The sequence below is a fragment of the Mesorhizobium sp. M0174 genome, assembly GCF_040322275.1.
Taxonomy (GTDB): domain Bacteria; phylum Pseudomonadota; class Alphaproteobacteria; order Rhizobiales; family Rhizobiaceae; genus Mesorhizobium.
Genome location: NZ_JAMYTB010000001.1, coordinates 1 through 55,245 on the forward strand (window position 1 = coordinate 1; position 55,245 = coordinate 55,245).

Annotated in this window: 57 protein-coding genes and 1 pseudogene (1 of these 58 only partly in view); 26 read left to right on the forward strand and 32 right to left on the reverse strand. The window is 62.7% G+C overall.

The window, feature by feature from the left end; genetic code table 11:
- On the forward strand, positions 1-390 hold a 390-nt coding region (locus tag NKJ13_RS00005), incomplete at its 5' end, for a TOBE domain-containing protein (RefSeq protein WP_352776964.1).
- 246 nt (positions 391-636) lie between these two features.
- Positions 637-918: a hypothetical protein gene (locus tag NKJ13_RS00010; RefSeq protein ID WP_352448400.1), complete on the forward strand. Its 282-nt coding sequence runs from the start codon at positions 637-639 to the stop codon at positions 916-918.
- A 12-nt stretch (positions 919-930) separates the two neighbouring features.
- On the opposite strand, the gene NKJ13_RS00015 is transcribed toward NKJ13_RS00010, so the two are convergent.
- The gene (locus NKJ13_RS00015; RefSeq protein ID WP_352737550.1) at positions 931-1,911 is read right to left on the reverse strand and encodes an AraC family transcriptional regulator; all 981 of its coding nucleotides are present in this window, start codon (positions 1,909-1,911) and stop codon (positions 931-933) included.
- 91 nt (positions 1,912-2,002) lie between these two features.
- On the opposite strand from NKJ13_RS00015, the gene NKJ13_RS00020 reads away from it, so the two are divergent.
- On the forward strand, positions 2,003-3,226 hold the full coding sequence (locus tag NKJ13_RS00020) for an MFS transporter (protein ID WP_352737549.1): 1,224 nt from the start codon (positions 2,003-2,005) through the stop codon (positions 3,224-3,226).
- Here NKJ13_RS00020 and NKJ13_RS00025 read toward each other — a convergent pair.
- Positions 3,223-3,570: a GFA family protein gene (locus NKJ13_RS00025; RefSeq protein ID WP_023675184.1), complete on the reverse strand. Its 348-nt coding sequence runs from the start codon at positions 3,568-3,570 to the stop codon at positions 3,223-3,225. The two genes, NKJ13_RS00020 and NKJ13_RS00025, sit on opposite strands and share 4 nt — an antisense overlap.
- Before the next feature lie 120 nt (positions 3,571-3,690).
- Between NKJ13_RS00025 and NKJ13_RS00030 the strand changes: the two genes are divergently transcribed.
- The gene (locus NKJ13_RS00030; protein WP_352448397.1) at positions 3,691-4,986 is read left to right on the forward strand and encodes an amidase; all 1,296 of its coding nucleotides are present in this window, start codon (positions 3,691-3,693) and stop codon (positions 4,984-4,986) included.
- Positions 4,987-5,000: 14 nt separating this feature from the next.
- On the opposite strand, the gene NKJ13_RS00035 is transcribed toward NKJ13_RS00030, so the two are convergent.
- From NKJ13_RS00035 to NKJ13_RS00055, 5 genes are read right to left on the reverse strand one after another with little or no spacing between them, the layout of a single operon-like run.
- Positions 5,001-5,384, reverse strand: coding sequence for a DUF6748 domain-containing protein (locus tag NKJ13_RS00035; protein ID WP_023675186.1), 384 nt, complete (start codon positions 5,382-5,384; stop codon positions 5,001-5,003).
- A 42-nt stretch (positions 5,385-5,426) separates the two neighbouring features.
- Positions 5,427-6,407 carry a hydroxyacid dehydrogenase gene (locus NKJ13_RS00040; RefSeq protein WP_352677652.1) on the reverse strand — a complete coding sequence of 327 codons (981 nt, stop codon included), beginning with the start codon at positions 6,405-6,407 and terminating at the stop codon, positions 5,427-5,429.
- Between the two features lies 1 nt (position 6,408).
- Positions 6,409-7,125: a FadR/GntR family transcriptional regulator gene (locus NKJ13_RS00045; protein WP_292661187.1), complete on the reverse strand. Its 717-nt coding sequence runs from the start codon at positions 7,123-7,125 to the stop codon at positions 6,409-6,411.
- Position 7,126: 1 nt separating this feature from the next.
- Positions 7,127-8,296: a mandelate racemase/muconate lactonizing enzyme family protein gene (locus NKJ13_RS00050; RefSeq protein WP_352737548.1), complete on the reverse strand. Its 1,170-nt coding sequence runs from the start codon at positions 8,294-8,296 to the stop codon at positions 7,127-7,129.
- 55 nt (positions 8,297-8,351) lie between these two features.
- Positions 8,352-9,239 (reverse strand): sugar phosphate isomerase/epimerase family protein, encoded by an 888-nt coding sequence (locus NKJ13_RS00055; RefSeq protein ID WP_023675190.1) that lies wholly within the window; start codon positions 9,237-9,239, stop codon positions 8,352-8,354.
- Between the two features lie 392 nt (positions 9,240-9,631).
- On the opposite strand from NKJ13_RS00055, the gene NKJ13_RS00060 reads away from it, so the two are divergent.
- From NKJ13_RS00060 to NKJ13_RS00070, 3 genes are all read left to right on the forward strand, one after another.
- Positions 9,632-10,687 carry a sugar phosphate isomerase/epimerase family protein gene (locus NKJ13_RS00060; protein ID WP_254816745.1) on the forward strand — a complete coding sequence of 352 codons (1,056 nt, stop codon included), beginning with the start codon at positions 9,632-9,634 and terminating at the stop codon, positions 10,685-10,687.
- 139 nt (positions 10,688-10,826) lie between these two features.
- The gene (locus NKJ13_RS00065; protein ID WP_352737547.1) at positions 10,827-12,032 is read left to right on the forward strand and encodes a Gfo/Idh/MocA family protein; all 1,206 of its coding nucleotides are present in this window, start codon (positions 10,827-10,829) and stop codon (positions 12,030-12,032) included.
- A 178-nt stretch (positions 12,033-12,210) separates the two neighbouring features.
- Positions 12,211-13,062: a sugar phosphate isomerase/epimerase family protein gene (locus tag NKJ13_RS00070; protein ID WP_352776965.1), complete on the forward strand. Its 852-nt coding sequence runs from the start codon at positions 12,211-12,213 to the stop codon at positions 13,060-13,062.
- A 24-nt stretch (positions 13,063-13,086) separates the two neighbouring features.
- Here the strand turns inward: NKJ13_RS00070 and phnE (NKJ13_RS00075) are convergent, their stop codons facing one another.
- The 11 genes from phnE (NKJ13_RS00075) to phnG all read right to left on the reverse strand — a co-directional run bounded on the left by phnE (NKJ13_RS00075) (position 13,087) and on the right by phnG (position 22,788).
- Positions 13,087-14,454: a phosphonate ABC transporter, permease protein PhnE gene (gene phnE, locus NKJ13_RS00075; protein WP_352737545.1), complete on the reverse strand. Its 1,368-nt coding sequence runs from the start codon at positions 14,452-14,454 to the stop codon at positions 13,087-13,089.
- A gap of 67 nt (positions 14,455-14,521) precedes the next feature.
- Complete coding sequence (gene phnE, locus NKJ13_RS00080) at positions 14,522-15,478, reverse strand: phosphonate ABC transporter, permease protein PhnE (RefSeq protein WP_254816749.1); 957 nt, start codon at positions 15,476-15,478, stop codon at positions 14,522-14,524.
- Between the two features lie 53 nt (positions 15,479-15,531).
- Positions 15,532-16,440 (reverse strand): phosphonate ABC transporter substrate-binding protein, encoded by a 909-nt coding sequence (phnD, locus tag NKJ13_RS00085; protein ID WP_352737544.1) that lies wholly within the window; start codon positions 16,438-16,440, stop codon positions 15,532-15,534.
- Between the two features lie 88 nt (positions 16,441-16,528).
- Positions 16,529-17,377, reverse strand: coding sequence for a phosphonate ABC transporter ATP-binding protein (gene phnC, locus NKJ13_RS00090; protein WP_352737543.1), 849 nt, complete (start codon positions 17,375-17,377; stop codon positions 16,529-16,531).
- Between the two features lie 219 nt (positions 17,378-17,596).
- The gene (locus tag NKJ13_RS00095) at positions 17,597-18,214 is read right to left on the reverse strand and encodes a DapH/DapD/GlmU-related protein (protein ID WP_352737542.1); all 618 of its coding nucleotides are present in this window, start codon (positions 18,212-18,214) and stop codon (positions 17,597-17,599) included.
- Complete coding sequence (gene phnL, locus NKJ13_RS00100) at positions 18,211-18,918, reverse strand: phosphonate C-P lyase system protein PhnL (protein ID WP_352737541.1); 708 nt, start codon at positions 18,916-18,918, stop codon at positions 18,211-18,213. The genes NKJ13_RS00095 and phnL overlap by 4 nt, the downstream gene beginning before the upstream one ends.
- A 2-nt stretch (positions 18,919-18,920) precedes the next feature.
- Positions 18,921-19,697 carry a phosphonate C-P lyase system protein PhnK gene (gene phnK, locus NKJ13_RS00105; protein WP_352737540.1) on the reverse strand — a complete coding sequence of 259 codons (777 nt, stop codon included), beginning with the start codon at positions 19,695-19,697 and terminating at the stop codon, positions 18,921-18,923.
- Positions 19,694-20,605 (reverse strand): alpha-D-ribose 1-methylphosphonate 5-phosphate C-P-lyase PhnJ, encoded by a 912-nt coding sequence (locus NKJ13_RS00110; RefSeq protein ID WP_352737539.1) that lies wholly within the window; start codon positions 20,603-20,605, stop codon positions 19,694-19,696. Before NKJ13_RS00110 ends, phnK begins: the two co-directional genes overlap by 4 nt.
- Entirely contained in the window at positions 20,602-21,714 is a 1,113-nt protein-coding gene (locus NKJ13_RS00115) for a carbon-phosphorus lyase complex subunit (RefSeq protein ID WP_352737538.1), read from the reverse strand. Before NKJ13_RS00115 ends, NKJ13_RS00110 begins: the two co-directional genes overlap by 4 nt.
- Position 21,715: 1 nt before the next feature.
- Positions 21,716-22,327, reverse strand: coding sequence for a phosphonate C-P lyase system protein PhnH (gene phnH, locus NKJ13_RS00120; RefSeq protein ID WP_352737537.1), 612 nt, complete (start codon positions 22,325-22,327; stop codon positions 21,716-21,718).
- The gene (gene phnG, locus NKJ13_RS00125) at positions 22,327-22,788 is read right to left on the reverse strand and encodes a phosphonate C-P lyase system protein PhnG (RefSeq protein WP_352737536.1); all 462 of its coding nucleotides are present in this window, start codon (positions 22,786-22,788) and stop codon (positions 22,327-22,329) included. Before phnG ends, phnH begins: the two co-directional genes overlap by 1 nt.
- 134 nt (positions 22,789-22,922) lie before the next feature.
- Here phnG and phnF point away from each other — a divergent pair, with 134 nt between their 5' ends.
- Entirely contained in the window at positions 22,923-23,666 is a 744-nt protein-coding gene (phnF, locus tag NKJ13_RS00130) for a phosphonate metabolism transcriptional regulator PhnF (protein WP_352737535.1), read from the forward strand.
- 18 nt (positions 23,667-23,684) lie between these two features.
- Here phnF and NKJ13_RS00135 read toward each other — a convergent pair whose 3' ends face one another.
- The 5 genes from NKJ13_RS00135 to NKJ13_RS00155 all read right to left on the reverse strand — a co-directional run bounded on the left by NKJ13_RS00135 (position 23,685) and on the right by NKJ13_RS00155 (position 30,222).
- Positions 23,685-24,701 carry a zinc-binding alcohol dehydrogenase family protein gene (locus tag NKJ13_RS00135; protein WP_352737534.1) on the reverse strand — a complete coding sequence of 339 codons (1,017 nt, stop codon included), beginning with the start codon at positions 24,699-24,701 and terminating at the stop codon, positions 23,685-23,687.
- Between the two features lie 70 nt (positions 24,702-24,771).
- On the reverse strand, positions 24,772-25,737 hold the full coding sequence (locus NKJ13_RS00140; RefSeq protein WP_352649512.1) for an ABC transporter permease: 966 nt from the start codon (positions 25,735-25,737) through the stop codon (positions 24,772-24,774).
- On the reverse strand, positions 25,734-27,287 hold the full coding sequence (locus NKJ13_RS00145; protein WP_352737533.1) for a sugar ABC transporter ATP-binding protein: 1,554 nt from the start codon (positions 27,285-27,287) through the stop codon (positions 25,734-25,736). The genes NKJ13_RS00140 and NKJ13_RS00145 overlap by 4 nt, the downstream gene beginning before the upstream one ends.
- 104 nt (positions 27,288-27,391) lie before the next feature.
- A complete protein-coding gene (locus NKJ13_RS00150) occupies positions 27,392-28,387 on the reverse strand; it encodes an ABC transporter substrate-binding protein (protein WP_352737532.1) in 996 nt (331 codons plus the stop codon).
- Between the two features lie 329 nt (positions 28,388-28,716).
- Positions 28,717-30,222 (reverse strand): UxaA family hydrolase, encoded by a 1,506-nt coding sequence (locus NKJ13_RS00155; protein WP_352737531.1) that lies wholly within the window; start codon positions 30,220-30,222, stop codon positions 28,717-28,719.
- A 256-nt stretch (positions 30,223-30,478) separates the two neighbouring features.
- On the opposite strand from NKJ13_RS00155, the gene NKJ13_RS00160 reads away from it, so the two are divergent.
- From NKJ13_RS00160 to gnd, 6 genes are all read left to right on the forward strand, one after another.
- Complete coding sequence (locus NKJ13_RS00160; protein WP_352476364.1) at positions 30,479-31,381, forward strand: GntR family transcriptional regulator; 903 nt, start codon at positions 30,479-30,481, stop codon at positions 31,379-31,381.
- A 119-nt stretch (positions 31,382-31,500) separates the two neighbouring features.
- Positions 31,501-31,857 carry a DUF2946 family protein gene (locus NKJ13_RS00165; RefSeq protein WP_352691120.1) on the forward strand — a complete coding sequence of 119 codons (357 nt, stop codon included), beginning with the start codon at positions 31,501-31,503 and terminating at the stop codon, positions 31,855-31,857.
- Positions 31,858-31,956: 99 nt separating this feature from the next.
- Positions 31,957-32,493, forward strand: a complete 537-nt coding sequence (locus tag NKJ13_RS00170) for a copper chaperone PCu(A)C (protein WP_352691119.1) — start codon at positions 31,957-31,959, stop codon at positions 32,491-32,493.
- Between the two features lie 25 nt (positions 32,494-32,518).
- Positions 32,519-33,037 carry a YcnI family copper-binding membrane protein gene (locus NKJ13_RS00175; RefSeq protein ID WP_352691117.1) on the forward strand — a complete coding sequence of 173 codons (519 nt, stop codon included), beginning with the start codon at positions 32,519-32,521 and terminating at the stop codon, positions 33,035-33,037.
- A gap of 52 nt (positions 33,038-33,089) precedes the next feature.
- A complete protein-coding gene (locus tag NKJ13_RS00180; protein WP_352691115.1) occupies positions 33,090-34,727 on the forward strand; it encodes a copper resistance CopC/CopD family protein in 1,638 nt (545 codons plus the stop codon).
- Between the two features lie 140 nt (positions 34,728-34,867).
- Positions 34,868-36,292, forward strand: a complete 1,425-nt coding sequence (gene gnd / locus NKJ13_RS00185) for an NADP-dependent phosphogluconate dehydrogenase (RefSeq protein ID WP_352691114.1) — start codon at positions 34,868-34,870, stop codon at positions 36,290-36,292.
- Between the two features lie 114 nt (positions 36,293-36,406).
- Here the strand turns inward: gnd and NKJ13_RS00190 are convergent, their stop codons facing one another.
- The 3 genes from NKJ13_RS00190 to NKJ13_RS00200 are packed head-to-tail and all read right to left on the reverse strand — an operon-like array spanning position 36,407 to position 38,340.
- Positions 36,407-36,895, reverse strand: coding sequence for a hypothetical protein (locus NKJ13_RS00190; protein WP_352737529.1), 489 nt, complete (start codon positions 36,893-36,895; stop codon positions 36,407-36,409).
- A gap of 15 nt (positions 36,896-36,910) precedes the next feature.
- Positions 36,911-38,041, reverse strand: a complete 1,131-nt coding sequence (locus tag NKJ13_RS00195) for a HigA family addiction module antitoxin (RefSeq protein WP_352737528.1) — start codon at positions 38,039-38,041, stop codon at positions 36,911-36,913.
- Positions 38,038-38,340 carry a hypothetical protein gene (locus tag NKJ13_RS00200; RefSeq protein WP_352737527.1) on the reverse strand — a complete coding sequence of 101 codons (303 nt, stop codon included), beginning with the start codon at positions 38,338-38,340 and terminating at the stop codon, positions 38,038-38,040. The genes NKJ13_RS00195 and NKJ13_RS00200 overlap by 4 nt, the downstream gene beginning before the upstream one ends.
- A gap of 167 nt (positions 38,341-38,507) precedes the next feature.
- Between NKJ13_RS00200 and NKJ13_RS00205 the strand changes: the two genes are divergently transcribed.
- The 3 genes from NKJ13_RS00205 (at position 38,508) to NKJ13_RS00215 (ending at position 40,770) form a co-directional block, all read left to right on the forward strand.
- Positions 38,508-39,566, forward strand: coding sequence for a DUF4917 family protein (locus NKJ13_RS00205; RefSeq protein WP_352737526.1), 1,059 nt, complete (start codon positions 38,508-38,510; stop codon positions 39,564-39,566).
- Between the two features lie 284 nt (positions 39,567-39,850).
- Entirely contained in the window at positions 39,851-40,072 is a 222-nt protein-coding gene (locus tag NKJ13_RS00210) for a hypothetical protein (protein WP_352737525.1), read from the forward strand.
- Positions 40,072-40,770, forward strand: a complete 699-nt coding sequence (locus NKJ13_RS00215) for a hypothetical protein (protein WP_352737524.1) — start codon at positions 40,072-40,074, stop codon at positions 40,768-40,770. The genes NKJ13_RS00210 and NKJ13_RS00215 overlap by 1 nt, the downstream gene beginning before the upstream one ends.
- Positions 40,771-40,974: 204 nt before the next feature.
- Here the strand turns inward: NKJ13_RS00215 and NKJ13_RS00220 are convergent, their stop codons facing one another.
- The gene (locus tag NKJ13_RS00220) at positions 40,975-42,024 is read right to left on the reverse strand and encodes a LacI family transcriptional regulator (RefSeq protein ID WP_352737523.1); all 1,050 of its coding nucleotides are present in this window, start codon (positions 42,022-42,024) and stop codon (positions 40,975-40,977) included.
- Positions 42,025-42,418: 394 nt separating this feature from the next.
- On the opposite strand from NKJ13_RS00220, the gene NKJ13_RS00225 reads away from it, so the two are divergent.
- The 8 genes and pseudogenes from NKJ13_RS00225 to NKJ13_RS00260 all read left to right on the forward strand — a co-directional run bounded on the left by NKJ13_RS00225 (position 42,419) and on the right by NKJ13_RS00260 (position 50,707).
- Positions 42,419-43,657, forward strand: a complete 1,239-nt coding sequence (locus tag NKJ13_RS00225; protein ID WP_352737522.1) for an ABC transporter substrate-binding protein — start codon at positions 42,419-42,421, stop codon at positions 43,655-43,657.
- A gap of 107 nt (positions 43,658-43,764) precedes the next feature.
- Complete coding sequence (locus NKJ13_RS00230) at positions 43,765-44,658, forward strand: carbohydrate ABC transporter permease (protein ID WP_352737521.1); 894 nt, start codon at positions 43,765-43,767, stop codon at positions 44,656-44,658.
- The gene (locus NKJ13_RS00235) at positions 44,651-45,586 is read left to right on the forward strand and encodes a carbohydrate ABC transporter permease (RefSeq protein ID WP_352476375.1); all 936 of its coding nucleotides are present in this window, start codon (positions 44,651-44,653) and stop codon (positions 45,584-45,586) included. The genes NKJ13_RS00230 and NKJ13_RS00235 overlap by 8 nt, the downstream gene beginning before the upstream one ends.
- A 5-nt stretch (positions 45,587-45,591) precedes the next feature.
- Positions 45,592-46,722, forward strand: coding sequence for an ABC transporter ATP-binding protein (locus NKJ13_RS00240; protein ID WP_352737520.1), 1,131 nt, complete (start codon positions 45,592-45,594; stop codon positions 46,720-46,722).
- Positions 46,723-46,796: 74 nt separating this feature from the next.
- Complete coding sequence (locus NKJ13_RS00245; protein ID WP_352506633.1) at positions 46,797-47,543, forward strand: sugar phosphate isomerase/epimerase family protein; 747 nt, start codon at positions 46,797-46,799, stop codon at positions 47,541-47,543.
- A 12-nt stretch (positions 47,544-47,555) separates the two neighbouring features.
- Positions 47,556-48,704 (forward strand): Gfo/Idh/MocA family protein, encoded by a 1,149-nt coding sequence (locus NKJ13_RS00250; protein ID WP_352737519.1) that lies wholly within the window; start codon positions 47,556-47,558, stop codon positions 48,702-48,704.
- A gap of 131 nt (positions 48,705-48,835) precedes the next feature.
- Positions 48,836-49,882 carry an L-glyceraldehyde 3-phosphate reductase gene (gene mgrA, locus NKJ13_RS00255; RefSeq protein ID WP_352737518.1) on the forward strand — a complete coding sequence of 349 codons (1,047 nt, stop codon included), beginning with the start codon at positions 48,836-48,838 and terminating at the stop codon, positions 49,880-49,882.
- A 131-nt stretch (positions 49,883-50,013) separates the two neighbouring features.
- Positions 50,014-50,707 (forward strand): annotated as a pseudogene (locus NKJ13_RS00260) (molybdate ABC transporter substrate-binding protein).
- A gap of 47 nt (positions 50,708-50,754) precedes the next feature.
- Here NKJ13_RS00260 and NKJ13_RS00265 read toward each other — a convergent pair.
- On the reverse strand, positions 50,755-51,051 hold the full coding sequence (locus NKJ13_RS00265) for a DUF2934 domain-containing protein (RefSeq protein WP_352448358.1): 297 nt from the start codon (positions 51,049-51,051) through the stop codon (positions 50,755-50,757).
- 190 nt (positions 51,052-51,241) lie between these two features.
- Between NKJ13_RS00265 and NKJ13_RS00270 the strand changes: the two genes are divergently transcribed.
- Positions 51,242-51,592 carry a hypothetical protein gene (locus NKJ13_RS00270; RefSeq protein ID WP_352737517.1) on the forward strand — a complete coding sequence of 117 codons (351 nt, stop codon included), beginning with the start codon at positions 51,242-51,244 and terminating at the stop codon, positions 51,590-51,592.
- A gap of 309 nt (positions 51,593-51,901) precedes the next feature.
- Here the strand turns inward: NKJ13_RS00270 and NKJ13_RS00275 are convergent, their stop codons facing one another.
- The 4 genes from NKJ13_RS00275 to NKJ13_RS00290 form a co-directional block, all read right to left on the reverse strand.
- Complete coding sequence (locus NKJ13_RS00275; protein ID WP_352737516.1) at positions 51,902-53,269, reverse strand: S1C family serine protease; 1,368 nt, start codon at positions 53,267-53,269, stop codon at positions 51,902-51,904.
- A 236-nt stretch (positions 53,270-53,505) separates the two neighbouring features.
- Complete coding sequence (locus NKJ13_RS00280) at positions 53,506-54,015, reverse strand: hypothetical protein (RefSeq protein ID WP_352776967.1); 510 nt, start codon at positions 54,013-54,015, stop codon at positions 53,506-53,508.
- Between the two features lie 205 nt (positions 54,016-54,220).
- Complete coding sequence (locus tag NKJ13_RS00285) at positions 54,221-54,721, reverse strand: trypsin-like serine protease (RefSeq protein ID WP_352737514.1); 501 nt, start codon at positions 54,719-54,721, stop codon at positions 54,221-54,223.
- Positions 54,691-55,245 carry the 3' portion of a S1 family peptidase gene (locus NKJ13_RS00290; protein ID WP_352506626.1) on the reverse strand. The gene runs 72 nt beyond the window's last position, so the window shows 555 of its 627 coding nt (coding positions 73-627); its start codon lies beyond the right edge, outside the window; the stop codon is at positions 54,691-54,693. Before NKJ13_RS00290 ends, NKJ13_RS00285 begins: the two co-directional genes overlap by 31 nt.

A 55,245-nucleotide genomic window follows, 5' to 3' on the forward strand; every position in this document is an offset into this window, starting at 1 on the left:
CCGCCGCTTAACCTCAGCGCCGGCAACCCCGGCACCCGCCGGGCGGGGCTGCCGCCGCTCCCTTGCGCATTGCCGTCTGCCGGGGGCGCCCCGCCCCCGGGGGGCGCCAAGACGGGCGCGGCGACCGACGGTCGCCCGCTCGTCTTCGGTATTCGTCCCGAGGACGTCTATCTCGAGACCGGCGCGCCGGTCGAGGCGCGGGTCCATGACGTCGAGAACCATGGCGTCGAGAAGATCCTGACGCTGCGGGTCGGCGACGCCATGCTGCGCGCCACCGTGCCTGCGAGGACCGACGTCCAGATAGAGCAGCCGGTGCGCTTTGCCTGGAACCCGGACAAGGTGGTGCTGTTCGACAAGGGCAGCGGAATAAGCCTGCGTCACGCCGGCTAAGTACAACCGTCTTTACTGCCCTAGAGCGGGATACGTTCAAAGTGAACCGTGCATGCCGCTCTATCCATGTGTTTTAGCCGCATTTGTGCGACGCCACGTGATTCCGCTTGGCTGCGAAATGCTCGAGTCTTCTCGTCATCCCCCGTACGGGGGATGCGGATGCTCCGATTTGTCGAATAGGCTGATCCTCTGGTCCCAAACGGGCTTTGCAAGCCCAATTTGGAGGCCCAAAACGGAGGGTTGGCTATGGGAAATCTGTTCCGCAGTTTTGCGACGATCCTGCTCGTCGCCGGTATGGGATTGTCGGCGGCGCATCTGGGCGAGGCGCAGGCAGCCAAGAAAGTTGTCGCCGGCGCGAAGGTCGACGCCAAGAAGATCAAGGACCTCAACGGCACGGTCAATCTGTCCACCAGCGACTGCAAACTGTTGTTGAGCGGCACCGTCGTGGAAGTCTCGGATGGCAGGTGCGGGGCCTCCGGCAAATATTGCAAGAGCAGCGCCGGCTCGGCCTGCATCACCGAGCAATAACCCGGCCAACGTTTAGCCGGCCTGGCGGATATCAGCCTGTTCCTCGGCCCGGAAATGGCTGGGCGGCGATCCGATGACCCGTTTGAAGGCGCGGCTGAAGGAGGCGTCGGATTCGTAGCCGAGACGAGCCGCGACGACGGAAATCTTGAGCCGGTCGCGGACCAGCCATTGCCTCGCCTGGTGCATCCGCACCTGCGTGACGTACTTTGCCGGTGTTTCGCCGACAATGGTTGCGAAGCGCTCGGCGAAACCTGATCGTGAGGAGCCCATCATCTTTGCCAGAGCGTCTACCGTCCAGTCGCGGCTCGGTTCCAGATGGATCGCGGCCAGCACTCGGCCGATCTCGCGGTCCCTCACCGCCGCGATCCATCCGGAAGAGTCGCCGCAGCCGCGCTCGACCCATGAGCGGATGACGGTCGCGGCGAGCACATCGGCCAGCCGCGCCAGGATGCCGCCGGAGCCGACGCGCTCCATCGTCACCTCGCGAGCCATCGCCTCCAGCAAATGCGGGATGCCTGGCTCATAGGCTTCCAACTCATGCGCGCGCATCACGTCCGGCATCATGCCGAGCAAGGGGTGCAAGCCATCGAGATTGAAATACATGCTGCCGAAAAACAGCAAGGTCCCCGGACGGCAGCCGGGCACGCCGTCATTCGACATGCAATAGACATTCTTGCAGATTTCCTCGACCTCATAGCCGTGGATCGGCGCCGCCTCGGTGCCCGGCTCACTTGCCAGCGTGTGGGCTGAGCCGCGCGGCAACAATACCGCGTCGCCCGCCTTCAGTTCCACCCATTCGCCGGACGGCTGCAGCAACCAGCAGCCTTTGCGGCCGATGAAATGAAACCGTGCCGCCGCCTGAGCCGGAAAATGGATGCCCCAGGGTTCCTTCATCTCGCAACGGCCGTAATCGACGCCTTCGAGGCGCAATCCGCGCAATATGTCTGTCAGCGGATCACCGGTGACGGGGATTTTGGACGAACGGTCAAGCATAATGGTGTTTCTAGCATGGAAACTCCAGACAGTCACTCCCTATGTTGCACTGCAGCCAGATGCTGCGCTGCAACCAGATCGGAGATCCCTCATGACCGAACCCGCGACAGGCGTCATGGACGCCGTTCTCGACCCATCGGAAACCGGCGAACGATCCGAGCCCGCATGGGGGGCGGTGGTCTCCCTGGCGCTCGGAGTCTTTGGCCTGGTGACCGCGGAATTTCTGCCTGCCAGCCTGCTGACGCCGCTTGCGCAGGATCTCGGCATCACCGAAGGCGCCGCCGGGCAGGCGGTAACGGCCACCGCCGTCATTGGTGCGATTGCGGCGCCGACCATGGCTATTGTCACCAAGCGGCTGGACCGCAGGCTGGTCATGTGGGCGCTGACGGTGCTGCTTGTGCTGTCAAACCTGGTGGCCGCGTTTGCGTCCTCGCTTCCCGTTCTTCTGATTGCCCGCATCATGCTCGGGATCAGTCTTGGCGGCTTCTGGTCGATGTCGGCAGCCATGGCGATGCGGCTCGTTCCGATGCGGCTGATGCCGCGCGCCATGTCGATCATTCTCACCGGCGTTTCGGTGGCGACGGTCTGCGCGGCTCCGGTCGGCGCCTATGTCGGCGACATCTGGGGCTGGCGGACGGCGTTCATGATCGCCGCCGTGGTCGGTGCGCTGGCGCTGCTGGTGCAGGTGGCTACCATTCCGAAGCTGCCGCCTGCAGGTACGGCAGGTTTTCGCACGCTGCTGGAGGTGATGAAGCGGCCGATGATCAGGGTGGCACTGCTGGTGGTGCTGCTGGTCGCCTCGGGACATTTTGCCGGCTTCACCTATGTCCGCCCGTTTCTCGAGAAGGTGCCCGCGCTGGACATCGAGACGATCTCGCTTGTGCTGCTCGCCTACGGCATTGGTGGCTTCTTCGGCAATTTTGCCGGCGGCTTCATTGCCGAACGCAGCCTCAAGGCAGCCGTCAGCCTGGCGCCCCTGCTGATCGCGTTTTCGGCGCTCCTGCTGCTGGTGGTCGGAGTTTCACCCGTCGTGGCTGCAATAGCAGTGGCCAGCTGGGGCTTTGCCTTCGGCGCCGTCCCAGTCGGGCTGCAGACCTGGCTGGTGCGGGCCGCCCCCGATCAGGCGGAAAGCGCCGGTGGGCTCATGGTTATGACGTTCCAGGTCGCGATCGCGTTGGGCGCCGTCTTCGGCGGCCTGCTGGTCGACAATACCGGCGTTGCCACCGCCTTCGCCTATTGCGCGGCGGCGACGTTGCTTGCGGCACTGGCGGCGTTCTTCCTTGGCCCCAAGCCGATCGACGACCCCAAGGCCTAAACGGAACGGCCGTCGAAGTCGAAGACCGGCACGGCGGCGACGTCCAACGCCTCGATGCAATTGATATTGATATAGGCACTTCGCCCGCTCCCTTCGCCGACATCCTCGGCGAAGGGGTGAATGCCGCAGCTGCGGCAGAAGCGGTGGGCGATGACATGGTTGCCGAAGCTGTAGCGACCGAGATCATCGCCCCAGGCAAGCACCCGCATGCTCTCATGCGGAACTGCCCATAGCAGTGCACCCTTGCGCGAGCAGATCGAGCAATTGCACCGAACGGCTCCGGTCAGCTCGCCTTCGACCTCGAACGCGACCTTGCCGCAGTGGCAGCTGCCTTGGTAGAGCATCGGGCCTTCCTCCTTCGGTTCGACAGGTGCAAATCCGACCGTGCCGGGTTATGTCTCCTGCGGCCAGTTTCTGGCTGCTACCTTAAGACGTTGCAAACGCGCGGAGTCCGACACCGAAAAATGCAATCAGCCCGCGATCACCTCGAAGCAATTCTTTCGCCTCTTGCCGCTCGCGTCGACGATGAGAGGGTTTTCGTAAAGCTCTACCCGGAAGCCGCACGGGCGGCAGCGGACGCTACCGATGCGCGGCGAAAAGCCGGCGTCACGCTCGGGCCGCTCGATGGGGCGATCGTCTCGATCAAGGATCTGTTCGATGTCGCCGGCGAGCCGACCACGGCCGGCTCTCTGCTGCTCGCCAACGCAGCGCCGGCGCTGCGGGATGCCATTGTCGTGCAACAGTTGCGCCAGGCCGGTGCAATCATCCTCGGCAAGACCAACATGACCGAGTTCGCCTTTACTGCAATCGGCGTCAATCCACATTATGGCACGCCCGGCAATGCTAGCGATGCCAGCCGTATTCCGGGCGGCTCCTCCTCAGGCGCCGGCGTTTCGGTGGGCGAAGGCACCAGCGAAATCTCCATCGGTTCCGATACCGGTGGTTCGGTGCGCATTCCGGCATCGCTGAATGGCGTCGTCGGTTTCAAGCCGACTGCGCGGCGCGTGCCGCTTGCGGGTGCGTTTCCGCTGTCAGCCACGCTGGACTCGATCGGTCCGCTGGCCCGCACCGTCGCCGAATGTGCGGCGGCCGATGCAGTGATGTCGGGCGAAAACCTGGCGGCACTGTTGCCGCTGCCGCTGGACGGCCTGCGCATCGGTATTGCGCGCGGCGTGCTGTTCGATGATACGCAGGAAGAGGTCGCGACGACGTTCGACCGGTGTCTGCGCAAGATAGAGCTTAGCGGCGCACGGCTTGTGGAGCTGTCGATCGACGACCTGCTTGCCGATCTGCGCGTGGCAACCCAACGCGCGTCGATCGCGGCGATGGAAGGGGCGGAGATCCATGCCGACTGGCTGGCGACGGGAGCGACGAGGCCGGTCGACCCGCGGGTAAGCGGGCCATTGTCGCGCGCCGCCGCCATTCCGGCCACGGTCTATATCAGGGCAATGCGCCGCCGCACGGCGCTGGCCGCCGCGATGGATGACCGGCTGGCGTCGGTCGACGTGCTGGCCCTGCCGACCACACCGGTGACGGCGCCGACGATCGTGTCGATGACCAGCGACGAGGCTCTGTGCAACAGGACGGAAGGCCTTCTGCTGCGCAACACGCAGGTCGCCAACCAGTTCGATCTATCAGCCATCTCGCTGCCGATGCCGGGAATGACGCGTCCGGCCGGGCTGATGCTGGTGGCGCGCAATGGCCATGACCACCACCTGCTGCGCATCGCAGCGGGCGTGGAGGGGCTGCTTGCAAATTGATCGGATAGCGCGTGTCAGCGCGACGAGCAGTGGCCGCGTTCGCTGTCCTTGGCGGCGCGTTCGATGCTGGTGGCTACCAGCCAAGGCAGGGTGTACCGCTTGCCGTTGAAGGTCCGGGTGCGGTTCTCGATCGAGCCGACAACAACGACCTTGCCGGCATAGAGCTTGTCTGAAAGATCGAGCGCCTTGTCTTGCTGCGGCAGGCGATCGATGTCGATTGAAACGCCTTTGATGAGCTTCCCAGCTGCGAGGTCGAGTGCGCTGTTCGATGGACAGGGTGCCGCCACGCAGCGTATGCCGTTGTCGCAGAACACGTAGCTACCCTGTCCGTTGGCGAAGGCTTGCGCCGTCGCCACGCAGAAGCCGGCGGTCAGCAGGAATTTTGTGACGCTTGCCATGCCGGCACCATCGCCGGCGAATTCGGGAAAATTGGGGCGCTTTCAGAAATCGGCAGGGAACCGCCGCCGGTAGTGCTCGACCACTTCGGCGTTGCGCAGATTGACCGGCAATCTGTTGGCCAGCACCAGCAAGGCTTCGCCAGCCGCGCCGACGCCCATGCGCATCATCGACTGCTCGGTAATCCCAGCCATGTGCGGGGTGACGATGACGTTGTCGAAGCCGAAATAAGGATGGTTGGGCGGTAGCGGTTGTGTAGCAAAAACATCGAGCGCAGCGCCGCCGATGCGGCCCTTCTGCAAGGCCTCGATCAGCGCGTTGTCATCGATCACCGGCCCGCGCGAAACATTGATCAGCAGCGCATCCGGCTTCATCCGCTCAATGCGCTCGCGGCTGATCAGCCCCCGTGTTTCGGGCGTCAGCGGGCAGCACAGAACGATGATGTCGCTCTGCTCGATGAGTGCATCGATCGACAGGAAGCCGACCCTGTCCGGCGCCGGCCGCATGCTGCGCGTCGTCGCCACCACATTCAGATCGAACCCATGGGCGGCGATGTGGCCAACCGCCTGACCGATCGCGCCGAGGCCGACAATGCCGATCGTCTTGCCCGCTAGCTCGCTGGCCACCACCGTGTGTTCGCGGCCCGCCAGCCAGCCCTTCGCACGCAAGTCGCGGTCCAACACACGGAAGCGCCTAAGTAGCGCCAGCGCCGCGAACATCACATATTCGGCGACAGATCGCGCGTTCACCCCCGGCACGTTCGCCACCAGCACGCCGGCCGCATTGGCCGCTTCCATCGGTACCATGTCCAGCCCGGCGCCGTGGCGGATCGCGGCCCTGAGCTTCTTCGCGCCTTCGAAAAGCGCCGCAGGCAAGGGAGCGCGAACGATGATGACATCGGCGTTCCTCGCCTCGGCGGCCAGCGTGGCCGCATCGAGGGCGGAAGCAACGACGAGTTCGCCGGCCCCGGTCAGCATGGAAGCGGCACGAGGGTGCAGTCTGTGTGTTGACAGGATCTTGGGCATTTCAGGCCTTTTCGAGCGCAGGGCTTTCCGGTTCCGCCCCACGCCCCTCGATCAGCCCCTTCCAGTAGCTTTCCGCGCCTTGCAGGTGGGCGCTCATCAGCGCCTGGGCGAGATTGCCGTCGCGGCGCAGCAGCGCCTCGTAGATCTGGATATGCTCGGCATGGGAGCGCACGCTGCGTTCGGGATCGTTGAAATAGATCGGCAGGCGCAGCTCACCCATCATGTAGTAGACGCTGCAGATATTGTGGAAGACGCTGTTCTTGGTCGCCCGCACGATCTCGAGGTGGAACTCGCGGTCTTCCCGGGCAAGCCCTTCACCGGCGGCGATGCGATCCTCGGAGGCCTTCAGGATCTCGCGCAGCCGCTCGAAATTCTCCTCGGTGGCGCGTGAACAGGCAAGTTCGGCGGCCTTGATCTCGTGGATCTTGCGCAACTCGACCGTCTCGTAGATCTGGACGGGATCGAGCGGCAGGCCGGCGCGGGCGAACAGCGCCATCGCCTCGACGCTCGCCTGCTTCGTATCGATGTAGATGCCGGATTTCGCCCGTCGCTCGACGATGCGCATGGCCTCGAGAATGGCCAGCGCCTCGCGGATCTGGCCGCGGCTGACGCTGAAATGCTCTGCCAGTTCGCGCTCCGACGGCGTGCGGCCCGTCTCCTTGTCCGAATGGGAGAACAGATAGGCGGCGAGTTCCGCGAGAAGGTTCTTTTCTTTCATGTCAGCCGTGTTGCGCGTGCGCCTCCAGGAACCGCTCCGAAATGGTGAATCCCAGCCCGGGTCTATCAGGGATCGCTACCATACCGTCCTTTGCTTCGACAGTCTCTTCGATCAGATCGTGGATCATCGGGTTGGCGCCGAGCGAATATTCGACGGTGAAGCTCGCCGGTGAAGCAGCGCAGACATGCAACCCGGCAAAGAAGCAGGGCGCGCCGGCCCAAAGATGCGGCGCAAAGCGCAGATTGAAGGCGCTGGCGATGGTGCCGATCTTCATCGCCTCGCTGATGCCACCGCAAAAGGCCGGATCCGGCTGGAATATATCGGCGGATTTGAGCACGGCGAGGTCGCGGAAGGCATAGCGCGTCGCCTCACTTTCGCCGGTGGCGATCGGGATCGAACCGCAGGCGCGCACCTCGGCCATGCCGGGCTTGTCGTCGGCGATCACCGGCTCCTCGAACCAGGCGAGATCGAGGTCGCCGGCGAGATGGATAAAGCGCTTGGCTTCGGCCACCGTGTAGGTGCCGTGCGCGTCGACCATCAGGTCTATATCGGGACCGAGCGCCTGTCTGGCGGCACGGACGCGAGCGGCCGAGATATGTGGGGCGCCGTCCATGGCGCCGACGCGCATCTTCAGCGCCTTGAAACCGCCCTTGGTGATGTAGGACTGCAGCTGGTCGCCGATGGCTTCCGCAGTAGCCCAGCCGCCGGAAGCATAGGCCGGCATGCGGTCCAGCTTGCGGCCGCCGAGCAGCCGCCAGACCGGAACGCCGAGCGATTTGCCAAGAATGTCCCACAATGCGATGTCGACGGCGCTGATAGCGGCGATGCTCATGCCGCGTCGCGCCAATTGCGGCATGGCGTGGCCGGCGCGAGCGGCGCTGTCGTGGCGCGTGCCATTATAGAGCATCTCCCAGATGACGCCGATGTCAGCCGGGTCGCGGCCGACCAGCTGCGGGCCGACCTCGTAGTTCAGCAAATGGACAAGGGCGCCGTAGCTGCCGGCGCTGCCGGCGGCATTCTTGCCCTCGCCCCAGCCGACCAGCCCGTCGTCGGTCTCGATGCGCAGGATGGCGGCGTCGAACGTCGCCACCTGACCGAAGTCGCTGCGGTGCTGCTTCGCGACTTCGATCGGTATGCGGACCCACCAGGCTTGGACCGTTTTGATGCGCATGTTCATCCTCGGCCCGGCCGCGGTGAGGCGGAAGGGCTCTTTCCAAACGGCTCGGCTACTTGATCAGCGGCAGCAGCGTTTCCGCGTTGATGCGCATCTGGTCGGTGTAGAATTTCTCCGTGAGCACGCTGGAGCCGTGGTCCTGAATGAACTTCAACTGCTCCGGCGAGATGTCGACGGGGTTGCGTTCGACCATGTCGGGATAGGGAGCAGCCGGCGTGCGGTCGACCGGAGCGACGAATTCATTGGTCAGCGCGCCGTCATAGCCGATCTCCTTCAGCGTGCCGACGATCTTCGGCCAGTCGATCTGCCCGAGGCCGGCGGCGAAGCGGTTGTTGTCGGCGACATGGAAATCGTACAGGCGCTTGCCGACCTGCCGGATCGCGTCGTAGACGTTAAATTCTTCCATGTGGATGTGGTAGGCGTCGAGGCAGACGCCGCATTCGGGGCTGACCGCATCGGCCAGCGCCAGTGCCTGGGCGCCGCGGTTGAACAGATAAGTCTCGAAGCGGTTGAGCGGCTCAACCGCGATCTTGACGCCGACTTTCTTGGCGTGGGTGAAGCATTCCCGGGTGGCGTCGACCACCCATTTCCATTCCTCTTCCTCGGTGCCGTCCGGCACGACCTTGCCGACGGTGGCGGGAACCAGCGTGATAATCTCGCCGTCGAGCTCGCTGACCATGGTCAGCACGTCCTTGACGTACTGCACCGACCGCTCGCGTTGGCCCTGGTCCTTGGCGGCGAGATTGCGCTCGCCCAGCATCAGCGTCACCGCTCCCCAGCAGCGAATGCCGTACTCGTTCAACAGTGCGCGCGTCTCCTTGGGCTTGTACTGTTCGGGTTCGCCGGAAATCTCGATCGACTCATAGCCGAATTTCTTGATGCGCTTGAGCGTCGTTTCCAGCGGCTCCGCCCGCATCCAATTGTGCGTCGAAAGATGCATGGTCTATCCTTCCCAGAATCGCCTGTACCAGTTTGCCTGCGGCGCACTCTGCCGAAGCCGCCGCATGATTCCTCCCCAAGGCGTCCCAGCATTTTTTTGCAAACTGGTTCGACCAATTGGGCTTGATGGGAGGTCTACAGTAATTTCATCTGGACGGCAAGAAGTGCTGCCATCAAGCGTTGGCTCGTGTCTATGCTATTGATTATACTTAAACATGTGGCTTAACTCGGCATGGTTGCAGGACTGCGGCAGCGCGTCAAATGGCTTGACCAGATTTCGGCATTTGGTAATACCAGAATAGCGGCGCTGAGCGCGCTGTGCAAAGAGACCAAAGACGCTGGCCCTGTTTTCAATCGGCGCTATGCTTGGTCGTGAAACATTAGGAGATGCCGATGCCGACGACGATGAAGGGACCTGGTCTGTTCCTGGCGCAGTTTGCGGGTGACGCCGCGCCGTTCAATTCGCTGGCCTCGATCACCAAATGGGCGGCCGGTCTGGGCTACAAGGGCGTGCAGATCCCGACATGGGACGCCCGATTGTTCGATCTCGAGAAGGCAGCCTCCTCCAAGGCCTATTGCGACGAGGTGAAGGGCATCTGCGCCGATGCCGGCGTCGAGATCACCGAACTGTCGACGCATCTGCAGGGGCAATTGGTGGCGGTGCATCCCGCCTATGACGCGCAGTTCGACGGCTTCGCGCCGGCTGCGGTGCACAACAATCCAAAAGCCAGGCAACAATGGGCGGTCGAACAGATGAAGTTCGCCGCCAAGGCGTCGAAGAATCTCGGGCTCAAGGCGTCGGTGTCGTTTTGCGGAGCGTTGGCCTTCCCATACCTCTACCCCTGGCCGCAGCGGCCGGCGGGATTGATCGAGGAGGCATTTGCCGAACTTGGCAAACGCTGGACGCCGATCCTCGACGTTTATGACGAAAACGGGGTCGATGTCGGCTACGAAATTCATCCAGGCGAGGACGTGTTCGACGGCGCGACATTCGAGATGTTCCTCGATTCGGTCGGCGGCCACAAGCGCTGCAACATCAACTATGACCCGTCGCACTTCCTGCTGCAACAGCTCGATTATCTCGAATTTATCGACATCTACCACGAGCGGATCAAGGCGTTCCACGTCAAGGATGCCGAGTTCAATCCAACCGGGCGGCAAGGCGTCTATTCCGGTTACCAGAGCTGGACCAACCGTGCCGGGCGTTTCCGCTCGCTCGGTGACGGGCAGGTGGATTTCGGCGGCATCTTCTCCAAGCTCACCCAATACAATTACGATTCATGGGCGGTGCTGGAATGGGAATGCTGCCTCAAGCACCCGGAGGATGGTGCGGCCGAAGGCGCTCCCTTCATCCAGCACCACATCATCAGGGTGACGGAAAAAGCATTCGACGACTTCGCCGGCGGCACGACCGATAAAAAGGTGCTGCGCGGCATGATGGGGATCTAGCACAGATATTCCCTCCCCCTCGAGGGGAGGGTCGATCCGCGCAGCGGATCGGGGTGGGGTCGCTGGGCGTAGGGCTCGGCATGAACCGACCCCACCCGGCCCTGCGGGCCACCTTCCCCTCAAGGGGAGGGGTATTTCAATGACGAGGGAGAAAATCGTGGTTGGCGCATCGAAGACGGAAACGGGAGGCGGTCCGATCCGCTACGGCATGGTTGGCGGCGGACAAGGCGCCTTTATCGGCGCGGTGCACCGCATCGCGGCACGCATGGATAACGAGTTCGTGCTGGTTGCTGGCGCCCTCTCGTCGAATCCGGAGCGCGCCAAGGCCTCGGCGGCCGAGCTTGGGCTCGATCCGGCACGCAGCTACGGCTCCTATGCCGAGATGGCCAAGGCGGAGGCCAAGCGGCCGGATGGCATCGAGGTGGTGGCCATCGTCACGCCGAACAATGTGCACGTGCCGGCCGCCAAAGCTTTTCTCGAGGCCGGCATCCACGTCATCTGCGACAAGCCACTAGCGACGACGCTAGCCGAGGCAAAGAGGCTGGCGGCGCTGGTCGAAAAGACTGGCAAGGTGTTCGTGCTGACGCATAACTACACCGCCTATCCGATGGTGCGGCAGGCACGCGAGATGGTGGCCAAGGGACAGCTCGGCGATATCCGCATCGTGCAGTCGGAATATCCGCAGGACTGGCTGACCGAAGACCTGGCCGCCACCGGCCAGAAGCAGGCTGCGTGGCGCTCTGACCCGAAGCAGGCGGGTGCCGGCGGTGCACTGGGCGATATCGGCACGCATGCCTACAACCTTGCCCGTTTCGTCTCCGGGCTGGAGCTCGATTCGTTGTCGGCCGATCTCGATGCCTTCGTGCCGGGGAGGCTGCTCGACGACAACATCAATGTGCTGCTGCGCTTCAAGCCGGTCGGCGGGTCGCACCCGGCCAAGGGAATGATCTGGGCAAGCCAGGTGGCGCCCGGCCACGAGAACGGGTTGAAATTGCGCATCTACGGCTCGAAGGGCGGCCTCGAATGGGTGCAGGCCGACCCGAACTATCTCTGGTACACGCCGTTCGGCCAGCCGAAGCAGTTGATTACCCGTAATGGCGCCGGCGCGCTCCCCGTCGCCGGGCGCGTCAGCCGCGTTCCGCCAGGGCATCCGGAAGGCTATCTCGAAGGTTTCGCCAACATCTATCAGGAAGCCGCGCGGGCGATTCGTGCAGCGCGCCAAAAGGGCGGGAAGCCGGCTAAGGATGTCGTCTTCCCGACAGTGCAGGACGGCGTCGAGGGCATGGCCTTCATCGAGGCCTGCGTGAAGTCGTCGAAGAAGAATGGGGCATGGACGAAGCTCTGAAGGGTGGTGGTGATAGTCAGGTGAGACCGGTCTGGCAAATGCCAGTTTCGTGCGCTTCCGGTGCTCATGTACCAAAGTACGTTCCGCTCCGGCTCTTGGAACCCACCACTTTCGGATCGGCCTGACCTGAATCTCACCACCCCTCCGGCGATCGGGCGAATGAAGGGAGGGGGCGTCGATGAAAATCGGCATGTGCATGTTGTTGTGGACGACCAGTGTCTCGAAAAAACACGAGCCGTTGCTGAGGGACATCAAGGCGACCGGCTTCGACGGCGTCGAAATACCGGTCTTCTCCGGCACGCCGGACAACTACAGGAAACTCGGCGAACTGCTCGACCGTATCGGGCTGCAACGCACCGCCGTCTCGGCGATGGGCGATCCGGCGATGAACCTGATCTCGCCGGATGCCTCGACGCGCAAAGCCGGTATCGACTACATGAAATCGGCGATCGACTGCGCTCAGGCGCTTGGCGCGAACACGTTGAGCGGCCCGCTCCATTCGACACTCGGGGCCTTCTCCGGCAGCGGGCCGACAGCGGCCGAGAGAAAACGTTCGATCGCTTCGCAACGCGCCATTGGCGACTATGCCGGCAACAAGAGCGTCACCATCGGGTTGGAGGCGCTCAACCGCTTCGAATGCTACCTGCTCAACACGATGGACGATTTATCGGAGCATATCGACGCGATCGACCGGCCGCACATCAAGGCGATGTACGACACCTTCCATGCCAACATCGAAGAAGCCGACCCGATTGGCGCCTATGCGCGCAACCGCAACAACATCGTCCATATCCACATTTCGGAGAACGATCGCGGGGTGCCGGGCCGTGGCCATATTCCCTGGAAGGAGACTTTCTCCGCCATCCGCAAGAGCGGCTACGACGATTGGCTGACGATCGAGGCGTTCGGGCGTTCGCTGAAGGACTTGGCCGCGGCCACCAAGGTGTGGCGCGACTTTTCCGAAGGCCCGGAAGCTGTCTACCGCGACGGCTACAGGCATATTAAGGACGGGTGGAGGAAAGTTGCATAACGATCGGCCAGCCCGATGCACCCGTCACCCCTGCTCGGCCTGTATCCTGTTGTAGTCGTGGATCGTCCTGCTCAGCCGGCGGCGCAGGAAATTGGAAATGTTGTCGAAGATGAAAACGACGAGCAGGACCAAGAGCACCATGTAGAAGACATTGGCCCAGTTGGAGTTGGTGCGCATCGCTTCCCAAAGCTTCAGGCCGATGCCACCGGCACCGACGGCGCCGATGATCGTCGCGCCCCTGGTGTTGGATTCCCACTGGTAGAGCGTCTGGCTGATGAAGACCGGGATCACTTCCGGCAGCACGCCATAGCGCTGCACCAGCAAGCCGTTGGCGCCGGTCGACTGGATGCCCTCGCGGGGCTTGTCGTCGATGTTCTCGAGGCCTTCCGAATAGACTTTGCCGAGCGTGCCGATCTCGGTGAAGAAAATCGCGGCGCTGCCGGCCAGCGGGCCCGGGCCGAAGGCGCGGGTGAAGAACAGCGCCCAGATCAGCATGTCGACCGAACGCATGAAATCGAAGAACCGCTTGAGCACCTGGCTGAGGAGGCCGCTCGGGGTGATGTTGCGGGCGGCGAAAAAGGCGAGCGGGAAGGCGACGATGCCGCCGAGCAAGGTGCCGAGAAACGCCATGACGATGGTCTGGAACAGCTTCGTCCAGACGTCGCCATGCTGCCATTGGGCGTTGTTCCAGATATTGTCCGCGGCCAGCGCAATGTTCGATGTGCCCGGCTTGAGCTGGGGTCCGGACATCAGCAACGAGACCACCTCGCCGGGCGACTTGCCGAAGAAGGGCGAGCGTGTGTCGAAGACGAAATTCGCCCAGCCGAGGAAGCGCTTGCGGACCTTGACGCGATCGACGGTTATGCGAACCTCGCCGGCAAAGCCCATCCGGGCGACGATTTCATCGTCATGCGCGGTGATCCAGTCCGGCACCGGGCCGGTTATCACCGGCTTGCCGCTGGTCAACGACACCGGCACCGCCTGGCCATTGGCGACAAGCGTTGCCTCGGCCTTGTCGAAGGTGACGGATTTGGCTCGGCCTTCGATCAGAACGGTGTAGGAGCCGTTGGCATTGGCGATGACCCAGTCCGGATGCGGGTCTTCGCCAAGTGCAGAAAAACGCGGGTATTTGGGGGTGATCTGAGGCTGATCGAGACGGAATTCCGGCTGCAGATCGTAGCTGATCCATTGCGTGAGGAAGAGCGGCAGGCGCTCCCAGTGCGATTCCCTCAGCACTTGCGGCAGGCTGAAGAACCACAAGGCATAGACGAGGTAGAGCAGGATGCCGGCGAACAGCACCAGCGGGCCGAAGCGTTTGTACAAGGGCCGTCGGAACACTTGGGGAAAGCGCTCCTCTATCGCCTGCATCTCATCGGCGGTCATCGCGGTCATGGGCAGTCTTCTTGTTGATTTGCCAAGATCTTTTCCAAAAACCGGAATCCACTTTTTGGGATCATGGTCAGGCGCCCATCATGAAGGCCTGCTCGCCAACGAGCTTGCGACGAAGCCAGGCGGAGAACTGGTCGACGAGGAAGATGGTGGTAAACAACAGCAGCACCAGTGCCAGCGTCTTGGCGCCAAAGCCGCGTGAGATGGAGAGCTTCAGCTCCTCGCCGATGCCGCCTCCACCGACCGCGCCGATGATGGTCGAGATACGGACATTGATCTCGATCCTCAGCAGCGCATAGGACATGAAATTGGGCAGCACCTGCGGCAGGCCGGCGAAGCGCACGCGCTCGAACCAGTTGGCGCCGACCGCGCGCAGGCCTTCTTCGGCGCGCATGTCGATGTTTTCGTTGATCTCGTAGAAGAGCTTACCGAGGGCGCCGATCGAATGCAGGCCGATGGCGATGATGGCCGCGACCGGGCCAGTCGAGAGGATGGCTGCGAACAGGCCGGCAATGACGATCTCGGGGAAGGCGCGAAGCAGTTCCATGAAGCGCTTGACGACGAGCCTGAGCACCGGACTGGGTGTCAAATTGCGCGCGGCGATGAACGAGAACGGCACCGCAAAGACGAAGCCGATGAAAGTGGAAACCAGCGCCACGTTGAGCGTGGTGAGCATCAGCTCGAAATATTCGGGTAGGTAAAAACCGCCCCAGAGATAGACGCGGCCAAGCGGGAAGTTGAACTCCTGGCTGCCCTTGTCGTGCGGCGATGCGATGTCGAACAGCGCCCGCCAGACGTCGTTCCAGTCTTTGGGAACAAGCCAGCTAAGGAAATCCAGTATGTGCGGCAGCCGATCGAAGAAATGTCCGGCATTGGCCTCGTCGGCAAACCACATGGCTGTGCACATCGCGATAAGCAGCAAACCGATGCCGAGCGCCGTGTAGAACCGGCGCAAGGACGTCTGCCGTCGCCAGGAATCGGCTGTCCGCCGGGTCGCATCTGAACGGATCGTGGCTGAGATGGTCATGATCGGACATGCAAAAAGGGCGGCGCTGGTAAGGCCGCCCTTTGCAACTGCATTCAGCCGCCGATCGCGGCTTTGCGGGCTTCGACGATGACGCTGTAGAAGTCGGGCTTCACCGGAACGTAGCCGGTGAAATCGCCGCCTTCGATGGCCTCGAAGCAAGGCTTGTCCTTGGCCGGCAGGCTGGTGAAGAAGTTGGCGAGCTTGGCGCTCATATCGCCGCCGAGTGCGGTGCGCACGACCAGCGGGCCGTTCGGGATCAAGCCGGAGCGCCAGACTTCGACGAAATCGTTGGGGTCGACGGCGCCCTTGGCGACTTCCTTGTGGAAGGTGCCGGAGGTGTAGCCGTTCTTGAAGTCGCCAATGCCCGAGGAGTCGTCAACCGCAACATCGACCTTGCCGTCGCGAACGGCGAGGAGGTTGTTCTCGTGGCCGCCATTGAACTGGGTCGAGGCGAAGAAGGTTTCGTTCGAGGCGCCGGTGTCCTTCGGGATTTGGGTCAGCGGGATCAGATAACCGGAGGTCGAATCCGGGTCGGCATAGCCGAGCTTCTTGCCCTTTGCCGACTTGATGTCGGTGATGCCGGACGACTTCAGCGCCAGGCCGATCGAATAATAGCCGGTCGCGCCGTCGGTCTGCTGGGTGGTGAGGATCGGGGTCACGGCGTTCGGATCCTTGAGGTAGACGCTGGCATAGCCTGACGCGCCAAGCTCGGCGAAATCGAGGGTGCCGCCGAGCAGGCCCTGGATCACCCCGTCATAGTCGGCGGCCGGGAACAGCGAGACCTTCTCGAAGCCGAATTCGGACTTCAGGTGATCGGCGAGGCACTGAAAGTTGCGCAGCCGGTCCGCTTCATTTTCACCACCAAGGATGCCGATGCGGAATTCCTCGATATCCTGGGCGTGAGCGGCACTTGTTGCGATGGCGAGCAATGAAACCGCGCCAAAAACCATCTTCCTGAACATTATCTCTCTCCTGTTGGTTCCGGCTTCGCGCCGGAGCGTTCGAACTTTTGACGAGTGCCTTTGACGCGGGCGGGCGATCAGGCCGTTCTCAGTAGCCAGGGAATACGGGCTCGAGCGGTCCGGCGGATGCAGCGATTTTCTGTTTGATGGCGACGCTGGTCGAGGTGATGGCCTCGGAGATTTCGCCGCCATTGCTGTCGGCGCCGTAGACCATGCGCACGGCCTCCCGGTTGAGGTCTTCGGGCGGGCCGTCGAAGACAACCTTGCCGGCGGCCATGCCGATGATACGGTTGCAATAGTTGCGGGCCGTATCAAGCGTATGCAGATTTGTGATGACGGTGATGCCTTCGCGCAAATTGATGTCCTGCAGCGAATCCATCACCACCTTGGCGTTGAGCGGATCGAGCGAGGCGATCGGCTCGTCCGCCAACAGCACCTTCGGCTGCTGCATCATGGCACGCGCAATAGCAACGCGCTGCTGCTGGCCGCCGGAAAGCGTGCCGGCGGGCTGCAGTACGGTGCGGGCGATGTCGAGACGCTCAAGGGCGGCAACAGCCTCGGCGCATTCACTGCGCGAGAACATGCCGAACAGGTTGGACAGCGTCGAGCGGTGGTTGAGCCGGCCGAGCAGCACATTGGTCAGCACGTCCAGGCGCGGCACCAGATTGAACTGCTGGAAGATCATGGCGCAGTCGCGCTGCCATCGCCGGAGCGGCGAGCCGCGCAACCCGGAGACTTCGACGCCGTCGAACAGGATGGATCCCTGGCTGGGATCGATGAGGCGGTTGATCATGCGCAGAAGCGTCGATTTGCCGGCGCCGGAACGGCCGATGATGCCGACCATCTGACCGTGCGGGATCGCGATGTCGACATTGCTGACGGCGGTGTTCTTGCCGAACCGGCGGGTGACGCCGCGGATTTCGAGCGTAGCTGACATGGTGCAGGCTCCAGTCCAATCGCAATTGAAGGTCTGTTGACCCTCGCTAGCGCAGCCGCATGAACCTGCGGTGTCGGAACGATGTCAGTTTTGTTACTGCCCACAGCCTGGAGCGGCGCGGCCAATCCAGCACGAGAGGCTCGAATGGTGAATGGTGACAAGAAAGGCTTTCCTGAGCCTCGAAACCTGTCCGCTGCCCCCTTCACCATTTCACGACCCTTAGCCGCCATACTTCTCCAGGAAAGCCTCCGCCGACAGTTCCCGAAAGTCTTCGAGCGCGGCGCGCAGCCGAGCGTGGTCCCAGTCCCACCAGGCGAGCGCCTGGTAGCGCTCCGCGGTGCGGCGGTCGAAGCGTTCGCGGATCGGCTTGGCCGGTACGCCGGCGACGATGGTGTAGGGCGCGACGTCCTTCGACACCACCGCGCCGGCGCCGACCGCCGCGCCGTCGCCGACGGTGACGCCGGGCAGGATAGTCGAGCCGTGGCCGAGCCAGGTGTCGTGGCCGATGGTGACGCGCTTGGCGCGGCGCTGGGCGAAGAATTCGCTTTCGTGCTCGGCGTCGTCCCAATAGTCCGAAGCGCGATAGGTGAAATGGTGCAGCGTCGGCCGCCAGGTCGGGTGGTTGGTGGCATTGATGCGCACGCTGGCGGCGATGTTGGCGAATTTGCCGATCGTCACGCACCAGACGCCGCAGTCCTGCATCATGTAGGAATAGTCGCCGAGCGTGCTTTCGGAAACCCGGCAGCGCTCGGCGATCTCCGTCCAGCGGCCAAGCGTCGAGTTCTCGACTTGCGCCGTCTCGTGGATCAGCGGTGCCTCCGACAGTTTCCTGGTCATGCGGCGATTTTTCCGGCGGCGAAGGCGGTCACGTCGATGACGCGGTCGGCGACCGCCTCACGCACGTCGTGATCATGGAAGATGCCGAGCAAAGCGACGCCCGCCGCCTTCTTGGCGGCGATCAGGGAAATCACGACGTCGCGGTTCCTTGCGTCGAGCGAGGCGGTCGGCTCGTCTAGCAGCAGGATCGGATGCTCGGTGATGAAGCCGCGCGCGATGTTGACGCGCTGCTGTTCGCCGCCGGAGAACGTCGCCGGCGGCAGCGCCCAGAGTTTTTCCGGCAGGTTCAGCTGCGCCAGCAAGGCACGTGCCTTGCCGCGCGCGACCTCACGCTCCTCGCCGCGCTCGACCAGCGGCTCGGCGACGACATCGAGCGCCGAGACACGCGGCACGGTGCGCAGGAACTGGCTGACATAGCCGATGGTAAGCCGGCGGACGGCAAGCACGGTGCGCGGGCTGGCCGCGGCGAGATCGATCAGCCCGCCCTCGTGCTGGACGATGATCTGGCCTTCGTCGGCGGCATAATTGCCGTAGAGCATTTTCAGGATCGAGCTCTTGCCGGCCCCGGACGGGCCGCCGAGCACGGCGCATTCGCCGGCCCTGATCGCGAACGAGACGCCGGCAACCACCGGCAATTTGATGCCGTCGCGCAGATGCATGGTGAAGCTCTTGGCGACATCGGAGACGACGAGGGGGGTTGCCATAGTCACACCTGCAGAATGGAAGAAACGAGAAGCTGGGTGTAGGGCGCGCGCGGATCGTCGAGGACGCGGTCGGTGAGGTCGCTTTCGACGACGCGGCCGTCCTTCATCACCATCATGCGCTGCGACAACAGCCGCGCCACCGCGAGATCGTGGGTGACGACGATCGCCGCCAGGCCGAGATCGGTGACCAGCCCGCGCAGCAGATCGAGCAGACGTGCCTGCACCGACACGTCGAGACCACCGGTCGGCTCGTCCATGAACACCAGCCGTGGGCCGGTAACGAGGTTGCGGGCGATCTGCAGGCGCTGGCGCATGCCGCCGGAAAAGGCGCGCGGCTCGTCGTCGATGCGGTCTTCGTCGATCTCGACGCGCGACAGCCAGTCGACCGCCGTGGCTCGGATTTTTCCGTAGTGGCGGTCGCCGACCGCCATCAGCCGCTCGCCGACATTGGCGCCGGCCGACACCGTCATGCGCAGACCATCGGCGGGGTTCTGGTGGACAAAGCCCCAGTCGGTGCGCATCAAAAAGCGGCGCTCGGCCTCGCTCATGCGGTAGAGCTCGCGGAATTGGCCATCGCGCATGCGGTAGCTGGCGGTGCCGGAGCTGGGCAGTAGCCTTGTCGACAGGCAGTTGAGCAAAGTCGTCTTGCCGGAACCGGATTCGCCGACGACAGCCAGCACTTCGCCCGGCCACAGATCGAAGGTGACGTTCTCGCAGCCGACGCGCGAGCCGTAGAATTTGGACAGCGCAGAGACGCGCAGCAGCGGTTCGTCCGTCATTGCGCCGGCTCCGTTTTTTCCAGGGCAAGAGGGATTTCGGGCGCAAGATGGCCGCGATGGCCTTCGGCCCGCCGCTTCTCGCAATGATCGGTGTCGGAGCAGACGAACATGTGGCCGCCATGGTCGTCGAGGATAACTTCGTCGAGATAGACGTTCTCGGCCGCGCACAGTGCGCAGGGCTGGTCGAAGGTCTGCACCTCGAACGGATGGTCCTCGAAGTCGAGGCTGACCACATCGGTGAAGGGCGGCAGTGCATAGATGCGCTTTTCGCGGCCGGCGCCGAACAATTGCAAAGCCGGCGAACGGTGCATTTTCGGGTTGTCGAATTTCGGCGTCGGCGACGGGTCCATCACATAGCGGCCCTCGACCTTGACCGGATAGGCATAGGTGGTGGCGATGCGGCCATGTTTGGCGATGTCCTCGTAGAGTTTTACATGCATCAGGCCGTATTCCTCCAGCGCATGCATTTTGCGCGTCTCGGTCTCGCGTGGCTCGAGGAAGCGCAGCGGTTCGGGGATCGGCACCTGATAGACCAGCACCTGACCCGCGCTCAGCGGATGCTCGGGGATGCGGTGGCGAGTCTGGATGATGGTCGCCTTGGCCGTCTCGGTGGTGACGGCGACATTGGCGACCTTCTTGAAGAAGGCGCGGATCGAGACGGCATTGGTGGTGTCGTCGGCGCCCTGGTCGATGACCTTGAGCACATCATCCGGGCCAATGATCGAAGCGGTGACCTGCACACCGCCGGTGCCCCAGCCATAGGGCATCGGCATTTCGCGCGAGGCAAACGGCACCTGGTAGCCAGGGATGGCGATACCCTTGAGGATCGCCCGGCGGATCATCCGCTTGGTCTGCTCGTCGAGATAGGCGAAGTTGTAGGTGGCGATGTCGGTTGGTTGTGCGGTCATTCCGCGGCCTCTCTCTTCTCTTCGGCCTTGCCGGCGTTTTCGCGGGCGTCGTGCTCGGCGCGCATGCGGCGCACGAGGTCGAGCTCGGCCTGGAAATCGACATAGTGCGGCAGCTTCAGATGCTCGACGAAGCCGGTCGCCTGGACATTGTCGGAATGCGAGATGACGAACTCCTCGTCCTGGGCGGCGGCGACGACATCCTCACCCAACTCCGAGGCACGCAGCGCGCGGTCGCATAGCGCCATGGCCATCGCCTTGCGCTCGCTCTGGCCGAAGACGAGGCCGTAGCCGCGGGTGAATTGCGGCGGCGCCTTGGCCGAGCCCTTGAACTGATTGACGATCTGGCATTCGGTGACGCGGATGCTGCCGAGCGGCACGGCAAAGGGCAGTTCCGGCACGTCCAGTTCCAGTTCGACCTTACCGATACGGACCTCGCCGACGAAGGGATGGTTGCGCGCATAGCCGCGCTGGGTGGAATAGCCGAGCGCCAATAAAAACCCCTCATCGCCGCGCGACAACGCCTGCAGGCGGATGTCGCGCGCCATCGGGAATTCGAGCGGCTCGCGGGTGATGTCGCCGGGGACATGATCTTCAGGCATGTCGCCGTCGGATTCGATCAGGCCCTCGCGGGCGAGGATCGCCGACACGCGCGGCATGGCTTCCGCCTCGCCGGCACGCTGCTCCGGCTCGGCGACTTCGCCGCCTGCGGCAAGCTCGGGATCGAGCAGCCGGTGGGTGTAGTCGAAAGTCGGGCCGAGCAACTGGCCGCCGGGCAGGTCCTTGTAGGTCGCCGACACCCGCCGCTCGACCAGCATCGTGCCTGTGTCGACCGCCTTGGTGTAGCCGAAGCGCGGCAGCGTGGTGCGATAGGCGCGAATGAGGAAGATCGCCTCGATCATGTCGCCGCGCGCCTGGACGATGGCGAGTGCCGCCAATTCCCTGTCGTAGAGCGAACCTTCACTCATTACCCGGTCGACGCCGAGCGCCAGTTGCTCGACGATCTGGTCGAGGCGAAGTGCGGGCACCGAACGATCGCCGCGCCGGCGGTCGGCGAGCAGTTTGTGGGCGTTGCGAATGGCCGCTTCGCCACCCTTTACCGCGACATACATCCTACGCCTCCATCGTCTTGATGCGCGTCGTGCGCGGCAGGCAGGCAATCGCGTCGGACGTGGCGAGGATGATATCGACGCCACGCGGAAAGCGCTGGTTGTTCTGCTTCCATTGCTCGACGAAATGACGCGGCATTTGCGCCGGCGCGATCGTCGCCGTCTTCTCGATGCCCGGGCCTTCGAGCAGCAGCGGAGCGCCGGAGACAAGATCGCTGACCTCGAGGATCAGCGTCGTGGAGCGATCGGGATAATCCTGGGTGCCTTGCGAAAACCCGTCGAGCGCCATCATCTCGGCCGGCGTGGCGATCAGCGCGAAATGCGCGTCGGCCGGGGTGTTGGCGAGCGGCGCGCCGGTATGGAAGCCAAGCCAGGATTTCACCGTCGCCGAAGCCTGCAAGGCGGGGTCGAGCCAGAGCGGCGTGTCGTTATCGCACAGCGCCAGCGCAATGGCGCCCGCGGTGGCTGACAGCGGCGTCGGTGGATGGGTAAAGACCGGCAGGGGCTGCAGTGTGCCCGGCCGCGCCATCGCGTCCATCACTGCCCGGAAGACCGTCTGGGCGTCGAACACCGGATCGGCAAAGCCGCCTTCGATCGCTTGGGTTACGATGTCCATCAGTCTTCTCCGCGTACCATGGTGAAGAAATCGACCTTGGTCGCCGCCGTCTCGGCGCGGCGCTGGTCACGGGCCTTGGCCAGTGCCGTCCGCAAGGGCGCGACGAGCCTGGCCTCGACCTCGTTGCGGTGAGCCGGGTCCTGCCAGAGCGCGTCGGCGATTGCCGCCAGCCTTGCCTTCTGCTTGTCGCGGCCGAGCGCATAGCAGTGGCCGACCTGTCCGGAGGCGAGCCGGACGGTGGCGCGGGTGACCGTCGCCTCGCCAACGTTGAACGGCGCGCCGCCGCCACCGATGCGGCCACGCACGGTGACCAGGCCGGTTTCGGGGCCGCGCAGGAGTTCCGCCTCAGAAGGCAGGCCGGCTTCGTTCCACAGACGGACGATATCGTCGCTGGTCGATTGCGCCAGCGTTGCCATAACGGCCTTGCGCCCAGCCTGATCGCGCGCTTCCTGTCCTCGCATGGTTAACACTCCCTTGCATTGAAATTTGTCTATTGATATAGACAATTATACAAATTATATCTATTATCTAATGCGTGTCTATGACGGGTGCATGACAAGGGCGAGAAGAGGGGGCGCAAAGGTTGGGGCAGAAAATGATCGGACAAGCCAACAGCATCGAGCGGCGCAGCGGTGTCGCGCTGTGGCGGCAGATCGCCGATCGGATCCTGCATTCGATTGCCGTCGGCGATTTTCCCGAAAATGCGGCGTTGCCGCCGGAGGTGGCACTTGCCGAGCGCTATGGCGTCAACCGCCACACCGTCCGCAGCGCCATTGCAGCGCTGGTGCAGGAGGGTGTGCTCAGGGCAGAGCAGGGGCGGGGCACCTTCGTGCTGTCGCGCAGGCGGCTGTCATATCCGATCGGCGCCCGCACCCGCTTTTCGGAGGGATTGCAAGGACAGGCGTCCGAGCGGCATATCACCTTGCTTGCGTCATCGGTCGAGCCTGCCAACCGTCGTGTCGCAGAGAGCTTAGGCCTTGCAAAGGGGGTCGACGTGATACGCCTGGAAACGCGCGGCGAAGCCGATGGAATGCCGGTGTCCCGCGCTGCCGGCTGGTTCGATGCCAGGCGCTTTGCCGGGATCGATGCTGCCATGGCGGAAACGGGTTCGATCACCGCATCGCTGGCACGCTTCGGCGTCAGCGACTATCTCCGGCAATCGACGGTGCTGTCGGCGCGCCATGCCGATGCCGCCGACCTTGCGGACCTCGACCTGCAGCCCGGCGCCATCGTGCTGGTGACGGTCGCCGTCAACGTCACGCCCGACGGTCAGCCGATCCAGTTTTCGGAGTCGCGCTTCCCGGCCGAGCGGATCGAGCTCAAACTGTCGGCGCTCTGAGATGCGCCAGCCCCGGCATCATCCGACCTGAATGACAGCCTTGATCAGGCCGGACTTCTCATGCGCCCAGCGGGCGAGGTCATGCGGCGTTTCGCCAAGCGTCGTGCGGTGCGTGACGAGCTTAGCCAACGGCACCGCGCCGTTGCGGATCGAGGCGGCGACATGGTCGAAATCGGCACGCAGCGCGTTGCGGCTGCCGATCAGCATCATCTCGCGCTTGTGGAATTCGGGATCGGAAAAGGCGATGTCGTCCTTGACGACGCTGACCAGCACCAGCGCCCCGCCATGCGCGACATGGGCGAAGGCCGACTGCACCGACTGGGTGTTGCCGGTGGCATCGAAAACCATGTCAAAACCGTCGCCGTCGGTTGCTTGCCGCACCAGGTCCGCAGCAGCGCCCTGCGAGCCGTCGAGGGTCGCGAAGCCGAGTTCGCTTTCGGCGAAACTCAGCCTCCCCGCACTCATGTCGAGCAGCGTCACGTCGAGCCCGGCGATGCGGGCGAACAGCGCCGTGCCGAGCCCGATCGGGCCAGCGCCAATGACCAGCGTGCGCGCACCTGGATCAGCCAGCGAGCGCCGCACGGCATGGGCGCCGATCGCCAGGAATTCCACGGCAGCAGCATCGGCCAGCGACAGGCCGTTTGCCGGATAAAGATTTTGCGCCGGCACCAGGATTTGCTCGCACATGGCGCCGTCGCGGTGGACGCCGAGCACCTCGATCTTGACGCAGCAATTCGGCTTGCCGTGCCGGCAGGCGATGCATTTGCCGCAGGCGAGATAGGGATTGACGACCACCGGTTCGCCGATTGCCAGATCGACGCCCTCACCAACCTCGATCACGGTGCCGGAAACTTCGTGGCCCATAGTGCGGGGATAGGCGAGGAACGGGTGCTTGCCTTCGAAGATGTGATAGTCGGTGCCGCAGATGCCGACATGGCTGACGGCGACCAGCGCCCAGCCGGCGGGCGGCGCGCCAGGCGCCGGGCGATCTTCGAGGACAAGTTCGCCGGGCGAGCGGCAGACGACGGCTTTCATGCTTCAATCCAGTCGGTTCATGGCACCGCCGGCTCTGCTGTCGCGAGGCCGGCGGTTGTGGGGAGGCGGTCTATTTGCCGCGGCGGCGCAGCCCGTCGAAATAGACGATGACGATGATCAGCACACCGGTGATGATGCGCTGCCAGAAGGCGTTGACGTTGAGCAGATTGGCGCCGTTGTTGATGGTGGCAAGGATGAAGGCGCCGAGCAGCGGCCCGTGCACTGAGCCGACAGCGCCGAACAGCGAGGTGCCGCCGATCACCGAGGAGGCGATCGCCTGCAATTCCCAGCCCTCGGCCTGTGTCGGATTGCCGATGCCGATGCGCGAGGCGAGAAGCACGCCGACGAATGCCGCACACAGCCCCGACAGCGTGTAGGCCATGTAGATGGTGCGCTGGACGTTGACGCCTGACAGGCGCGACGCCTCGGCGTTGGAGCCGACCGAGAACAGATAGCGGCCCCAGCGGCTGTGGTGCAGGAAGATGTAGGCCGGGATGCCGACCAGGATCACCATCCAGAACAGATTGGGGACGCCGACGAAGGAACTGCGCGAGAACGTCTGGAAGGCATCGTTGTTGATCGAGATCGAGTTGCCGTTGGTCATCAACAGACCGATGCCGCGCAGCGAGGTCAGCGTCGCCAGGGTGATGATGAAGGGTGGGAGGCCCATCTTGACGATGCCGAAGCCGTGGAACATGCCGATGGCGACGCCGACCAGCAAGGTAATCAGGATGGCCAGGAACACCGGTGTGCCGGCGTTGATCAGCATCGCGACGATGACTGTGGCGAAGCCGACCACGGCGCCGACGGAAAGGTCGATGCCGCCCGTGATGATGACGAAGGTCTGGCCGACCGCCAGGATGGCGATCATCGACCCTTGCCGTAACAGGTTCGAGATGTTGTTGGCCGAGGCGAAGCTCGGCGTCGCCACCGACAGGATGACCCACAAAAGAACCAGCAGCGCCAGCAGTGTCAGCCCGAACAGGGCGTTGTAGTTGCGTTTCGGCCTTTCGGCAGCGATCGCCTCGGTGCTCATATCTTCCCTCCCGGTCTTTCTTGTTTCTCGGCCAGCGCCTGGGTGAGGATCTCCTCGTGATCAGCGGTCCGAAACCCGTGCGTAGCCACCAGTTTGCCGCGCCGGAACACATGCAGCGTGTCGGCGAGTTCATAGACCTCGGGCAGGTAGGACGAGATCAGGATGATGCCGGCTCCTTTGGATAGCAGCGCGCCGAACAGGCGGTAGATCTCGGCCTTGGTGCCGACATCGACGCCAACCGTAGGCTCGTCGAAGATGAACAGCTTGGCGCCGTGGGCGAGCCATTTGCCGATGACGATCTTCTGCTGGTTGCCGCCGGACAGGCTGGAGGCCAGGGCGCTGCGTGTCGGCGTCTTGATGCGCAGGTCAGCGATCTGGCGATCGGCTTGCGCCTTTTCCTGCGCGCGCGAGATCAGCAGATTGCTCGAGATGCGCTTGTAGATCGGCAGATTGAGGTTGAGCCCGACCGGCAGGTTGAGGCAGAGGCCCTGGTCGCGGCGGCTTTCGGGGGCCAGCGCCATGCCGAGCCTGATCGCGTCATGTTCGGAATTGACCTTGACCTCCTTGCCCTCCCAGAGGATCTGCCCGGCCGATTTGCGGTGGCGGCCATAGAGCGTGGTGACGAACTCGCTGCGCCCGGCGCCGATCAGGCCATAGAGACCGACGATCTCGCCGGCGCGGACGGACATCGAGACATTTTCGAAGCCCTTGCCCGACAGGTTCCTGGCTTCGACGATGGTCGCGCCGAACGTGAAATGCTCCTTGTGGTAGACCTGCTCGATCGAGCGGTTGATCATCATCTTGACCAGCTCGGCGTCATTGGTCTCGGCAATGTTCCTGGTGCCAACCAGCGTGCCGTCGCGCAGCACCGAGACGCGGTCGGCGAGCTCGAACACTTCTTCCATGCGATGGCTGATGTAGATGATGGTGACGCCTTCGCCCTTCAGCCGACGGATCAGCGTGAACAGCTGGTCGGCCTCCTTGCGGGTGAGGTAGGCGGTCGGTTCGTCGAAGATCAGGAATTTGGTGCCGCGCACCGTGGCGCGGGCGGCGGCGATCAGCTGCTGCTGGCCGATGGTCAGGTCACCCAGCATGACATGCGCCGGCAGGTCGAAGCCGAGATCGTCGATGATCTTCTGCGCCTGCCTGACCATCGCCCGCTGCTGGAGGATGCCGAAGCGGGAATCCTCCTCGCCGAGGAACATGTTGGCGGCGACGGTGAGATGGCGGCACAGGACGACTTCCTGATGCACGGCATTGATGCCGAGCGCCATCGCCTCATGCGGCGTTGCCAATGCGGCAGGCTTGCCCTCCCAGATGACGTCGCCGGAGGTGCGCGGCATGACGCCGGTCAGAAGCTTGATCAGGGTGGATTTGCCGGCGCCGTTCTCGCCGACGATGGCGTGGATCTCGCCGGCCTTGAAGGCGAGATCGACCGGCTTCAGCGCATGGGTGCCGGGATAGCGCTTTTCCAGCCCGCGGAGTTCGAGGATGGTCCTGCCCGGTTCCAGCGTTGGGGCCGGATGGAGTTCCTGCGCCGTCGACATCATGACAATCCTCCCAGATTGGCCCCCAAAGATTGGCCTCGCGATTGGCACGAGTGGGATGTTTCCGGGGCGAAAAGGCCCCGGAAACAGTTCACTTGCGGCTATGCTCAGTCGAGCTTCGGGTTGAGCAGCGCGTCGATCTTCGGATCCTTCATGTTGGCCTTGGTGACCAAATTGGCGCCGGTATCGACATTGGCCTCGACCTTCTCGCCCTTCGAGGCGGCGAGCGCCGTTTTGATGCCGTCATAGCCCATCCGGTACGGATCCTGAACGACGAGAGCCGAAATGACGCCGTCGTTGAGGAACTTGATCAGCTTCTCGTCGCTGTCGAAACCGACCAGCCCGACCTTGCCGGCAAGACTGTTCTCGGCGATCGCCTGACCGACGCCCTGCGCCATGATCAGGTTGGAGGCGAAGATGCCCTTGAGGTTGGGGTTGGCGGTGATCAGGTCGGTGGCGATGTTGAGGCCGGTGGTGGCCTGGCCGTCGGCGTATTTGTCGGCGACCAGCTTGAGGCCCGGATATTTGGCAGCGAGCTGTTCCTTAAAACCCTGGGCGCGCTGTTCGAGCGAGCCGGCGCCCGGAAGCGCGGTGATCAGGGCGACGTCGCCCTCGACCTTGCCGCCATTGGCTTCGCCGATGGCTGCGGCAAGGCCGTCAGCGGCAACGCGGCCGCCCTGGATGTTGTCGGTGGTCAGGAACGAGGTGAAGGCCTTGGAGTCGGCGCCGGAGTCGATACCGATGATCTTGACCTTGGTGGCGGCCTCGTCGATCGGCTTGCCGAGCGCCTTGGCTTCGGTCGGCGCGATGACGACGGCGGCCGGGTTACCGGCGACGGCATTTTCGAGGATCGAGATCTGGCCGTTGACGTCGGTCTCGGCCTGGGCGCCGAGCTCCGGCACGTTGACGCCGAGATCCTTGCCGGCCTTGCGGGCGCCGGCCAGAACGATCTGCCAGTAGAAGGACGTGGTGTCCTTGACGATGATCGGGATGGTCACGTCGGCCGCGGATGCCGGCGCCGAATGCATCACGCCGGCAAGCATCGAGGCGGCTGCAAGTGCCACGACGGCGCGGCGATTGAGAATGCTGGTCACGAATTTCATTAGGAGTCCTCCCTAAGTCGCCCGGTGAATGTTACGGAAGCTCCATTCGGATGGCGCGGCCCAAACGGAACTTTATCAATAAAAAACATTTACCGCATTTTGATAATGCATCACCTCGGTCGGCGCAAGCGATGTTTGATGGCCGCTCGAATGGCTGGGCGGGAAAGCTTGCTCCCTCGGAACTCCGCTGCCAATCTCCTCCAATATGTCGCATGGAATATTAATTCCATCATCCAGTCAATATGGAATGTTCATTCTTTTTCGGGAGCGTTGGAACTGTGACGCCTGGCGATCACGTCCGGTGTTCGCGACTATTGTGCATGTCCGGCTTAGAGCGTCGCTCCGAGATGCCAAGGCACGAACTCGTTGTCACCGTAGCCGAACTCTTCGCTCTTGGTCTTGCGGCCCGAAGCCGTCTCGACGATCAGTTCGAAGATCTCGCGGCCCATGCCGGCGATGGTCTTTTCGCCCGAGGCGATGACGCCGCAATTCACGTCCATGTCCTCTTCCATCGTGTGATACATGGTCGAGTTGCTGGCGACCTTGATCGACGGCGTCGGCCGGCAGCCGAAGCAGGAGCCGCGGCCGGTAGTGAAGACGATGACGTTGGCGCCGCCCGCCACCTGGCCGGTGGCCGAGACCGGGTCGTAGCCGGGCGTGTCCATGAACACCAGCCCGTGCCCGGTGACCTTCTCGGCATAGCCGAAGACGCCGTTGAGCGGCGTCTGGCCGCCCTTGGCGACCGCGCCGAGCGACTTTTCCAGGATGGTGGTCAGGCCGCCGCGCTTGTTGCCCGGTGAGGGATTGTTGTCGATGGATGCGCCATGCTTGGCGACGTGGTCTTCCCACCATTTCACATAACCGTCGAGCTTGGCGGCGATCTCAGGGGTTGCGGCGCGATAGGCGAGCAGGTGCTCGGCGCCGTAGATCTCCGTCGTTTCGGAGAGGATGCCGATGCCGCCGACGCCGGCCAGGATGTCGACGGCGGCACCCAGCGCCGGATTGGCGGTGATGCCGGACATACCGTCGGAGCCGCCGCATTGCAGGCCGACGACGATCTCGCTGACCGGGATCGGCTCGCGCTGAAGCTTGCCGACCTCTTCGGCGATCTCGGCCAGCACGACCAGCGCCTTCTCGACCGATTTGCGCGAGCCGCCGGCTTCCTGGATGTTGAAATGACGTTTTCCCGCGGCAACGCCCTTCTGGCCATAGAGGGTGAGCTGGTTGACCTCGCAGCCGAGCCCGACCATCAGCACGCCGCCGAAATTCGGATGACGGGCATAGCCGGCCAGCGTGCGATGCAGCACCATCATGCCGTCGCCGGTGGCGCTCATGCCGCAGCCCTGGCCGTGGACGATCGGGACGAAGCCGTCGATGCCGGGATATTGCGGCAGAAGCGTGCGGTTCGCCGCGTCAGCGATGGCGTGGCAGACGGTTGCCGAGCAATTGACGCTGGCCAGAATGCCGACGAAGTTGCGCGTGCCGGCGCGGCCGTCGGCGCGGCGGTAGCCCATGAAGGTGCGGGCGCGGTCGGCCTCGGTCGCATGCACTGCCTCGCTCGGCGGCACCACCGGCAAACGCCCGCTTTCGAAGACCAGATTGTGCGAATGGACATGCTCGCCGGGCGCGATGTCCTGCGTGGCGCGGCCGATCGCCTGGGCGTATTTGACCACGGCTTCGCCAGCCGCAATCGGCTTGATCGCCACTTTGTGGCCCGGCTCGATCAGCGCGGCGGCGACGGCGCCGCCCGGCAGCACGGTGCCGATCTCGATGCGGCCATTGGCGACCGCGACATTGTCGGCGGGAGACAGAAGAATGCTGTTTGCGGCGTTCACGGGAGCTTCCTGGGTGTGTTCCTGGGTGCGCGAGCGGATTGACACGCGGCTCTTAACATATAATGTCTTTTATCGTGAAAAAACATTTTTGCGTCAATTGTTTTTTCGCCAGAGCGCGACGCGTCTTTTGGATGCGAGAAGTAGGCTCTACAACCAAGACTAGCGTTGCGCATGGTATTTTGCGAAGCGATTCCGATTTCATGCGCGCGAAACGCTTCAATCCGGCCGCAATCGCCAATGCGCCACGGGGCAGGGGATGTCGAAGAGCAACAACGTTTACAAGGACGCTTATAATCGCGGTCTGAGGCTGCTCGACGAAACCAGGAGCCTGCCTTCGGAGCCGGAGCTGGGTACGCTGCTCGGCGTCAGCCGCACGACGGTCCGCACTATCCTTGCGCGCATGGAAGAGACCGGGCTGATAGACTGGAACAAGCGCAGCAAGACGGTTCTGCGCGAGCCGCGGCCGGATGATTTCTTCCCCGAGGAAGAAACCGACACGCTGGCCGAGATCATCGAGCGTTCCTTCATGCGGCGGCTGCTTGCCAGCGGTGCCGAAGCCGGAATGCAGATCAACGAGCTCGAGCTGGCGCGAGAGATCGGCGTCGGCACCACCAGCGTGCGCGAATTCCTGATCCGCTTCTCGCGCTTTGGCCTGATCGAGAAGCGCCGCAACAGCCACTGGGTGCTGAAAGGCTTTACCCGCGCCTTCGCGCTGGAGTTGACCGAGATCCGCGAAATGTTCGAACTGCGCTCGGCCGCAGCCTTTGCCGCTCTGCCCGAGGACAGCCCGGTGTGGGCCGACCTCGACCGCCTGGAGGACGAGCATCGCCTGCTGGCGCGCGAGATCGCCGTGCGGTTCAACGAATTCTCCGAGCTCGACGAGCGCTTTCACCGGCTTATCCACCGGGCGTCGCACAACCGCTTCATTGTCGATTTCTACGACGTCATCGCCATGATCTTCCACTACCACTACCAGTGGAACAAGGCGCAGGAGCGCGAGCGCAACGAAGTCGCGGTCCAGGAGCATCTCGCCTATATCGCCGCGCTCAAATCGCGCGATCTCGCCAAGGTCGACGCCGCCTGCCGCAAGCACCTGAAATCGGCCCGCCACACGCTGCTGACGTCCATTCCCGAGGGCAGGCAGCCGCAACGCGCGTGATTGTGTTGCGTTGCCGCAGCAACGTTTTGGCGATTTTCCGGCCGCCGGCTCCGTGCTAGAGAACTGACGTTGCTGCGTGAAGAGGCTGGTTCTTGACCATACGCCGGAGACGATGGAGCATGCCGGTCGCGTTCGCCGCGGCGTGGCTTTTCGTGCTCCAGTCGATGTTCGGCGCGTTTGCTTCAGGCGGCGAGCCGAACGCCTCGCAATTCGATGCTTTCGGCAACACGATCTGCACCCATGACGGTGCGGCGCAACTCCCCGCCGGCGATCCGCATCATCAGCACATGCCGGCTTGCTGCATGCTTGGCTGCAACCTCGTTTCGGCGGTCTACGCGCCGCCCGATGCCGCCGGGAGCCTGGCTCGCAGCCTCTCCGTCGAAACCATCGCCTTTTTCCTGCCGGCCTTCCGGCATCGCGATTTCGCCCGCGCCCGCACTCCGTCCAATCCGCGCGCACCACCGGCGACGGCCTGATCCGTTCTGGTTCGCGCCGCGCAACCCTTTGCCGGCGCGTTTATCGACATCGTTCGCGACCGGCCGTCGGCGCGGTCCCTTAAAGTCCACGGAGCAATCATGTCTCACTCTTTTCGCGCCGCCGCATCCAGCCGCAGGCGCTTCGCACTGGGTCGTTTCGAGCAGCGTCTCGGCATCGCCCTTTGCGTTCTTGCCCTCCTGTTCGCCAGCGCCCAGACGGTGTTGGCACACGAGTTCAAGCTTGGCGATCTCGAGATCGGGCACCCCTGGTCGCGCGCCACGCCAGCCGGCGCCAAGGTAGCCGGCGGCTACTTCACGATCACCAACACCGGCAGTGCGCCGGATCGCCTGCTGTCGATCACCTCCGACATTTCGGCCAAGGCCGAACTGCACGAGATGGGCGTCAGCAATGGCGTCATGACCATGCGGCCGGTCACAGGCGGCCTCGAAATCCCGGCTGGCGGCAAGGTCGCATTGGCGCCTAACGGCTATCATTTGATGTTCATGGATTTGAAGCGGCAGCCCAAGGAGGGCGAAATGTTTTCCGCAACACTGACCTTCGAAAAAGCCGGGCCCGTGCAGATTGAATTCGCCGTGCAAGGCATCGGCAGCGCGGCGCCGCAGGACGACCACTGACTTGGCCGCTTCGAGAGGTACCATCATGAAGAAATCTCTTTTGCCCGGCTGCGTGCTTCTTATCCTCGGGACCGGCGCGGCCTTTGCCCACATCACGCTCGAAACGCCGGAGGCGGCGGTGGGCTCGACCTACAAGGCGGTTCTTCGGGTGCCGCATGGCTGCGAGGGCAAGGCGACGACCGCCGTGCGCGTGCAGATCCCGGAAGGGGTGCTCTCGGTCAAACCGATGCCGAAGCCGGGTTGGACGCTGCAGGTCAAGAACGGCAAATACGAGAAGTCCTACCAGCTCTACGGCCAGGCAGTGACCAGCGGCGTCAAGGAGATCGACTGGAGCGCCGGCAGCCTGCCGGACGAATTCTACGACGAATTCGTCTTTCGCGCGACACTGGCATCCGACCTGCCGGCAGGCCAGATGCTGCATTTTCCGGTGGTACAGGAATGTGACGGCGTTGCCGATCGCTGGATCGAGATTCCGGCGGCCGGGCAGGCTGAGGATGCGCTGGAATTTCCGGCGCCCGGCCTCAAGCTGCTGCCGAAGAAGTGAGCTCCGGCGGCGCGCTTTGGCGGATGGGCGCGCCGCTGCTCTTGGCGGTGATATGAGCGCGCCATCCTTCCTGCGGCAAGCTTGCATGGCCGGCAACTGTTCTGGCCGGCTTGTGGCTGGCCTGCTGGCCGCCATCGTGCTGCTCGCCGTAATCGCCATGCCTGATCCCGCCTTCGCCCATGCAGCGCTGATCAAGGCCGAGCCGGCTGACGGTGCGGTGCTGGCGCAGAGCCCGTCGCAGATGTCGCTGACCTTCAGCGAGCCGGTTTCGCCGCTGGTGCTGACGCTGGTGCGGCCCGACGGCACGTCGATCCCGCTGAGCTCTTTCCGGCTCAGCGGCCAGGCCGTCGAGATCGACAATCCGCAGGCGCTGACATCCGGCACGCATGTGCTGAGCTGGCGGGTAATCTCCGCCGACGGGCATCCGGTCGGCGGCTCGGTGCTGTTCTCGGTCGGCACACCGAGTGCCGCGCCGGCCGCCTCCGATGCCGTTGACCGGGGGCTTCGAACGGCGATCTGGATCGGCAAGGTTTTTCTGTATGTCGGCCTGTTTTTCGGGGTCGGCGGTGCCTTTGCGCAGGCCTGGCTGGCGCAAGGCGGCCGATCAGGCCAGAACATGATCGTCGCTGCGATCCTGTGCGGCCTGGCCGCCGCACCGCTGTCGCTTGGTTTCCAGGGCCTGGATGCGCTTGGCGCGCCGCTTGCCCGGCTGGCGCAGCCGGTCATCTGGCAGACCGGGCTCGGCACCAGCTTCGGCTGGACAGTGCTGATCGCGCTGATGGCGCTCGGCCTTGGCCTGTTGTCGCTGGTCGTGCCGCGCGCCGACGCAAGGCCGCTCGCCCTGGCCGGACTGGTTGGCGTTGGCGCAGCACTTGCCGCCAGCGGGCATGCCAGTGCCGCCGAGCCGCAATGGCTGACCCGGCCGATGGTGTTTCTGCACGCCACTGGTATCGCGATTTGGTCCGGGGCGCTGGCGCCGCTCGGTCTTGCCTTGAAACGGCAGCCGGACAAAGCCGGGCCGTTGCTGCGCCGGTTTTCACGAGCGATCCTGTTCGTCGTGGCGGTGCTTGCGGCAGCCGGCATCGTGCTCGCCGTCATCCAGGTGCAAACGCCGTCGGCGCTGGTCCATACCGCTTACGGCCGGCTGCTGCTGCTCAAGCTGGTGCTGCTCGTCTTTCTGTTCACGCTCGCCGCCGTCAATCGCTTCAAGCTTACGGCCCCGGCTGAGGCGGGCGAAACGGAAGTCCAGCGGCGGCTGGCCCGCTCGATCGCCATCGAGGTGCTGATCGTGCTGGCGATCTTCGGCGTTGCCGCCGGCTGGCGCTTCACGCCGCCGCCGCGCGCGCTGGCGATCGCCGCGGCACAGCCGGCGTCGGTGCATATCCACACGCTGCAAGCGATGGCCGACCTCAGCATTGCGCCCGGCCATGCCGGGCCTGTTGCCGCTTCGATCTTCATCATGACCGGCGATTTCGGCCCGCTCGACGCCAAGCAGGTAACGCTGGTGCTGTCAAAGCCCGATTCCGGCATCGAACCCATCAAGCGCCCGGCGACGAGGCTTGGCGACGGCACCTGGCGCGTCGACGATCTCGTCATTCCGGTCGCCGGCCGGTGGACGGCGCGGCTCGATATCCTGGTCTCGGATTTCGAGATGGTGAAGATTGAGGCGCCGATCGACATCAGGCCGTGACGAGAGCGCTGGTCCACGCAAGACAATTCGGCGAGGCGGTTGACGCGGCCGCGAACCCCCGTCAATCATCGCCATCAAGAATGGGCGTCCAACCCAATCGCGGGCTCAAACCAACAAGATCCGAAAGCAGGGAAGAAACGATGGAAAAAGCCGAAATCGGCCTGATCGGCCTTGGCACGATGGGCTCCAACCTGGCGCTCAACATCGCCGAGAAGGGGCACCGCATCGCCGTCTTCAATCGCACCGCGGCGCGCACCGATGCCTTTGTCGAAAATGCCGGCGCGCTTCGGGATAGGGTGGTGCCCTGCTACAGCCTCGAAGAACTGGCCGCCGCGATCCGGCCGCCGCGGCCGATCATCATCATGGTGCTGGCCGGCAAGCCGGTCGACGAGCAGATCGCGGCATTGCGCGGCGTGCTGTCGGCCAACGACATCGTCATCGACGCCGGCAATGCCAATTTCCGCGATACGATGCGTCGCTTCTCCGAGCTTACCGATTCGGGCCTGACCTTCATCGGCATGGGCGTGTCCGGCGGCGAGGAGGGCGCACGCCACGGTCCCTCGATCATGGTCGGCGGTACCGAAGAGTCCTGGAAGCGCGTCGAAAAGGTGCTGACCGCGATCTCGGCCAAGTTCAAGGGCGAGCCTTGCGCGGCGTGGCTTGGCACCGACGGCGCCGGCCATTTCGTCAAGACCATCCACAACGGCATCGAATATGCCGACATGCAGATGATCGCCGAGATCTACGGCATCTTGCGCGACGGGCTCGGCATGGGGCCGAAAGAGATCGCCGAGGTGTTTTCCCAGTGGAACACGGGCAGGCTCAATTCGTACCTGATCGAGATCACCGCCAAGGTGCTGGCCGCCGACGATCCCAAGACCGGCAAACCGGTGGTCGACATCATCCTCGACCGCGCCGGCCAGAAAGGCACCGGCAAATGGTCGGTGATCGAGGCGCAGCAGCTAGGCATCCCGGCCACCGCGATCGAGGCGGCTGTGGCGGCACGCGTACTGTCGTCGATCAAGGACGAGCGGCTTGCCGCCGAAAAGGTCTATGGCGGCGGCGTGAGCAAGATTTCCGGAGACAGGGACGCCCTGCTCGGCGATCTCGAGCTGGCGCTGTTTGCCGGCAAGATCGCCGCCTACGCGCAAGGCTTCGCGGTGATGAGCGGCGCGTCGAAGGAATTCAACTGGAACCTGCCGATGCCGGTCATCGCCAAGATCTGGCGGGCCGGCTGCATCATCCGCTCGCAATTGCTGGATACGATGGCGGAGGCCTTCGGCGGCGGCGGCGCAGCCACCAACCTGTTGATGGCGCCGGCTTTCGTCTCATTGATGCAGGAGGCACATCCGTCGCTTCGCCGTGTCGTCGCAAGGGCGGCCGAAGCCGGCTCGCCGGTGCCGGCCCTGTCATCTGCACTTGCCTATTTCGACAGTTACCGGCAGGGCCGCGGCACTTCGAACCTGATCCAGGCGCAGCGCGATTTCTTCGGCGCGCACGGCTTCGAGCGCATCGATGGGCAGGGCGCTTTCCATGGCCCGTGGGGGAGTGGGGCGGCGGGTTAGCGCCGCATCTACGCCGTTCGACGCGCGGAGCGGGCCACCTGAAAGCGGTCGTTCGTTCGGGTTCGCGGCCTACATCTCGAGACGGCTGATCGTGGGATTCACCGGTCGGGCGGCTTACGCAACCTCTTCGTCTCCTGTATCCTGCCGCACAGCGGCTTCCATCTCGGCAACGTCATCCGTGAAGTCGATGATCATCTGAATGGGGTCTTCGTCCGGATGCTCGTCATTGAAGTGGTCGACATCCTGCTTGATTTGGAAACAGTCGTCCGCGATCGATTTACGACGCTGCCCGAAAGACTTTTCTAAGAAGGAGCGTGGCGCCGTGTCGATATCAGCCCACAGGCTCAGCTGCTGGCCTTCGATCCAGGTACGGATCGAATGTTTGGCGCGATACTTGCGCCCTTTCTCATCGACACGCTTCTCCTGGCGCAGGCTGTCCGCCAAAGCGTCGCGACAGATTTTCACGATGTCGCGCGGGGCGGGCCTGTAAAGCCCGCGCTCGATCGCCCAGGCCGCGACCTCATCCAGCGAAACGGGGTCCGTACTTACTTCCTCGGTATAGCGTCCGAAGATCGCCTGCATCTGTTCGCTGAAGGTCGCCACGTGTCCGTCCTATCCCTAAAGCTGTGCTTCGGCCACATTGCCCCAGCCATCGGCGATGGCCTCCTTGAGGAGATGCCCGCGGACCGGAACCTGATACTTGCGCAGATAATCGAAGCGTTTCATCCGCTTCTGGAGCTGGCCAACCACGATCGCGGGGTGGACGGCCATTAGCGCCGCGAAGCCGACAACGTCGCGCTCCGAGAAATAGGGATGCTTGCGGGCATAGAAGGATGACATCTTCGCTGACGGGACGCAGAAGTCCGCGGCCGCAGTGTTGGCAACAGTCTCTTCGTCCGCCTCTCCGTTTGCATCATTGGCGCTCTCGCCTGTCAGGTGATCGACCATTCCGATCGATTGTTTGCCATGACCCTGCAGCACATGCTCGATCTCATGCCGTAAAACGAACCAGAAGTTGTCGAGCCTATCGTACAGCGTAGACATACCGATCACGGGGGAGGCATCGTCAAGCCAGGTACAGACCCCATCAATCTTGGCGTTGGGCAGAACCTCGACGACGACAAGGCGTACTCCGCAACCCGCCAAAAGGCTTGGCACCGAGGCGACCGCTTCCGGATCGACCATCAAGCTGCGCAATTTGGGCAGAAGTGCACGGAGCTTTTCGGTCGAAAAAGTTTCGACCTCCATCTGTCTGGCAAGCTGGCGTACTCGAAACACCCACGCGAGCTGATGCGGCGGCGCAGCGTCATAATGCGTGCGCTTCGCAGCGAATGCGATGTCACCCAGCCTATCCTCATTGGCTGCTTCGAAGAAGCGAGACATTTGGAGCTGGAGCAGGGATGCTTCGCCGTCCTGAATCCAACCGCGCCGGATCATATCGCGTACGGGGAAATGAGCCTGCAGCCCGGCCCGAGTCTTCACCGCCGGATCCGGCTCCTTTGCATTCTGCAGGTCATAACGACCCTGAAGCTTCAAGAAGAACTCTGGCGACGTATTGAACGCGTCGCCGAGCAGGCGCGCCATATCGGGGGTGATGCCACGCTTGCCGGACAAGAGCGGATTGAGCTGCTGCTCGGTCTGGCCAAGAATGAAGGCGAGATCGCGCTGCGACCATCCACGCGCTTCCAGTTCCATCTTGATGAAAGTGCCCGGTGGCTCGATGGTCACCTGATTGCTGTTCCCCGTCATGCCATCCCCCGCAGATGCTCGGCCATTGCTGTCACGACCACCGTCATGATGCTGTTCTTTTCTATAATTTTGACCACTATCGACCATTGCGGCGAGAGCACCACGAGGTGCTCCGCCGATCCAGCGCGTGGCTTCAATCCCAGACTCTTCCAGTTGTGCAGCGTGCGTGCGTCGGGCGCTGCTCGCATGATGCTAAGGCGTTGACGCGCGGTCTGGATGACGGCGACTGGCAAGCGGGTGTCCGCTGCGGCTTCCGTCTCAATCAGCGCCAGGCGCGGGTCTGCGAACTCGATATACATGGCCTATAACTTAGCCAATAATTTCGCCTTGTCAACGCGACTTAACGCAAGTAGTTAAGTTACACTCAGAGGCAAATGCACCGTGTTCGCCTTAGTGCTCTGGCCGCCTGCTTATTGGCGCACGTAGATGACTGCGCACTGGCGATGAAAACCTGGAGAACCGCAAAATGCCGCTGATGACATTCGAAGCCTCGATCGCCGACTCCGCGACATGCGCTAGGCGCCATTTGCTTCTGGGCAATGGCTTCAGCATCGCCTGCCGCGCGGACATCTTTCACTACGGCTCGCTGTTCGCCCAGGCGGACTTTAGCGGCTACCCGGAGGTGGAGTCAGTTTTTGCCTTGCTGGGTACCCAGGATTTTGAGGCGGCGATCCGCGCGCTCGAGAATGCCTCGCTCATTTTGCCTGCCTATGTGCCCGATGGTACCAGCGCGGTCGCCAAGATGGAGGCCGATGCCGCCGCTCTGAAGGAAATCCTAATTCAAACCATTGCCGGCAATCACCCGGCTGTGCCGCCGGAGATCGACGACGCCAAGTTCTGGGCGTGCCGCACCTTCCTCTCGCACTTCCTTGCCACCGGCGGGCAGGTCTTCACGCTTAACTACGATTTATTGCTCTACTGGACGCTGATGCACAACGACAATCCGTTCGTCGACGCGATCAATCTCGCTAAGAATGACGGCTTCGGAAATGATGAGGATGATCCCAACGCGGAATACGTGGTGTGGCAGGGTGAGGTCGGCGCGCATGAGGCCCGTATCCACTTCCTCCACGGCGCCTTGCATCTTTTCGACTCAGGGTCTGAACTCAAGAAATACACTTGGGTGCGAAAAGGCGTCCCTCTTGTGGAGCAGGCGCGCGAGGCGATCAATGGCAACGCCTATCCGCTGTTCGTGGCGGAAGGGACCAGCGCCCAGAAGAAGGCGAAGATCCGTCACAATGCCTACCTGTACCAAGGCTTCAAACAGTTCACCGCGAATGTGAAGACCGCCAGCCATTGCTTCTTCATTTTCGGCCATTCGCTCGCTGCGAATGACGACCACATCCTTAACCGCATAGCGCGTGGCAAGTTTCGCAAGCTCTATGTTGGCATCTATGGTGAACCAGCATCCGCGGATAACCAGCGGATCATCAACCGCGCGAACGAGCTAGCGGTGCAGCGCAACGAAAAATCGCCGCTTGATGTCGTCTTTTATGATGCTGGTACAGCTTATGTCTGGGGTTAGGAGCCGGAAACTGACCGGCCGGTCACGGCCCAAGCCGACCCCATGACACCAAATGCGTACTTTGAGAGCGGACATCCGATCCGTGAAACAGAATACTGTGATTCTGTTTCCAATTCGGCATTGACTATCATCAGGCTGCGGCGAGAAGGCAGGCATCTTGCAAGGCACAAGTTCCTTGCGAATAGTTCATGGAGCGTGCTTCGTGAACTGTTCTAAAGATGCAAAAAACTGTCTTAGTTGCGTGTAATGCATTGTTATGTATATGGTTTGTCGTCGAATTTGCCGTGAAACCGCCAGAACTGTTTCTAGAAAGACACTTCAAGCTGTCGTATTTTTTCAGCATCATCGTCAAATCGGAGGTGCCGAACATGTCTGAAATTTTGAAAGCAATTTCCGCTTTCCTACTACTGCCGCCCGAAGGCCAGATCGGTTTGATCGCACTGGCTGGATTGGGCGTAGCCGCCTATGCGATCTATGTTGTCTCGACCACCCATCGGAGGCGCTAATGGTTATCATGCGCCAATGGGTGCCGTTTCCCACGCTTTGGATCGAAGATGGCGGGCTCAAAGACTTCACTTGGAAGTCTGGCGGCCCTGATGTCCTAGCGGCCTTCATCTGCATGGTTCTGTTGGCGCATCATCGTGGCGACGGTGGAGCGGCCCGCCTGACATACGATTCCATAGATGCCGTCGCGGGGTTGAGCCGCGCCAAGATCGCGGCCGGGTTGGAAATCCTAACCAAATCGGGGTTGGCCGAACGTGTGGATCGCAGCACGTTTCTCCTGCCGACCCTTGATCCAACGCAACGCGGATGGGGAAAGCTGCCCGCGAAAAAGCTCTACAACAGCCATGGCGGAATCCCGATGTTCAAGGATTTCACGCTTCGCAAGCGCTCCGAATTGGACGCGATGAAACTGTACCTCTTGTTCGTCGCAAGGCGAGACAACGAGACGAACCGGGTTGATCTGAGCTACGACAAAATCACAGAATATTCAGGGATTGCGCGCCAGCACATCACCTCTGCACTCACCATTCTTTCGGTAAACGGGTGGCTCGTCGTGGATCGCCAGCAAAGCGATCTCAACGAATTTGCGACGGCCAACTCATATCGGCTGCGCTACCTAGAACCATACCGCCACGCTGGGACAACAGGCCGAGCAGAAATTGACGCTCGGACTCGGGCCTTACGAGAAATGATTTCATAAATGGGCCAATGACGCTGCGACTATCGAAGGCGTTGTGAAACAGAATTTCTAATTGGGTTTCAGCAGCGTCCGCAAAAGCGAATGACCGCCTTTCCCCTCCACGGTCTGAAACCGGACTGACTGGTATCGCCTCCAATGTTGCCAGTCAGCAGCGCGCATTGGAGCCGGATGTCATTCAATCTGAACATATCCCGCTCTAAACACTTACTCGGGGCGGCGATAGGCTTGGACTTCGCCCGGCTCGCTCAGGCTTTGCAGGGTGCCGGGGGCGGCGCCGCCGATCCAGCCCAGCACCGAGCGGGCGAGTTCGGCGCCGGCCAGCCGGAAGTTCTCGTTGACGACCAGCAATTCGCTGCGAAAAAGGTGCAGAAGCTCCGACGATTGTTTGGACACCACATCGACATCGCGGCCAAGCTTGAGGCCGACGTCTTCGATGCCGGCGACGATGGCGAGCGTCGCGGCGGCGGCGCTGCTGATGAAACCGTCCGGGCGGCTTTCGCGGCGCATCAGCTGCGCCGTCCGCATTCTGATCTGCTCGATCGAATGATCGATCGAAACGGTGTTGAACGGAATCTCGCTGGCGCCGACCTCGCTCAGCGCATCGGCAAAGCCGGCGAGCGTGTGGCCGTGATAGGTCAGCTCGACCGGCGGCGCCAACAGAGCCAGCCGGCGGCGGCCGAGGCCGGCCAGATGGCGCACCGCCTCGGCTGCGAAAGCGTAATTGTCGAAATCATGATAGGGATGGATCAGCCCCATGTCGGTGCGGCCGTGCGTGGCAAAGGGAATGCCGCGCTCCAGCATATATCGGGCCCTCGGATCGTTCGGCTGCGTGCGCGAAATGATGACGCCGTCGGCTGAACCGGTTTCCACGAGGTAACGGATCGGGTCGAGCGGATCCTGCGAGCGCGAATAGGGCGTCACGATCAAATGATAGGGCGTGTCGGCGATGACTTCCGAAACGCCGTAGATGATGTCCGAGACAAAGCTCATGATCTCGTGCTCGGTGTTGAGCACCAGGCTGATGACATTGGTCTTGCCGGTGCGCAGGCGGACGCCGGCTCGGTTGGGGCGATAGCCGATCTGCTTGGCGACAAGCTGGACGCGCCGCCTGGTCTCGGCGCCGATCTCGGGGGCGTCCTTCAGCGCGCGCGACACGGTGGTGACGCCCAGCCCGGTCATGAAGGCGAGCGTCTTCAGCGTCGGCCGGCCCTGGCCCGACGCTTCGTCGGCCTTCTCTTTTTGATGCCTGTTCATTCGTCCCGCCCCGTCAGGCGCATAACAGTTGCCGAACCGCCCGGCAATCGGCCGGCCGCGGGTTCGCCGCGGGCCTTCACCGAATGAAACCGCTATATACTGAAACGTTACAGATTGTCACGACCATTGCCACATCACTGGTGACAGATGCAGAACGAGCGGCGCTGCAATCGGCCCAAAACCGTGATTGGAACGGGCTTTTCCGATCCTTTTGGCGTCGCAACATTGCATTTTGCAGTGCAACCTCTCTGGTTGCGATGCGGTAAGCCAGCGAGCCGCGCGATTTTATTCGCGCTTCGAAAAAACTTGATGCCACCTTCGCCTGAGGGGTTGCGCGCCTCAAGCAATTGCCGTATCGAAAATCTGTAACGTTTCAGATTCTGGGAGGAACGAAATGCGATACCAACTCATGACTGCTGCGCTGGCAGCGACGGTCGCGCTGCAATTTGCCGGCCCGGCGGCCGCGACGGATCTGGAAGTCACCCATTGGTGGACCTCCGGCGGCGAGGCGGCAGCGGTCGCCGAACTCGCCAAGGCTTTCGACGCAACCGGCAATCACTGGGTGGACGGCGCCATCGCCGGTTCCGGCGGCACGGCGCGGCCGATCATGATCAGCCGCATCACCGGTGGCGATCCGATGGGCGCTACCCAGTTCAATCACGGCCGGCAGGCGGAAGAACTGGTGCAGGCCGGGCTGATGCGCGACCTCACCGATCTCGCCACCAAGGAAAAGTGGACGGAAATCGTGCAGCCGAAGAGCCTGCTCGACGGCTGTACCCTCGATGGCAAGATTTATTGCGTGCCGGTCAATATCCACTCCTGGCAGTGGCTGTGGCTGTCGAACGCCGCCTTCAAAAAGGCCGGCGTGCCGGTGCCGAAGAACTGGAATGAATATGTCGCTGCGGCGCCCGCGCTGGAAAAGGCAGGCATCCTGCCGCTTGCGGTCGGCGGCCAGCCCTGGCAGGCCTCCGGCGCTTTCGACGTGCTGCTTGCGGCGGTCGGCGGCACCGACGCCTTCCTCAAGGTCTACAAGGACAAGGACGCCGAATTCGCCGCCGGGCCCGGAGTCGCCAAGGTCTTCAAGGCCGCGGACGATGCCCGCAAGATGGCGAAGAACACCAACGTGCAAGACTGGAACCAGGCCACCAACCTGGTCATCACCGGCAAGGCCGGCGGCCAGATCATGGGTGACTGGGCGCAGGGCGAGTTCCAGGTTGCCGGTCAGGTCGCCGGCAAGGACTATACTTGCCTTCCGGGCCTCGGTCTCAACGAGATGATCGCCACCGGCGGCGACGCTTTCTACTTCCCGCTGCTGAAGGATCCCGAAAAATCGAAGGCACAGGAAGTGCTGGCCCACACACTGCTCGATCCCAAGACGCAGGTCGCCTTCAATCTCAAGAAAGGTTCGCTGCCGGTGCGCGGCGACGTCGACCTCAAGGCGGCGAACGACTGCATGAAGAAGGGGCTCGAAATTCTCGCCAAGGGCAATGTCATGCCCTGGACCGACCAGCTGCTTTCACAGGATACGCAGAAGCAGAAGGAGGATCTGTTCTCCGAGTTCTTCGCCAAGCAGGACATGACCGTGGAAGATGCGCAGAAGCGCTTCGCCGCCATTGTCGGTTCGGCCGATTGAGCGATCGACCAACCGCCTCACTCCCGCCCCTGCGAACGCAGGGTCGGGAGCTAGGGTCAAGGCCTCTTGACCCTCCGGCCCTTACCCGATCCAGCGCGGCTGTGCAGATGAGCAAGAGCGAACGCCCTAGCCAACTCTTTCGCAACCTCAATGCGAAAGTCGCTTCGATCCCGATGATTTTCACCGCGCTGGTGATTTTTGTCGGCGGCACCCTCTGGACGGTGCTGTATTCCTTCACAAATTCCAAGCTGCTGCCGCGGCTGCACTTTGTCGGTCTCGACCAGTACTATCGGCTGTGGGCGACGCCGCGCTGGCTGATCTCGATCGAGAACCTGCTGATCTACGGCGTGCTGTCGCTGGTGTTCTCGCTGGTCATCGGCTTCCTTCTTGCAGCCCTGCTCGACCAGAAGATCCGGTTCGAGGACACGTTCCGGACCATTTTCCTCTATCCTTTCGCCCTGTCCTTCATCGTCACCGGTCTGGTCTGGCAGTGGCTGCTCAACCCCGAATTCGGTGTCCAGGCAGTGGTGCGCAGCCTCGGCTGGACGAGCTTCAGCTTCAATCCGCTCTATGATTCCAGCATCGTCATCTACGGCATATTGATCGCCGCTCTCTGGCAAGGCACCGGGCTCATCATGTGCCTGATGCTGGCCGGCCTGCGCGGCATCGACGAGGATATCTGGAAGGCCGCGCGGGTCGACGGGATACCGACCTGGAAGACCTATCTGTTCATCATCATACCGATGATGCGGCCGGTCTTCATCACCACGCTGGTCATCGTCGCCTCCAACATCGTTCGCGTCTACGACCTTGTCGTCGCCCAGACCAGCGGCGGGCCCGGCATCGCCTCCGAAGTCCCGGCCAAATATGTCTATGATTACATGTTCTTCGCCCAGAACCTCGGCCAGGGATTCGCCGCCTCGACGATAATGCTGCTGTCGGTGATCATCGTCATCGTGCCGTGGGCCTATCTCGAGTTCGGAGGCAAGAAGCGTGTCTGACCATACCGTTTCATTGCCCGCCATTGCCGGTGCCGGCGGCCTCGAAGCCTACGGGCCGAGCGGGCCGAAGCCGCGCCACACATTCTCGCGCCGTAACATCTTCCTGTACGGCACGTTGATCGTGGTGGCGCTCTACTATCTTTTGCCGCTCTATGTAATGGTGGTGACATCGCTCAAAGGCATGCCCGAGATACGCCTCGGCAACATCTTCTCGCCGCCGATGGAGATCACTTTCGAGCCCTGGGTCAAGGCCTGGTCGAGCGCCTGCACCGGGCTCAACTGCGACGGGCTGTCGCGTGGCTTCTGGAATTCGGTGCGCATCACCATCCCGTCGGTGATCCTGTCGATCGCGCTCGCCTCGGTGAACGGTTATGCGCTTGCCAACTGGCGCTTCAAAGGCGCCGACACTTTCTTCATCATCCTGATCGTCGGCGCCTTCATCCCTTATCAGGTGATGATCTATCCGATCGTCATCATCCTGCGCGAAGTCGGCCTCTACGGCAGCCTCAGCGGCCTGGTGATCGTCCATTCCATCTTCGGCATGCCGATCCTCACGCTGTTGTTCCGCAACTACTTTACCTCCATGCCGGAGGAGCTGTTCCGGGCAGCGCGTGTCGACGGGGCCGGCTTCTGGGGCATTTATTTCCGCATCATGCTGCCGATGTCGCTGCCGATCTTCGTCGTCGCCATCATCCTGCAGGTGACCGGCATCTGGAACGACTTCCTGTTCGGCGTCGTCTACACCCGCCCCGACACCTATCCGATGACGGTGCAGCTCAACAACATCGTCAACTCGGTGCAAGGCGTGAAGGAATACAACGTCAACATGGCAGCCACCATCCTGACCGGCCTGGTGCCGCTGATCGTCTATTTCCTGTCCGGAAAATTGTTTGTGCGCGGCATCGCCGCCGGCGCGGTGAAAGGATGATGGCGATGAACGCAAACGGCAGCGTTGGGGTAAACGGCAGCAAGGGGGCAAACGGCACCAGTGTCTCGATCCAGAACCTGTCGCTGAATTTCGGCGCGATATCGGTGCTGCAGACGCTCAACCTCGATGTCGCGGAAGGCGAGTTCATCGTGCTGCTCGGCCCGTCCGGTTGCGGCAAGTCGACCTTGCTCAACTGCATTGCCGGGCTGCTCGACGTTTCCGAAGGCCGCATCTTCATCAAGGGCAAGAACGTCACCTGGGAAGAGCCCAAGGATCGCGGCATCGGCATGGTGTTCCAGTCCTACGCGCTCTATCCGCAGATGACGGTGGAGAAGAACCTGTCGTTTGGGCTGCGCGTTGCCGGCCTCGCCAAGGACGAGATTGCCAAGCGCATCGCCCGGGCCGCCGAAATCCTGCAGATCGAACCGCTCTTGCATCGCAAGCCGGCGGCCCTGTCCGGCGGCCAGCGCCAGCGTGTGGCGATCGGGCGCGCACTTGTGCGCGACGTCGACGTCTTCCTGTTCGACGAGCCGCTCTCCAACCTCGACGCCAAGCTGCGCGCGGAATTGCGCGTCGAGATCAAGCTGCTGCATCGCAAGCTCGAGAACACCATGATCTACGTCACCCACGACCAGATCGAGGCGATGACGCTGGCCGACCGCATCGCGGTGATGAAGGGCGGCGTCATCCAGCAGCTCGATGCACCGCAGACCATCTATAACCGGCCGGTCAACCGGTTTGTCGCTGGCTTCCTCGGCTCGCCGGCAATGAACTTCCTCGACGGCAGGCTGGAGCAGGCGGATGGCGACTGGCACTTCGTCGTCGAGGATGTGCGGATCCCGCTTGCCACCTATGCTTTCGAGAAGGACCCGGTGCCGGGGCCGGCCGTGTTCGGCATCCGCCCCGAGCACGTGGCGTTCAACAGTGGCACGGGATGGCCGTTCGCAGCCACGGCAAATGTCGAGGTCGTCGAGCCCATGGGTTCCGACACGCTGGTCTGGCTGAAGCTGGCCGGCCAGAATTTCACGGTACGGGTGACAGCCGAGCGTACGCCAAACAACGCGGAGGCGGTCGGCATCGGTTTCGACCCGATGCGGGCCTCGCTGTTCGACGCCGCCACAGGTAACCGCCTCTAGAGCCTGATTTTAGCCTCCCAAGACTTTTTTCATTCCCCCCAAGACTAACCATCCCCAAGAAACGGACAGAGACGATGAACTGGTCATTCCAACTTTACAGCGCGCGTAATTTCCAGCCCTGGGAGGGCGTGCTCAAAATGCTGGGCGAGCTTGGTTACAGCCAAGTCGAAGGGTTCGGTGGCGTCTATGACGATCCCAAGGCGTTCCGTGCCGAGCTCGACAAGAACGGCCTTGCCATGCCGACCGGGCATTTCTCGATCGACGCGCTCGAGAAGGATTTCGACGGCGTGCGCAGGACGGCCGATGCGCTCGGCATCACGCTGCTCATCTGCCCCTTCCTGAACGCCGAGTTCAGGCCGGCCGACGCGGCCGGCTGGCGCGGCTTCGGCGAACGCCTGGCCAAGGTCGGCGAGACGGCGAGGAAAGCCGGCTATGGTTTTGCCTGGCACAATCATGATTTCGAATTCAAGGCGCTCGCCGACGGCTCGGTGCCGCAGGACCATATCCTGTCCTCCGCGCCCGACATCGGCTGGGAGATGGATGTCGCCTGGGTGGTGCGGGGCGGCGTCGATCCGCTGCCCTGGATCGAGAAGCACGGCAAGCGCATCGTAGCCGTCCACGTCAAGGACTTGGCCAAGCCGGGCGAGGGCCTCGACGAGGACGGCTGGTCCGACGTCGGCCACGGCACCATCGACTGGCCCGGCCTGATCAAGGCGCTGCGCGCCAAAAGCGCTGCGAAATACTACGTCATGGAACAAGACAATCCCAACGACATCGAGCGCTTCGCCCGCCGCTCCATCGCAGCCGCCAAGACCTATTAGGAGCACATCAGCATGGCAACAAAACTTGGGATCGGCGTCATTGGCTGCGGCAACATCTCGAAGGCGTATTTCTCGCTGGCGCCGCTGTTTCGCAGCATCGAGATGCGCGCCTGCGCCGACATCAACATGGAAGCGGCGAAAGCGCGGGCAAAGGAGTTCAAGCTGCGCGCCGAGACCGTTGAGGGGCTGCTCAAGGCCGACGATATCGACATCATCGTCAACCTGACCATTCCGGCGGTGCATTACGAGGTGTCGAAGCAGATCCTCGACGCCGGCAAGCACGTCTATTCGGAGAAGCCCTTCGTGCTGTCGGTCAAGGAAGGGCTCGACCTGAAGAAACGGGCGGAAAACAAGGGGCTGCGCATCGGCTCTGCCCCCGACACCTTCCTTGGCGGCGCGCACCAGCTTGTCCGCGACCTGATCGACACCGGCAGGCTCGGCAAGGTCACCAGCGGCACCTGTCATGTGATGAGCCATGGCATGGAGCATTGGCACCCCAATCCGGACTTCTTCTTCCAGCCGGGCGCCGGGCCGGTGCTCGATATCGGACCCTATTACATCACCAACCTGATCCAGCTGATCGGGCCGGTGAAGCGGGTCGCTGCCTTCGCTTCGATCCCGATGACGGAACGCATCATCAGCTCGAAGCCGCGCGCCGGCGAAAAGATACCGGTCTCCACGCCAACGACGATCCATGGCGTGCTGGAATTCGAGAACGGCGCCGTTGTGACGCTCAACACCAGCTGGGATGTCTGGAGCCACGGCCACGCTCCGATGGAGCTCTATGGCGAGGCGGGCACGGTGTTCGTGCCGGATCCGAACTTCTTCGGCGGCGAGGTGCGCTACACCGAAGCCGCCAAGCCGGTGAAGAAGCTGCCGAAATGGCCGCATCCGTTCGGCGTGCCCAACGAGATGCATTCGCAAGGCATGATGGCCAACTACCGCACCGCCGGCCTTGCCGACATGGCGATCGCGATCAGGGAAGGCCGGCCGCACCGCTGCTCGATGGAGCTGGCGCTGCATGCCGTCGACGTCATGACCGGCCTGTTGCGCTCGGGCGAGACGGGAAAGTTCGTCGCCATGCAGACCAGCTGCGAGCGGCCCGCGGCACTCGGCGTCAAGGCGGCGAAGGAGCTGCTGGCGAAGAAGAAAACCAAGTAGGCGGCGCACCTCCCAAGCACCGCAAAAAGCCTCTCCCCGTTTGCGCGGGGAGAGGCTAAGGGTGGGCCGGACTCGACTTGCCCGTCATCGCGGCGGCAGCCGTCGGGCTCGTTTCGATATGAGGATTTTCCATGCCCTATGTTCCCGCGGAAAACCGCTACGAAAAGATGGTCTACAATCGCTGCGGGCGGTCCGGCCTGAAGCTGCCGGCGATCTCGCTTGGGCTGTGGCACAATTTCGGCGACGACACGCCGCATAGGACCAAGCAGGCGATCATGCGCAGGGCCTTCGATCTGGGCATCACGCATTTCGATCTCGCCAACAATTACGGCCCGCCGCCCGGCTCGGCGGAGCGGGCGTTCGGCGAGATCTTGCGGACGGACTTTGCCGGTTATCGCGACGAGCTGATCATCTCGACCAAGGCCGGCTACGAAATGTGGGCAGGGCCTTATGGCGAATGGGGCGGCCGCAAATATGTGCTGGCCAGCCTCGACCAGAGCCTGAAGCGGATGGGGCTCGACTATGTCGACATCTTCTACTCGCACCGCTTCGACCCCGACACCCCGCTGGAAGAGACGATGGGCGCACTCGATCACGCGGTGCGCTCGGGCAAGGCACTCTATGCCGGCATTTCCTCCTATACTTCGCAGCGCACCCGCGAGGCCGCCGACATTTTGAAGCAGCTCGGCACGCCTTGCGTGATCCATCAGCCGAGCTATTCGATGCTCAACCGCTGGGTCGAGGACGATGGCCTGCTCGATACGCTGGAGGGACTTGGCGTCGGCTCGATCGTGTTCTCGCCGCTGGCGCAAGGCATGCTGACCGACAAATATCTCGGCGGCATCCCCGATGGCAGCCGCGCCAGCCAGGGCAAGTCGCTGCGCCCGGCATTCATCAACGACAAATCGATCGCCAATATCGAGGCGCTGAACGTCATCGCCCGTCGCCGCGGCCAGACGCTGGCGCAGATGGCGCTGGCCTGGGTGCTGCGCAGGGGCAGGGTCACATCGGCGCTGATCGGCGCCAGCCGGCCGGAACAGGTCGAGGATTGTGTCGGGGCGCTGAAGGCGCTCGACTTCAGCGATGCCGAGCTCGCCGAGATCGACACCTTTGCCCGCGAGTCGGAGATCAACCTCTGGGCGGCATCGGCCGAGCGCAAGGGGCCGCCGAGGAAGTAGGCGACGACCGCATCCGGTCGCCAAACAGCGACGGCTTCCGCGACGCTGAGCATAGAATGGCCGGGCAGCCGTGGAATGAAGGCTAAATGCGCATTGTAAGGAAGTCGTTTAGACCGATTCGGGGTTAGGCGATGAATCAGGAAACCCGGCTTTTTGGCGCTATTGCGGTCCGCCCCGCCATCCTAGCCCTCATACCCCAGTTCGAAACGGCCACAGGATTCACGGTTGCGGTCAGGTGGGAGCTCAATCCGACCGTAAAGAAGCAGATTGAAGCTGGGGAAGCTTTTGACCTCGTCATCACCAATCCGGACCTGGTTCAGGATCTGACTGCCTCGGGAAAGGTCAAGGCGGGGAGCCAGGTGGCGTTTTGGCCGGATAGCAATGGGGGTGGCAGCCAAGGCAGGCAGTCGACCGCTCGATATCGCGTCCGTGGAAGCATTCGAACAGGCGTTGAAGAGCGCCAGATCGATCGCCTACGCCGGTGAAGGAACCAGCGGTGGCTACTTCTCCGGCTTGCTGGAACGTTTGGGGATAGCGGATGAGGTGAAGCCCAAGCTGGTGGCCATACCAGGAGGGCAGACAGCGCAAGCCGTGGGCCGTGGGGAAGCCGAGTTGGGGGTCGTTCCCGTGACTTCGATTCTCGCGGCCGCTCCCGAGGTCGTGCTTGTCGGTCGGTTTCCGGCAGAACTCCAAAGTTACGTCGACTTCGCCATTGGCATCAGTGCCGGTTCAACGAACGCAGAAGCTGCCGAGCAGCTGTCGGAATTTCTGATGTCGGCAGCCGTTGACGACATGCTGGCGGCAAAGGGTGTCGAGCGCTGCTAAGAGCGTGCTTGATAAGCAGCGCTGGGAATCCCCTTCTCAAACACGCTCTAACTTTCGGCTGCCTTGAGGTTCCGCGCGGCTTCCTCCAGCGTCGCCCTGTCGTTGCCAAGCCTGTCGATCAGTTCTTGCGCCTGATCACCGGTTATCCCGGTGCGCATCGCCAGTGCCTCGACCGTCAGAACGTCGGAGCTGGCGATCGTTCCCGCCGGAACGTCCGCGTCGTCGAGGCCAAGCTCTTGCTTCGCCTGCTGCCAATGACGTTCATGCGCGCCATCCGGGCGGCCCTCGCGCACCCAGATTTCATAGGCTCGCTGCCGAATTTTTTCATGCCGATCGTCGTCCATGGCGGATCCTCCCTTGTGGCGTTTTCACCAACGCGGCGAGCGCCGGAACGATCCGATGTTGATGCCGAATTCGCAGACATGCCGGACAAAAGCCGGTTTCTCACCGAACAAACACCGGACATACGCGTTTTGCGGAGGAACCTGCACAGTGGGCCGGCCGTTGAGCCGAGCCTGAGCAAAGGAGATTACAATGGCCGACGAACCGAACGAATCCGCAGCACCGAAGATGACTCAACGTGAAGCTCAGGAAGCCCTGGAGAAGCAGATCGCGCAGCTGAGGCGCGAGATCAACAAGATCAACCGAACCTTGGCGGAACGCGCGGAAGAGGCGATCGAGGACGCCGGCGATTGGTATGGCAACGCTGCTGAGCGCGCCTCGCGGACGGCACAAGCCCTGCGCAACAGGGCGCAGACGGTGTCCGGGGTGGTCCAGGAGAATCCTGGGACAGTATCGTCCGCCTTCATACTCGGAGCGGCCGTAGGGGCGCTACTGGGCCTCGCCTTGGCCGCCACAGACCAGCGCCGCGATCGCTGGTTCTAGTCCCGATCTAAAGTCTGCCGCGCGTCGTGCCTAGATGGCAACTTGCGACGCGCCTCATTGCGATAGTTCGGCACGCCTTACGCAATCCATCAGCAGAGCCATTCGATGCTCTCTGGCGGGTGAAGGGTGACGGCGCAACTGCTGCGACCCGCGGATCAGCGCCAGGCTCCGAGCACGCGTCGCCTCTATCCTCGTGGAGCGAACGTCGTTGTACCCTTCCGCTGATGCCGGATGTCAATGCCGGCTTCGACGTGCTCGAGGGCCGCTTGGTCGCCGAACGAAGGGCGACGGCTTAGATCCGCTCCGATTTCACCGGAGGGACGCGGCATCGCAAACGTGCCATTTCATTTGATAGCCGTATTCGCCTTTATGGCCGTAGCACCATCCTGCCTTGGCCAATTCACCGTCCACGGCGGTACGTCGGTCGCAGGCATCCAGGCTGTCCGGATCGTCGCCCGAGCCGCCCCTACAGCGGTCATTCTCTCTGTACCATCGTGCAAGCAAACCCTTGACGTCCGCACGTACGGGACGAATGACACTACCAGATTCACGCAGAACCACGCCTTGGTCGACATCGACGGACATGAAAAAATCTGCAATGCCGGCGGCTGTTTTCTGTCTCTTTTCGCTCTGTACTTGCCAGTCTACAATGCCGTTTATTGTACAGATTGACCCGACGCACTGAGCGGTGAGGGAACCGTCTCGGATAGAATATCTGCGGACCGGCCACCGATCAGCGAACCTGCGTTTTTCTTTAATTACGTCTACGGCCGACTGCATCTTGCCGTAATAAATCACTTGGCCTGAGTATGCCGAGTTCATGTAGACAAAAGCTGTAGCATTGTCCGAGGACCACGCAGCATGGTACCTGTAGGCGAACGCCTTCGCCTTTTCGATAGCACTTCCCGACGTGCCCGGGATTGTTTCGGGGTCCTTGTCGGTCGGCACAGTGGGCTGAACGGCGGTCACAAATACAGGCGCTGAGCCGTGGCAAAGGATCTGAGCCGTCGCCGGCGCGATCTTGTCAGCAAGATCGGCTGTTGACAGAATCGGGCCTACCGCATCGTCAGCCTGAAATTCGACGCTGCGACTTTGCAAAAACAGTGCGAGCAAGCTGGCTCGAACTGCAAAGTTTACGTTCTGAGGAGCGACGCTGACGTCTCCAGTCGCGCCCTCCCTAAGCGTCGCTGCAGTAATGCCTATGAGGCTGCCGCTTTGATCAACGAGCGGCCCTCCAGAATTTCCTGGCTGGATCGGAGTCGAGATCTGAAGATACCGAGTATCGTCGCCAATGCCGAGGAGCGAGTTCACATTGCCAGTCGTGATCTTCACCGAGCTGGAAAGTACAGGTGCAAGAGGGTAGCCGAGCGCAGCCACATCCTCGCCCAAGCGTGCCGGGGTGCTGCGAATAGAGATTATTGCCGGCGCAGTCCCAGGGCTGTGGATTACGGCGAGATCGTTCAACTCGTCGCTCTTCCATTCCGATGTGTCGCCGCGGCCAACAACAGTTACGCTGGCGCACTCTTTCAGGACATGGGCGTTGGTGACAAGCCAACCCTCATTGTTGACGAAAAAACCGGTGCCTGAAGCGATTAGATCGGGCTGCGCCGCTTGCCCGGTGCCGACCAGCAGAAGCAGCGACGCTATACCCCACGCGACGAGATTACCGGCACTCATTGCATTACCCCCGCCAAAGCTTCGCGCTTTCGCTCGAGGTCGTCAACCGCCATGGGCATCGGAAGCGGGCTGCCACACGTTCGTTGCGATCAGATCGACGCGGACAGCCCAATGTGGCAGCGGGAAAGCGCGGAGTGCCACGCCCGGCGGCAATGGCATGCACCGATCTGGCATTCCACATGCTGTCGGGGCATGGGCACTCGGAAGGATACGCGGCGGTGGCCATGAAGAACCATTCACGCCGGCGGCAACGGTATATCTGAAAGCCTGCACCCGTCTATCACCCGCTGCATCGCCGTAGTCGAGCCGCGCGAGCTGAACGACGCGGAATCTTGGTTGCCGCCAATCTCATAGCCGACGTTGACTTTCGCCTTTGAGTTTTTGATCTCCTGGATAGCAGCCATCAATTCCGGCGACCGTCCAACCGCAACGACGCCGGCATAATTGTCATTCCATGTCCGCATCGTCGCTTCGAGCTTCAGAGGAGTTCCGCCGCTTCCTTGAATATAAAGGGTGGCCGGCGCTTCGGGCACATCCTCGAATTCCTTTTTGCGAAGGACGTACGCAACAAATAGAGTTTCCTTACTGTCACATTGCACGACTAAGGAATCGTGTGGTCCGCCTTCGGTTGCAATTACTTTGGTTACGCCAAACACGTCGGGACCCTCCGTGCTCGCCTGCCATGCAAATACCGGCTGAATACTACTGACCACAGCTGCCGCTGACAGAAAGAATGCTTTGAACATTTTCAGAATCCTCCACCCGCGCAAATAAAAGCAGAACAGGTGAAGGTTGTCGACGGCCCAGGAAGCTGATTTCATTTTGTTCATGCGCACGGCGGCGCCGGTCCCGCTTCCGTGACCCAAGGCATCGAGCTAAAATTAGCTAGCCGGAAAATGTCGAAACGGCGGGATTGCTCCCGCCGTCCATTGTTTCGGCAGGCGATTCTTACTATGGCGTGGCCGGTTTCTGAGCCGTGCCGAGGGCCGCCTTGGGCGCTGCCGGCGCAGGCGCTGCCGTCTTCATCTTCTCCTCGATCCAGCCGGTGTAATTCGCCAGCCGCGTGTAGATGCCGTAGGCGTTCTTGTGGCCGCAGGCGGTGCTGCCGTCGGCCGGACCTTCGCCCCAGCTGACGACGCCAACCTGCACCGGACCATCGGCGCCGGTCATGAACAGCGGTCCGCCGCTGTCGCCATTGCAGGCGTCGCGCTCGCCGCTGACGGTGCCGGCGCAGATCATGTTGCCGGTCAGCGGATCGGCCATATCAGCAGCAATTGCATTGGCGGCCGCCTCGATGCCCCTTTCCGAGTAACGCATGCGGCGGGCGAGCTCGCCGAGCGCAGCCTTCAAATCACGCGCATAAATCGCCCTGATGCCGTTGTTGCAGGTTGCGTTCGGCTGGAGGTCCAAGTCGGCAACCATCAGCGCGGTGGGAAATGTTCCGTCCTGCATCTTGCCCCGCCGGTGACCGTGGTCTTGCCGGCGTCGGGGGTCGGCTCACGGGCAATCTTGATGGTCGGGGCATCGGCCGGCTCGGCCAGCCGGATCAGGCCGAGATCGTTGTCCAGCGTCTGCTCGCTGTAGCCCTCGTTGACGATGATCTCTACCGCCTTGTAGCGCTTGCCCTCGCTGAGATCGGTGGCGCCGGTGAGCACGGTGACCACATCAGGCGAAATCGGCTCGCCGTCGTCGTTGAGGCAGTGCGCCGCCGTCAGCACCCATTGCGGCGCGATCAGGCTGCCGCCGCAGAACTGCGCATTCGCCTGCGAGGCCGGACTTTCGTCCAGTTTGCCGGTGGTCAGCAACGCCACCTGGAACGGATAGGCGCCCTTCTCGGCCTCTTTGCCGCCGTAGACGCGATCGGTGCCGTCGGGGTTCTCCGCCTTGGCTTTTGCCCTGGCCTCGGCCACGCGTTTCATCGGCGAGATCGCCGCCTCCGGCCGGGCGGCCGCGTCCGTGGCATGAACGGAATTGAC

Bases quoted from the DNA above. Each gene is read 5' to 3' on its own strand.
- NKJ13_RS00010 (WP_352448400.1), top strand. From the start codon at position 637: ATGGGAAATCTGTTCCGCAGTTTTGCGACGATCCTGCTCGTCGCCGGT.
- NKJ13_RS00015 (WP_352737550.1), bottom strand. From the start codon at position 1,911: ATGCTTGACCGTTCGTCCAAAATCCCCGTCACCGGTGATCCGCTGACA.
- NKJ13_RS00020 (WP_352737549.1), top strand. From the start codon at position 2,003: ATGACCGAACCCGCGACAGGCGTCATGGACGCCGTTCTCGACCCATCG.
- NKJ13_RS00025 (WP_023675184.1), bottom strand. From the start codon at position 3,570: ATGCTCTACCAAGGCAGCTGCCACTGCGGCAAGGTCGCGTTCGAGGTC.
- NKJ13_RS00030 (WP_352448397.1), top strand. From the start codon at position 3,691: ATGCAATCAGCCCGCGATCACCTCGAAGCAATTCTTTCGCCTCTTGCC.
- NKJ13_RS00035 (WP_023675186.1), bottom strand. From the start codon at position 5,384: ATGGCAAGCGTCACAAAATTCCTGCTGACCGCCGGCTTCTGCGTGGCG.
- NKJ13_RS00040 (WP_352677652.1), bottom strand. From the start codon at position 6,407: ATGCCCAAGATCCTGTCAACACACAGACTGCACCCTCGTGCCGCTTCC.
- NKJ13_RS00045 (WP_292661187.1), bottom strand. From the start codon at position 7,125: ATGAAAGAAAAGAACCTTCTCGCGGAACTCGCCGCCTATCTGTTCTCC.
- NKJ13_RS00050 (WP_352737548.1), bottom strand. From the start codon at position 8,296: ATGCGCATCAAAACGGTCCAAGCCTGGTGGGTCCGCATACCGATCGAA.
- NKJ13_RS00055 (WP_023675190.1), bottom strand. From the start codon at position 9,239: ATGCATCTTTCGACGCACAATTGGATGCGGGCGGAGCCGCTGGAAACG.
- NKJ13_RS00060 (WP_254816745.1), top strand. From the start codon at position 9,632: ATGCCGACGACGATGAAGGGACCTGGTCTGTTCCTGGCGCAGTTTGCG.
- NKJ13_RS00065 (WP_352737547.1), top strand. From the start codon at position 10,827: ATGACGAGGGAGAAAATCGTGGTTGGCGCATCGAAGACGGAAACGGGA.
- NKJ13_RS00070 (WP_352776965.1), top strand. From the start codon at position 12,211: ATGAAAATCGGCATGTGCATGTTGTTGTGGACGACCAGTGTCTCGAAA.
- phnE (WP_352737545.1), bottom strand. From the start codon at position 14,454: ATGACCGCGATGACCGCCGATGAGATGCAGGCGATAGAGGAGCGCTTT.
- phnE (WP_254816749.1), bottom strand. From the start codon at position 15,478: ATGACCATCTCAGCCACGATCCGTTCAGATGCGACCCGGCGGACAGCC.
- phnD (WP_352737544.1), bottom strand. From the start codon at position 16,440: ATGTTCAGGAAGATGGTTTTTGGCGCGGTTTCATTGCTCGCCATCGCA.
- phnC (WP_352737543.1), bottom strand. From the start codon at position 17,377: ATGTCAGCTACGCTCGAAATCCGCGGCGTCACCCGCCGGTTCGGCAAG.
- NKJ13_RS00095 (WP_352737542.1), bottom strand. From the start codon at position 18,214: ATGACCAGGAAACTGTCGGAGGCACCGCTGATCCACGAGACGGCGCAA.
- phnL (WP_352737541.1), bottom strand. From the start codon at position 18,918: ATGGCAACCCCCCTCGTCGTCTCCGATGTCGCCAAGAGCTTCACCATG.
- phnK (WP_352737540.1), bottom strand. From the start codon at position 19,697: ATGACGGACGAACCGCTGCTGCGCGTCTCTGCGCTGTCCAAATTCTAC.
- NKJ13_RS00110 (WP_352737539.1), bottom strand. From the start codon at position 20,605: ATGACCGCACAACCAACCGACATCGCCACCTACAACTTCGCCTATCTC.
- NKJ13_RS00115 (WP_352737538.1), bottom strand. From the start codon at position 21,714: ATGTATGTCGCGGTAAAGGGTGGCGAAGCGGCCATTCGCAACGCCCAC.
- phnH (WP_352737537.1), bottom strand. From the start codon at position 22,327: ATGGACATCGTAACCCAAGCGATCGAAGGCGGCTTTGCCGATCCGGTG.
- phnG (WP_352737536.1), bottom strand. From the start codon at position 22,788: ATGCGAGGACAGGAAGCGCGCGATCAGGCTGGGCGCAAGGCCGTTATG.
- phnF (WP_352737535.1), top strand. From the start codon at position 22,923: ATGATCGGACAAGCCAACAGCATCGAGCGGCGCAGCGGTGTCGCGCTG.
- NKJ13_RS00135 (WP_352737534.1), bottom strand. From the start codon at position 24,701: ATGAAAGCCGTCGTCTGCCGCTCGCCCGGCGAACTTGTCCTCGAAGAT.
- NKJ13_RS00140 (WP_352649512.1), bottom strand. From the start codon at position 25,737: ATGAGCACCGAGGCGATCGCTGCCGAAAGGCCGAAACGCAACTACAAC.
- NKJ13_RS00145 (WP_352737533.1), bottom strand. From the start codon at position 27,287: ATGATGTCGACGGCGCAGGAACTCCATCCGGCCCCAACGCTGGAACCG.
- NKJ13_RS00150 (WP_352737532.1), bottom strand. From the start codon at position 28,387: ATGAAATTCGTGACCAGCATTCTCAATCGCCGCGCCGTCGTGGCACTT.
- NKJ13_RS00160 (WP_352476364.1), top strand. From the start codon at position 30,479: ATGTCGAAGAGCAACAACGTTTACAAGGACGCTTATAATCGCGGTCTG.
- NKJ13_RS00165 (WP_352691120.1), top strand. From the start codon at position 31,501: ATGCCGGTCGCGTTCGCCGCGGCGTGGCTTTTCGTGCTCCAGTCGATG.
- NKJ13_RS00170 (WP_352691119.1), top strand. From the start codon at position 31,957: ATGTCTCACTCTTTTCGCGCCGCCGCATCCAGCCGCAGGCGCTTCGCA.
- NKJ13_RS00175 (WP_352691117.1), top strand. From the start codon at position 32,519: ATGAAGAAATCTCTTTTGCCCGGCTGCGTGCTTCTTATCCTCGGGACC.
- NKJ13_RS00180 (WP_352691115.1), top strand. From the start codon at position 33,090: ATGAGCGCGCCATCCTTCCTGCGGCAAGCTTGCATGGCCGGCAACTGT.
- gnd (WP_352691114.1), top strand. From the start codon at position 34,868: ATGGAAAAAGCCGAAATCGGCCTGATCGGCCTTGGCACGATGGGCTCC.
- NKJ13_RS00195 (WP_352737528.1), bottom strand. From the start codon at position 38,041: ATGACGGGGAACAGCAATCAGGTGACCATCGAGCCACCGGGCACTTTC.
- NKJ13_RS00200 (WP_352737527.1), bottom strand. From the start codon at position 38,340: ATGTATATCGAGTTCGCAGACCCGCGCCTGGCGCTGATTGAGACGGAA.
- NKJ13_RS00205 (WP_352737526.1), top strand. From the start codon at position 38,508: ATGCCGCTGATGACATTCGAAGCCTCGATCGCCGACTCCGCGACATGC.
- NKJ13_RS00215 (WP_352737524.1), top strand. From the start codon at position 40,072: ATGGTTATCATGCGCCAATGGGTGCCGTTTCCCACGCTTTGGATCGAA.
- NKJ13_RS00220 (WP_352737523.1), bottom strand. From the start codon at position 42,024: ATGAACAGGCATCAAAAAGAGAAGGCCGACGAAGCGTCGGGCCAGGGC.
- NKJ13_RS00225 (WP_352737522.1), top strand. From the start codon at position 42,419: ATGCGATACCAACTCATGACTGCTGCGCTGGCAGCGACGGTCGCGCTG.
- NKJ13_RS00230 (WP_352737521.1), top strand. From the start codon at position 43,765: ATGAGCAAGAGCGAACGCCCTAGCCAACTCTTTCGCAACCTCAATGCG.
- NKJ13_RS00240 (WP_352737520.1), top strand. From the start codon at position 45,592: ATGAACGCAAACGGCAGCGTTGGGGTAAACGGCAGCAAGGGGGCAAAC.
- NKJ13_RS00245 (WP_352506633.1), top strand. From the start codon at position 46,797: ATGAACTGGTCATTCCAACTTTACAGCGCGCGTAATTTCCAGCCCTGG.
- NKJ13_RS00250 (WP_352737519.1), top strand. From the start codon at position 47,556: ATGGCAACAAAACTTGGGATCGGCGTCATTGGCTGCGGCAACATCTCG.
- mgrA (WP_352737518.1), top strand. From the start codon at position 48,836: ATGCCCTATGTTCCCGCGGAAAACCGCTACGAAAAGATGGTCTACAAT.
- NKJ13_RS00265 (WP_352448358.1), bottom strand. From the start codon at position 51,051: ATGGACGACGATCGGCATGAAAAAATTCGGCAGCGAGCCTATGAAATC.
- NKJ13_RS00270 (WP_352737517.1), top strand. From the start codon at position 51,242: ATGGCCGACGAACCGAACGAATCCGCAGCACCGAAGATGACTCAACGT.
- NKJ13_RS00275 (WP_352737516.1), bottom strand. From the start codon at position 53,269: ATGAGTGCCGGTAATCTCGTCGCGTGGGGTATAGCGTCGCTGCTTCTG.
- NKJ13_RS00280 (WP_352776967.1), bottom strand. From the start codon at position 54,015: ATGTTCAAAGCATTCTTTCTGTCAGCGGCAGCTGTGGTCAGTAGTATT.
- NKJ13_RS00285 (WP_352737514.1), bottom strand. From the start codon at position 54,721: ATGCAGGACGGAACATTTCCCACCGCGCTGATGGTTGCCGACTTGGAC.